Consider the following 57671-nt stretch of genomic DNA (forward strand, 5'->3'; position numbering starts at 1 on the left):
TCAGGACCAATGAATTTTGAGCCTATTAAATCTGCTATGGTTTTAAGTTTCTGTGGAGAATGGAATCTCATAACAATTGATTTTCTTATAAAACAAAATTCGGACTGCTGATGCAGACCGAATTTTATATAGATGTATTACTCTTTTACTCTTTCTAAGTAGCTGCCGTCTTCTGTGCTTACTTTAATTTTGTCACCCGGCTCAATGAATAGAGGAACCATTACTCTTGCTCCTGTTTCAACGATTGCATTTTTAAGGGCATTGGTTGCTGTATTTCCTTTTACTCCCGGATCAGCTTCTATAACATCCAGATATACGGACTGTGGAAGTTCAGCAGAAAGAGGGGTTTCATCAACTTCTTTCAAAATGATCGTTACTTCTTCTCCAGCTTTCATAAACTGAGAGTTTTCAATCATTTCTTTATTCAGGTACAACTGAGAGAAGTCATCATTATTCATGAAGTGGAATCCGTTTTCATCATCGTAAAGATACTGGAACTTTCTGGTGATTACTTTTACTTCTTCAATTTTGTGTCCTGCAGAGAAAGTATTATCAATTACTTTTCCGTTGGTTACTGATTTTAATTTGGTTCTTACAAAAGCTGGTCCTTTCCCTGGTTTTACGTGAAGAAACTCAATTACTTTATAAATATCATTGCTGTACTCAATGCAAAGCCCTTTTCTGATATCGTTACTTGTTGCCATTAATTATTATATATTATTCTTTATTTTGATTTAAAAACAGGTATCTGTACCTGCATACTGCCGGGGCCCTGCTGCCCTATCGGATTTACGACTTTGCCGGCTGGTGAAATATACGAACCATTAGTTGTATTGTTAAACATTGAATTATTTCGGTTCAACTGATTCATATTATTCTGAACATTTGAATTGTTCTCATATTTTTTAAAGAATGATTCATTGTTCATACTGTTCTTCAAAGCATTATTCACATTGCTTTTTGCAATACTGTCATTTTGCAATGTACGGCTTTTCTCTATAGTCTCCTGCCTGGAAGTTGCATCTTCTTTTTTAGCATTTGACGGTTTAGTTTGCTGCCCCGCTACAATGGCTGAGAACAAAAAGGATAATGTTAAAAATAAATTTTTCATAAGTGTGTAGGTGTTTGATTATTTTAGCTGCTTTCTTTACCTGTTCCGTAGCCTTTTACAATACCTCTCGGAGAGTTTTGGATAAACTGAAGTATTTCATCTCTTTCAGCGGTAGGAAGCATTTCTTTTTCAATATGGGAAATAGCCTGGGAAACATTCATCTTCATCTGAAAAATAGCTCTGTAGATCTTTTGGATTTCAAAAATCTTCTCATTGGTGAAACCTCTTCTTCTTAATCCTACTGAATTAATACCAGCATAAGACATAGGTTCTCTTGCTACTTTAACGTAGGGTGGAATATCTTTTCTTACCAGAGTACCTCCTGAAATCATAACATGTTTACCGATTTTACCAAATTGGTGTACAGCCGATAAACCTCCCATTACAGTATAATCACCAATTTCAACGTGCCCGGCAATACCACAGCCATTAACAATGATCACATGGTCTCCGATAACACAGTCATGGGCAATGTGCGAGGTTGCCATAATAAGGCAGTTGGCTCCTATTTTAGTATATCCTAAAGCCTTTGTTCCTCTGTTTACGGTAACACATTCCCTGATTGTTGTATCATCGCCAATAATTACCTGAGTATCTTCCCCATCAAACTTTAAATCCTGAGGGATCGCGGAGATTACCGTTCCGGGAAAAATTCTGCAGTTTTTTCCTATTCTGGCACCATCCATGATGGTTACATTAGGACCAATCCAGGTTCCTTCTCCAATTTCCACGTCCCCTGCAATTGTAGTAAAAGGTTCTACAATAACATTTTTGCTGATTTTTGCACGTTTATCTACGGCTGCTAATTGATGGATCATTTAATCAACTTTATTTTTTGCAACTTGAGCCATTAGCTCTGCTTCTACTGCCACTGTATCTCCTACATATCCGTATCCCTGCATATGAACGATACCTCTTCTGATAGGTTCTATCAATTCAATTTTGAAAATAATAGTATCCCCGGGAACTACTTTTCTCTTGAATTTCACTTTATCAATTTTAATAAAATAAGTAGAATAGTTTTCAGGATCCGGAACGCTTGCCAATACAAGGATACCTCCTGTCTGAGCAAGGGCTTCCACCTGAAGTACTCCCGGCATTACAGGTTCTTTAGGGAAATGCCCTACGAAGAACGGTTCGTTCATCGTTACGTTCTTTAACCCTACTACATGAGAATCTGAAAGCTCAAGAATCTTATCGATCAATAAGAACGGAGGTCTGTGCGGCATAAGCTTCATGATCCCGTTGATATCGAAAACCGGTTCTTTAGTCAGGTCAAAATCAGGAACATTTTTCTTTTTCTGAAGTTTCCACTGACGGTTCAGTTTTTTAGCAAACTGAGTGTTTACATAATGGCCGGGTTTGTTGGCAATTACTTTTCCTTTTATTTTCACTCCTGCTAAAGCAAGGTCTCCTACCACATCCAGTAATTTGTGTCTTGCAGCTTCGTTAGGGTAGTTTAAAGTTAAATTATCAAGAATTCCGTTCGGTCTGATAGAGACATTGTCTTTTCCAAAGGCTTTCTTCAGCTTTTCCGTAGTTTCAGGAGTCAGGTCCTTGTCTACGTATACAATGGCATTGGAAATATCTCCGCCTCTGATTAAACCGTGATCCAGAAGCATTTCTAATTCATGCAGGAAGCTGAATGTTCTTGCGGAAGAAATTTCGTCTTTGAATTCTGAAATATTTTTAAGGGTAGCATTCTGGGTGCCCAATACTTTGGTTCCAAAATCCACCATGGTTGTCACTTCGTATGTATCTGAAGGAATAATGGTAATTTCTGATCCGGATGCAGGATCTGAATAGCTCAGCACTTCTTTGATTACCAGGTATTCTCTGGCTACATTCTGTTCTGCTATTCCTACGCTTTCAATAGCTTCCACAAAGAATTTTGAAGACCCGTCCAGAATAGGAGGCTCGGAAGCATCCATTTCCATAATGGCGTTGTCTATATCACATCCTACTAAAGCAGCTAACAAGTGTTCGCAGGTTGTAATCTTTACACCTAGTTTTTCTAATGTTGTTCCTCTTTCTGTTGCTACAACATAATTAACATCAGCTTCAACCTGAGGATGTCCCTCCAGGTCTGTTCTTACGAAAACAAAACCTGTATTTTCTTTTGCAGGTTTAATGGTTAGTTTTACTTCTTTACCTGTATGAAGGCCAATTCCAGAAAGTGTAACTTCTTTCTGGAGCGTTTTTTGCATATCACTCATTAGTATTATCTTTTGAGGTATTCTCAAGATTATTTATTCTCTTTACAATTTCAGTGAAATTTCTGAAATGAACATAGTTTCTAAGATAGTCATTATAACTGATCGCAGGAGATCCGTATAATGTTTCTTTATCATTAACGCTTGAATTCACACCACTCTGGGCCTGAATTTTAACCTGATTTCCTATTTTGATATGACCTACAACGCCAACCTGACCGCCAATCTGGTTCCAGTCTCCAATAGTGGTTGATCCTGCAATACCAGCCTGAGCTGCGATTACGTTGTTCTGTCCTATTTTCACATTATGGGCAATCTGGATAAGGTTGTCAATCTTTGTTCCTTTTCCGATAATAGTAGAACCGATAGTAGCTCTGTCTATACTACAGTTGGAACCGATTTCCACATCGTCTTCAATAATTACATTTCCCAATTGAGGAATTTTTTTGAATCCCTCCGGTGTCGGCTGGAAACCAAACCCATCACCTCCGATCACTGTATTGGAATGGATCACACAGTTATCCCCAATGATACAGTAGTCATAAATTCTGGCACCACTGTCTATTTTACAGTTTTTACCAATCTTTACGCCTTTACCGATATATACATGCGGATAGATCTGAGAACCTTCACCGATTTTTGCTTTTTCAGAAACGTAGGTAAATGCTCCTATATAGGCTTTATCACCAATCACTGCAGTATCATGGATGGAGGAGCCATTTTCAATTCCTTCTTTTCTTCCCTGCATTTCCTGATACAGGTTCATTAAGATCTGAAAAGAGAGATAAGCATCCTTTACCACAATCAGGGTAGGATTATAAGTATTATTAGCCAGAAGCTTTTCCGAAACAATAATAACGGAGCATTTTGAGGTATCTAAAAAATGAGTAAACCGATCTTGTGCTATAAAAGAAAGATGCCCTGACTCCCCATTTTCAATTGGTGAAACCCCTGTAATAACCGCGCTTTCGTCGCCTATTATTTTTCCGTCGATAAAACTTGCAATTTGCGAAGCTGTGAATTCCATATTCTGCAAAGATAAGAAATTCTGTAATTCGCAAACATTTTTTGGTTTTCGGAAAGTAAATTTTAATAATATTTATGAAATTATACGGGACAGATCTCTTGGAAAGGTTAGAATATAGCGTGTAGTCTTATGTACCATCAACCCTGATAAAAGCTGGTCCTGGGATTCTTCCAGACGTATTTTTTTACCGTCTTTCTGCAGCAGATAAATGGGCTGTTTTTCAGTATCATAAGGTAATAACTTCCGTTTAATTTCATGTACAAGTTCGCTTCCATTATCAATTTCAAAAAATTCATTGGTATTTTTTATCTTTTCTTCAATAAATCCTGCTTCAAATGCATGAGATGAAATAACGGTTTTCGGAAGATTTCTCTGGGTTACACATTTACACCAGTAGGAAAGGATAAAATCGTCGGCATCCTGCCATAGTTTCATAGCCTGAATCACATCGTTATCATCAAGCTGGGTAAACCTGTAAATATCTTCATCGGTGGCTGCGCTTTTCCCGCGGTATAGGAAATATTTCAGATTTTCGCCCGCCGGAAGCTCAGTCCCCTGTGAAACAAGATATTTTGCCCGCTCCAGAATCTTTACTAAAAGAAATTCAGCCAAGGCCGATGTCTTATGATAGTACACCTGCCAGTACATAAACATTCTTGCGGTAAGAAAATTTTCAATGGAATAAACACCTTTTGCATCAATTACCAGCTCGCCTTCCTTACAGACATTCATCATGGAGATAATTCTCTGGGTATTAATATTCCCTTCGGAAACTCCTGTAAAAAAGCTGTCTCTTTTCAGATAATCCAGCCTGTCTACATCCAGCTGGGATGAGATCAGCTGATTGAAAAACTTTCTGTGATATTTCCCCTGAAACATTTCAATCGCTACCGATAATTGCCCGTTAAATTCATCATTGAGCTTATTCATCAGCAGCAGTGAGAGTTTTTCATGATGCCAGTCATCCATCAGCATACTTTCCAAAGCATGGGAAAACGGACCGTGCCCGATATCGTGCATCAGAATAGCCAGCATTGCACCTTTTTCTTCTTCATCTGAGATCTCCACTCCTTTCTGCTTCAGTGTTTCCAGGGCTGTAAACATCAGGTGCATGGCTCCCAGGGCATGATGAAACCGTGTATGGGTAGCGCCCGGAAAAATCAGGTTCAATAATCCTGTCTGGCCAATTCTTCTGAGTCTCTGAAAATAGGGATGTTCAATAACGTCAAATAAAATTTCGTAAGGGATTTTGATAAAACCGTGAACCGGATCGTTGATGATTTTAAGCTTGTTCTGCATTGGAAACGTCGATATTAGTAAACAAAGTTAGGGATTTTAATTTTTAAATCTCATTAATTTATATTAACCGCGGATCACGTTTCTATTTTTGAAGATCATCTGAGCAGGTGGAACAGAAGCTATCAATTGTCACGAATTTCACAGATGATTGCAGATTTTGTCTGAGATGATCAACAATTTTTGAAGAATATGAAAGATGTTTTTGTGTTGTGTTTGGGTAACATCTATCTTTATGGTTTAAATAACCTATAGCTTTTAATGAGAAAACGTTTGCTTTTCGCCCTGATTTTCACTGTACATTTTTGTTCTGCCCAGGTGTTATCTGAAACCCAAAAGCTGGAATCCCTCTGCCGGGTCTGGGGATTTTTAAAATACTACCACCCCCATGTTGCGAAAGGTAAACTTGATTGGGATCAACAGCTGCTCAAAAAAATAGATGAACTGGAAAATATCCGGGATAAAACCCAGCTGGATAGCCTGTATTCTCACTGGATTAGCAGCCTTGGAAAAACTGAAGAATGTAAAATGTGCTTAAAAGCAGATAAAAGCAAGACTTATTTCCTCAAAAATTTTGATCTAAGCTGGATGCAGAATCCGGTTGTTTTCAGTGAACAGGTCCGCCAACAGCTTCTTTATATTGAAGCCAACCGAAATACGGGCAGCAACTATTACACCGGGAGATCCGGCAGGAAAGGATTTTTCAGAAATGAAACTTCTTACGGGTCAAAATATACCTCAAAACAAATCAGTCTCCTGGAACTTTTCAGATACTGGAATTTTGTGGAATACTTCTTTCCTTATAAATATGAAACGGATCAGAACTGGAATGATGTTTTAACGGAAATGATTCCCAGGTTTACCCGCATAAATAATGACGAGGACTATCACCTGGCATTAGCCGAACTGGTTACAAAAATAGATGACTCCCATGCTTTTTTATTTTCGCCACTGATTACTAAAAATCTTTACGGAAGGAAAAAGGTTCCTGTGGAATACCAATACGCGGAAGGAAAACTGGTAATTACAAAAATCAATAAAAATTCTTTGAACGAAAGCAGCCCCTTGCAAACCGGAGATGCTATTTATAGTATTAATGGACTGACTATTCCGCAAATGGTTAATAAATTCGGAAAATACATTCCCGCTTCCAATTCCTGGGGCAAGGTTATGAAAATGAAAAGTTATTTTCTTTTAACCAACGAGGATTCTCTTACGATTAATATTGAAAGAAACGGACAAAATATAGCTTTAAGGGTAAAAACATATCTTCTTAGTATGATCGCGGGGGAGAAACCTGCTGTTCAGAAAAAATGGACATTTTTAGATTCAGATAAAAAGACCGGATATGTACATATGGGGATCATTGAAAAAAATGAACTTGACGACATGTACAAAGAACTGCAGACTGCCTCTTCTATTATTTTTGATCTCAGAAATTACCCAAAACAAACCATCATCCCTCTCAGCCGGATGATTCTCCCGAAAAGAACCCCCTATTACCGCTTCAGTTTCCCGGAAAAAGATTATCCGGGAAAATTTTATACGGCCGTCAACAGCATCGGTAAAAAAAATTCTGATTATTATAAAGGAAATGTTGTAGTTTTAGTAGATGAAAATACCCAGAGCCAGGCAGAGACTACCGCAATGATGTTTAAGCAGCATCCGAAAGCTAAAATTATCGGCAGCAACACTTCTGGAGCAAACGGAGACATCACCATGTTTAAAATTGCCGGGCTGGACACCTGTTTTTCAGGGCTGGGTGCTTATTATCCTGACGGAAGAGAAACACAGAGAATAGGTATTGTTCCCGAAATCATTGTAAAGCCTACGGTAAAAGGTATTCGGGAAGCAAGAGATGAAGTTCTGGAAAGAGCTTTGGAATATATAAAGACCGGATATTAGTAAGTGGAGGGAGTTCATGGCCGCCTGTATTTTCATTTAACTAATATTTAACTTTTAATCTTTTGATTTTGGGAGATTTTAAAAGGAATTGGTCAACATTTTGATAGAATAATCACGTAAAAAATAAATTATGTCGGAAAAGATATTATGGATAGATGATGAAATAGATTTACTAAAGCCCCATATCGTATTTTTAGAAAAAAAAGGTTATCAGGTAACACCTGTTAATAATGTCAATGAGGCTCTGGAGCTTATGGATTCAGAAAAATTTGCATTAACATTAATTGATGAAAATATGCCCGGAATTTCCGGACTTGAAGCTATTCCCATGATCAAAGAGAAAGATAATGCTCTGAAGATCGTTATGGTAACCAAAAGTGAAGAGGAACATATCATGGAAGAGGCTATCGGGTCTCAGATTGCAGATTATATTCTAAAGCCTGTTAATCCGAACCAGATTCTGTTATCATTAAAAAAGAATCTCCAGCAGGAAAATCTGGTGGAGCAAAAAACAATTCTACAGTACCAGCAGGAATTCAGAAACCTGTCTATGGAACTGTCTTATCTGAGAACGTATCAGGACTGGGCAGAATATTATAAAAAGATTCTGAGCTGGGAAATTAAGTTTGATAAGGTAACAGACAATGAGTTTGCCGATCTTTTACAGTCTCAGAAGGAAGAGGCTAACATTCAGTTTGCGAAATTCATCGAGAACAATTACACAGACTGGCTTACAGATTCAGACAAGCCGATTATGAGCCACACGCTTTTTAAAGAAAAAGTAAAACCTGAAGTAGAAAAAGAAAAAGTTCTTTTATTAATGGTCGATAATCTCCGCTATGATCAGTGGAAAGTTATTGAACCTCTGTTTACAAAATATTACAATAAGGTATCGGAAGATTATTATTACAGCATCCTCCCTACAGCAACACAATATGCAAGAAATTCATTCTTTGCCGGGCTGATGCCGTCTGAGATTGAAAAACGTTTCCCGGAAAAATGGTTTAATGATAATGAGGAAGGGAATAAAAATGAATTTGAGCGTGATTTCTTGGAAGATCAGATGAAACGGATCGGGCTGAACTCTAAGTCTATGAAGTATCTTAAAGTTCTGAATGCTGATTTTGAAAGAAAGATTTATGATGATTTTAACCAGCACAAGAATAACGACCTTCTGGTTATTGTTTACAATTTCATTGATATCCTTTCTCATGCCAAAACAGATAATCATATTGTAGACCAGCTGATCCGTGATGATAAAACCTTCAGATCTCTTACCTATAACTGGTTTGAAAACTCTTCTCTACTGAAAATCATTAAATTGGCAGCAGAGAATGGCTATAAACTGGTAATCACCACCGATCACGGAACGGTTTATGTTAAAAAGCCAAGCAAAGTTGTAGGCGATCGTGAAACCTCTACCAACATCCGCTATAAAACGGGGAAAAGCTTAACCTATGATGACAGCGATGTTTGGGCTATTACCAATCCGGAAAAACTGTTTCTTCCCAAAGGAAATTTAAGCTCAAAATATATTTTTGCCAAAAACAATATTTTCCTGGCTTATCCTAAGAATTATAATCACTTTGTGAATTATTATAAAGAGACTTACCAACATGGCGGAATATCACTGGAAGAGTGTATTATCCCGATCAGTATTTTAGAACCCAAATAGTTTTTTTCATAGTTTATTTAATTTTGGGTCTGAGGGCGGAAAAAAATCGAATGATTTTTTTCCGCTTCTTTTTTCCCATTACTTTTAATAGTCTGGCAGAGTTCCTATCTTAGCGAAAAAACAATGTTTATCATTTCGCTTACTTATAAAGTTCCTCTTGATCAGATAGAGCCCCTTATTCCTGAACACAATGATTTTCCGGAAAAGTACTATCATTCCGGATATTTCATCACTTCCGGAAGAAAAGAGCCAAGAACAGGCGGTATTATCCTCTGTAATGCCTCTTCTGAGAAAGAAATAGAAAAGATTATTCAGGAGGATCCTTTTTACACTCATCAGACAACAGATTATGATATTATGGAATTTATTCCTTCAAAATATAATGAACACTTTAAATTTTTCATACAAAACGCATGAAGTTAATTACCTATAATGTCAACGGAATCAGAGCAGCATTTACCAAAGATTTTCTGGGCTGGCTGAAAACCGCTGATCCGGACATCATCTGCATTCAGGAAAGTAAGGCAGGAAACGACCAGATTGATATTGAAAGTCTTGAAAAGCTGGGCTATCACAGTTACTGGCATTCAGCAGTGAGAAAGGGCTATAGCGGCGTAGGAATTGCGTCAAAGATTAAACCTTCCCATGTTGAATACGGATGCGGGATAGAAAGCTATGATAATGAAGGCAGAATTATCCGCGCAGATTTTGACGGTTATTCTGTTATTTCTGTGTATGTACCTTCTGCCAGCAATATTGAAAGACTGGATTTCAAAATGCAGTTCTGCCATGATTTTCTGGCTTATATCAGAGAATTAAGAAAAACCATTCCGAACCTTATTATTTCGGGAGATTTTAATATCTGTCATCAGGCAATTGATATCCATGATCCGGTCCGTTTAAAGAATGTTTCGGGCTTTCTTCCCATGGAAAGGGAATGGATGACCAATTTTATAGAGGAATGTGAACTGATCGACAGTTTCAGGTTTTTCAATAATGAACCGGACCATTATACCTGGTGGAGCTACAGGCAAAATGCAAGAGCTAATAATAAAGGCTGGAGGCTTGATTATAATTTTGCCACTTATCCGTTAAAAGACAAGCTTTCGCGTGCTGTCATTTTAAAGGAAGCTGTACATTCAGACCACTGCCCGGCCCTTTTGGAGCTTGATGTATAAAAACAGGAACAGGATCTATACAAAAAGCCAGCTGAATCAGCTGGCTTTCTTAATTTAAATCATAAGTTTAGTCGACAATTTCATATTCAACCGGAATCGTACCGTGATCGATATCTCCGATTTCATCGAACGCAGCTTTAGAGATATCTAAAGCTCTTGATGCATGGAAAGGCCCTCTATCATTAATTTTCACTATTACCTGTTTTCCATTGTTCAAATTGGTAACTCTAATGTTAGTTCCAAAAGGAAGCGTTCTGTTTGCTGCGGTAAACTTTGAATTATCAAAGATCTCTCCGCTGGCTGTTTTTCTACCATTAAACTTATCGTGGTAGTACGATGCATAACTTGTTTTTTTCGCATCTGAGGTATTATTCGTAAATGAATAAATTCCTAAGGTTGAAATCATCATTATGATTACGAGAATGAATCTTTTCATCATTTTGAATTTTATTGGTTTTGACGGAGCAAAAGTATCAGGAATCTTTTAAAGTCCATAAGCCATTTGTTAAAAATTGTTAACTAAAACCAAAAAATATGTTAACAATCTCTGTAACTTCCTATGATCAGGTATTTTAAACAACACTGTTAAAAAACGTTAAAAAAAACAACAAAAAGTTAATTTAATTAACTAATTTATGCATAATTTATAAAATTGAAAATCATAACAATCTGTAAATTAACATTTTAAATAATAGACAAAAAAGCTAAAATAAAAATTCATCAAAGGCTATGGTCCCGATTATGTTAAATTTTTGAAGGATTCATCCATCTTTCAAAATCCATGCGAAACAGCGATAACACAAGGAATCAGGGCAGGATCTCCTTACAATATCATGCTATTTACGGCAGATTTATGTATAAATTTAACAGGTGAAAGCCTCCCAATTTTATATATTTATTTCTTTTTCAGGAATATATTCAAATTATTTCCTTTGAAATAATCATTTATCATGATCAACTTATTCAGCTGTTTACAGATCTTAAGCCTGCCCAAAGATAATACATCAGATCAGAACTTCCATCTTAGGGTTATATCTTTTAATTGACTTCGTGAAACTCACTCAATGAATCAGTACTTATATCAGAAATGAAATGACAACGAAATGCTTTTAAGACAGACAAACGGCCGCATTGCTTGTCTTTGAAATGGAGGGCTTTATAGTGTTTATTAAGTTTACGTACATATTTGTATACAGCATCAATGTTCCTCATTTATTTTTATATGAAATATAATTTTCAATCTAATTATCTTTTCCTGTAGCAATCAGTTGATTTCCATTCTTTATATTTTAGCTTTTCTTATTCATTATAACCAACCTTTTACATAGCTCCAAGATTATACCGTCTATCAAAATCTATGATTGTTTTTGGGCTTATGTTGAACTTTTATGCTTAAATGTTTATTACCTTTTAAAGTATCCAAAACAAAAAAACCAATGAGCTTTCTCATTGGTTTTTTTGTTTGTATTATTAATTGATTATTTAGTATACTCTACAATATAATCATAATTTCCTGAAGGATACACTACAGACATGCTAGGAGCCCCTGTAATGAAGTTTCCTGTTGTTTTGTCATAAGAATATACGCTATTTGCATAAACATTGTTTGTTCCTGCCTGGAAAATAGTGATTCTGTATAAGCTTCCGGTAGATGGAATTACAATACCCCCTGAAGGGAAGGTTGGTGATGTTGATGTTCCATTAGCAGTAAATGTACCTTTTCTTGCGTAAACCTGCGCACTGTTGATTAAGGTATTAGTTGTTGTTTCCGAAGTTAGAATATTTACTTTAGGATCTACTGGTGTTCCTCCCAACGGAAGCCATCTTCCATTTGAAGTTGAAGTTGTTGTACCGGGATTTGAGAAATAATAAAATCCAGGAACAACAGCCTGATTCCCTATTCCGGATCCTGTTGCCGGGGTATTACCGGTACCTGTATTATAGACAATCATCCCATCAAATCTATTTGGGTTATTTCCTGCATTGTATAAAGTACCCTGATTGGCTAGTACCAATACACTCAGATCAGCTCTGGGATATATCATCCCTTTACCATAATTAGGATCATTAACTGCAGTTGTGGTTGAAGCATCTAAAAATGCTGAAGAAGCAGCAATTGATGATCCAACATAGCCCTGATTTCCTTTAATTTGCCCATAAGCCATATTACCTAAAGATGACAGGACAAATACAGCTACTATATATTGTAGTTTTTTCATTTGTAGTTAATTTAATAAATTTTCTAAATAATTTGTGTTATTGTCCTCCAACAGCATACCAGTTAGAACCGTCGGTAATCAACTCTGTTCCATATGACTGAATACTGGAAAGTGTTCTTGTCAGGTAGTTTGCGTTAAGATCGGTAAGCCCCTGAATACCATTACCCGTTGAAAGTATCGTTAATTTCTTCCCAATCATGCTGTTGTCAGGAACCGGCAATTGAATATTACCATTTACACTTCCTGTAATAACTACTACATTTCCAACATCACTTGCATTAATAGTAGTGGTAGCAGCACCAGCTACTGTTCTGAATGTAGGAAGTACAGGTGCAACTGCGCCACCTCCCACAGGCTTCCATTCAGGAACTGCAATATCAAAATAATAGAAACCAGAACCTGTAATTTTAGCTCTTCTTGAACCTGATCCTGTTCCTGAAGTGATGTAAACAATTGCTCCGTTCTGAGCAGTCCCATAGGTACCCGACGTGTCATCTTTAGCAGCAAGTTCTGCAGCAGTCATACGAGGAACTAGTAATGCATCGGGTCTGGCATTATCTGAAGTATTGGCCACTACATCCAATGTTGCTGAAGGCGTGGTAGTATTAATACCCACGCGTCCTTGCTGTGCTTGGGAAAACGCCGAAAGGCAAACGAGCATTGTCGCTGTTAATAAAAATTTTTTCATAAGTTTTTAAAGATTTTAATTACATTATTTTCCATCAATATTCCAAATGGAAGATGCATCCCAACTTGTGCCCACCTTCTAGCCTGTTTAACAATCATTTTAACTAACTGTAACTCAGCCTATATTTGAGTTGCCGTATGAAAGCATTTGATTTTAAAATATTGCTTTATTGCGCAAATTTAAGACATAATTTTCTAATTTGCACATTTTATATAAAAAAATAAACAATATATATCTTAAATAAAGATAATTTACTACAAAACAGCAATTTATAAGAATTAAGTGTAAATTTAAGTATGTTAAATTTTATTAATTATGTAAGTAATTGAACCATTTATTATTTTTACTGAATTATTATAGCTCAGTAATTAAACAAGCTCTCCGTAAAGATCAAACTCTTCTGCAGAAGTTATTTTTACCATTGCAAATTCTCCTATAGAAATATAGGTTTCTTCTGCAGAAACCAGAACTGTATTATCTACATCCGGAGAATCATATTCTGTTCTTCCAATGAAATAATTCCCTTCTTTCCTGTCAAAAATACATTTAAAGGTTTTGCCTATTTTCTCCTGATTCTTCTCCCAGGAAATCTGTGACTGCACTTCCATAATTTCTTCTACCCTGGCTTCTTTTACTTCCTGCGGAATATCATCTTCCAGTACATAAGCTCCTGTATTTTCTTCATGGGAATAGGTAAAGCATCCCAGCCTGTCGAATTTTTGTTCTTTAACCCAATCTTTCAGTTCCTGGAATCTTTCTTCTGTTTCTCCAGGGTATCCTACGATCAGTGTTGTTCTGATCGCCATATCCGGAACTTTTTCTCTGAACTTGGCTAATAGAGCATTTGTTTTTTCATGGGTGGTTCCTCTTTTCATAGACTTCAGTAAGTCAGAATTGATGTGCTGAAGCGGGATATCGATATAATTGCAGACTTTAGGTTCTTCCCGGATAATATCCAGGACGTCTTCAGGGAATCCGCTAGGGAATGCATAATGCAGACGAATCCACTCGATGCCTTCTACTTTCACTAATTCTTTCAAAAGATCTCCAAGTGCACGTTTTTTGTAAATATCCAATCCGTAGTAGGTAAGATCCTGAGCGATAAGAATCAGTTCTTTTGTTCCTTTTTTTGCCAGCTTCTGGGCTTCGGTTACCAGTTTTTCAATTGGTGTTGAAACGTGACCGCCTCTCATTAGAGGAATAGCGCAAAATGAACAAGGCCTGTCACAGCCTTCTGAAATTTTAAGATAAGCGTAATGTTTCGGAGTAGTGGTAAGCCTCTCCCCTACGAGCTCGTGTTTATAATCTGCACCAAGATGCTTAAGCAGTACAGGAAGGTCTCTTGTTCCGAAATACTGGTCTACATCAGGAATTTCCCGTACCAGATCAGGCTTATATCTTTCGGAAAGACATCCGGTTACAAAAACCTTTTCTACTTCACCTCTGTTTTTGGCTTCTACATAATCAAGAATGGTATTAATAGATTCTTCTTTTGCATTATCGATGAATCCGCATGTATTGATTACCACGATATCTCCGCGGTCTTCGTGCACCACTTCTTTACCATTGGCTTTCAGCTGGCTCATTAAAACTTCAGAATCATATACATTCTTGGAACATCCAAGTGTAACCACATTGATTTTCTTCTTCCCTACAGATTTTGTGCGCATCTTTTTGATTTTGAGTGTGCAAAGATACGAAATATTAAAGGAGTATTGATTAAAAAATAAAAACCACCTCAGAGAGATGGTTTTCAATACGATATCTAGAAGTTTCCTTCCGCGAAAAGAGGTAAGGTTTTGTCTTTTTCTGAAAGTTGTACTACGTCTAACGGTAATTTCCAGTCGATATTCAGTTCCGGATCATTCCAGATGACGCTTCCTTCTGATTCTTTATGATAAAAATTATCACATTTGTAAGAGAAAATGGCTGTTTCGCTTAATACGGAGAATCCATGGGCAAAACCTCTGGGAACATACAGCTGAAGCTTGTTCTCAGGGGTAAGCTCTACCCCGAACCATTTCCCGAATGTAGAGGAATCTCTGCGAAGATCCACGGCTACATCAAAAACTTTTCCTTCAAGACATGATACCAGTTTAGCCTGTGCATGCTCGCCTTTCTGCAGATGTAAACCTCTTAATACTCCATAAGAAGATTTTGAGATATTGTCCTGAACAAAATGTCCGTTCATTCCGGTGAGCTCCTCAAATTTTTTTTCGTTGTATTTTTCAAAGAAATAGCCTCTTTCATCTTCAAAAATTGTAGGCTCAATGATGTAACAATCTTTTAAGGGTGTTTCTTTTATTTTCATTTTTTATTCTAAACCTTGTTTATAGGTTATACTGTTTTTTTAGACTTTGTTTTAATGCTAAATATATTCCACCTGTGGGTATAAATATAATTAAAATAACCGCCCAAACCGGAAGTTCTGAATGAATTAAAAATATATTAACAAAAAGCTGAACTACAGCATATACTGTGCTTACCACTAAATGCGAAACTTTTTTCTCGTTGGCAAATAACTGGTAAAGGTGTCTTCTGTGTGCCTCAAAAATATTTTCTTTTAAGAGAATTCTTTCAATGATTGTGAGAACAACTTCCATCCCGTAGATAGCCAGCAGCAAGATGAATTTGTATTCCCCGGTTCTCATGATCAGAAGGGCAATAAGGCCTATTACCCAAAAACCAATTCCCATACTTCCTACATCCCCGGCAAAACATTTGGCTTTTTTCCTGAAATTAAAGAAGAGGAATACCAGGCAAGCTAAAACAGGATATACAATAAAATCATTATCAGTAAACTGAATAACCTCCTGATTGATATAAGCCAGGGAAACCAGCGTAACAAGGCTGTACATACCGGTCATTCCGTTAATTCCATCCATAAAATTGTAAGCGTTCAGGGTACCAATTATGAGTATAAATAATACAGGCCATACCCAAAAAGGAATCAAAGCAAAGGCTCCTGTAAAATATAACAACAGGATTACGGAAATAAAATGAACAAACAGCCTTATTTTATTGGATAATGTTTTGATATCATCAATGAAGCTTATGGTACATATGGCAAGAAGGCCAAGACCAAATGACCAGTAATTTTCAACCGCTGAACTGAAGTTAAACAAGCAGAAAACAATGAATGCAACGGGAAAAATAATTCCCCCTCCTCTTAAGGTAATCTGGGTATGGGCACTTCTGTGATTGGGTTTGTCTATGATGTTGTATTTATCGGCTATTTTGAAATAAAAAATTTCAACAAGAAAAAGCGATAAAAAAACAATTAAGAAAATCAGTAAATTACTATCCATTAAGAGAAATATTAATCATTAGTATATTTGGTTGAAAAGAAAAGTTTATGAAACATTTCTTTAATATTATTAATCTTTTTAAGAGGAAAAATTTCTAACAGCAGAAATACTGGTTTAAGAAAATTTCTATTTACAGTTACTTTAGGTTTATCTATATTAAAAAAAGCTAATAGATCCTGCTGACTATAATCTCTTGCATCTTTTACTATTAATAAAGAACTTTCTTTTTCATGAACCAGCTCTTTTACCTTCGCAATTATCTGATCTAAATGGCACAATGAGTAAAATCTTTCCTGTTTTGTAAAAAAAGGTATTTTCAAAACAGGTAAAAAGACTCTTTTTCCTAGGTCTTTTAAATTGTTTTCAGAAAAAACCGGAGCCAATCTTAGAATATGTAAGGCTTCTGCGTTTATGTTCTGCAGAATTTCTTCACAAACTAATTTACTTTTGCCATATGGAGACACAGGAACAGGTTTGTTCTTAATTGATATATACTCTTTATTATTTTTATTTTTAAAGCTATAAACAGATACCGAACTCAGAAAAACTACTTTACTTTTACTTACATCTAAAGGGTTAAAAATATTTTTAGTCATAAGAATATTAGCCTCTTCCACACTCATATTATTGACATTATTTTTACCATGGGCAATTGCCGCGGCATGAATGATGACATCAAATTTCTGATCGCAGAAAAAAGCTTCACACATGCCGGCATCCAACAGATTTAAAGATTTAAATTCTGTGTTTCCTGATGAAGATGATATTCCGGTAATTTCAAAATCATCTTTTAATTCATCAAAAATTTTGGAGCCAATAAAGCCGCTGGCACCTGTAAGTAGAAGTTTAGGCTTCATTCTTCATAATTTGGTTAAAGGTAACAAACTCATAATTATTTTCTTTTAATAATTTAATGAGTTTATGCATTTTATTTTCTACAGTTTTTCTTCCTTTATTAAATCTTATTTTGGTTTTAAAATCCGTATTTTCCGGAACTTCTATATTATAATTTCTGGAGAATTCAAAGGGATGAATATAAAAGAAATAGTGTTTATTTGTTTTAAAATATTTTTTCAAAAGAGCTTTTGTTAACATCCAAGGAAAGATTCTTAGATAACCTCCACCAGATACAGGAAGATTCTTCCCTAAAATTTCAACTGTAGAAGCTTCAAATTCATAAAAATTCCCTTGTTTATAAATATTGGGATTAGGAGATTGAAAACCATTCAGATCTATCCTTCCGTAGAGATCATGGGCATCAAATTTAATTTTGCTTGAATCAAAAACAAAGCCTAGTTCTCTCAAAATCTCAAGCCGTTCTCTATCTAAGCTAAAACAAGGTGCTCTGTATCCTTTCACATCTATATTGGTAAATTCTTTAAAGGATTTTATGCCAGCCAGTGTATCATTCTTAAATTCCTCCAGATTGAGCTGAAGAGGACGAACATGCGCATATGAGTGTAAACATATTTCATGCCCTCTTTCTTCTATAATCTTTATACCGTCTTTTAATTTTTCAACTAATTCACCAACAATAAAAAAGGTTGTCTTGATATTGTACCGATCAAGGAGGTCTAGGTAAATATCAAGTCCATCTAAAGTAGATTGATTCTGATTACATTCATCTTTATTAAAGTAATCCAGATGATACCAATCTTCTACATCCATACTTAAAACTGCAAATTTTCTCATATTAATCTACCTCCATTTTTTGTAAAATCCTGCAACTGTTCTACTGTCGGCCATGTAAAATAGCTTCCATTTGCTGACAAATTCTCTTTAGCTTCAATATTTGAACTTTGAATATTCTGAATTGTCTCACACATAAGATTTCCTCCTATTTCTTTACTTTTAATGATTAATGAAAACATTGTCTCATCATTTGAGATTTCAACCTTTTTCTGATTAAGGATTTTTCCATTATCAATTTTAGAATCCATATAATGTACTGTAGCTCCTGTATATTTTTCCTTTTTATAAAGTGTCCAAAAACTAGGCATTACTCCTGCATAATTGGGAAGATAAGAACAGTGTAAATTTATACATCCATTTTTGGGTATTTCTAACAAAGCTTTTTTAAATACCACAGGTGCAGAATAAGAAACAATAAGATCCGGCTCTAAAGATTTAATTTTCTCTAAAAACTTAGCATCATTCGGATTTTTTATTCTTTCAAAGTCTATATTATACCTGCTTGAAACAGCTTTTAAACTTTTGGGAATGATGTTTAATTTATGAAATGTTAGTGAATCAACTAGATTAATAATTTTAGCAGACACTACCTGCATCCCCATTTTTATTGTTTGAAAAATTCCAAACCCTTTTATAAAATATGCTTTTTTATTAACTAAACTATAATCAGAATCAATATCAACTACTTTAAGTATTTCAACTCCTTTGAGACGTGTAATTTTCTCTATATTTTTAGGAACAACAAATGCGTCCTCCTGAGTTATAATAATTATTTTCATCTGATTTTGATTAGCTATTAATTAAAACACTTATATGCTTGTAATATTTTTCAGTAACCTTTTCTTTGGTATAATCTTTTTGTACCAGATCGTAACCTTTTTCTCCCATCTGTTTAAGTTTGTCCCTGTTATTTAATACTTCCTGTAAGATTATGAATAATTCCTCATTTACATTATTGGATAAGTTTTCTATTAAATAAGCCGCCTCAGTATTTTCTAATAGATCATAAAGAGGGGTATTTTTATTACTTATTACTAATAAAGGCTTTTTACAGGCCATAATTGTATAAACCTTGGAAGGTAAACCATCTTTTTCTAATTTTTTATTCATAAAGATAAAATGTAAGTCTGCATAATTAATAATATGAGGTATACTTTCTCTTTCCTGATAATCAATTAGATTAATATTATTCAATTTATAATTTTCAATTTCGCTCTTAAGCCATGATTTACATGCTCCATCACCAATTACAAAATAGCTAACAGGCATACCTTTTGTTCTCTTTGCTATTTCAATGAGTGGAATCCAATCTTGGGCAAAACCAATATTTCCAGCATACATAACTTTGAGGTTTCCATCAATTGGAAATAACTGAGTATTAACTTCTGGATAATCTATCGGGTAATAAAGCTCAGTATCTACAAAGTTAGCTATAACTTCAATTTTCTCAGGGCTTTCCATTCTAGGAATCAGTGTATTTTTAAAATTCTGATCTATAGTAACTAAAGAATCTGAATGTTTATATACAAATCTTTCAAGTTTCTTGAGCACATTCAGTACAAACTGAGATTTCATTTTTCCTTGATTTACAAAAAAATCCGGATAAATTTCCTGAATATTATAAATGAATTTCGCTTTTTTCAGTTTTGCTAATACGATTGATACTAATGCAATTGTAAGTGGTGGAGAAGGACTGATGATAACATCAACATTTTTAATTCTCATCCCAAGAAAAAAGGACAATAAATGCCAATATATCATCGTAAAACCGCGTAAAAGAACACTTTCATATTTTTTTTGTGGTACGTGATATACTTTAATTCCTTTATAATTACTTGTATAGTAAAGTCCAAGAATTTTTTTTTGGAATTTTGTTTTTCCTTTATCTACCTTATTATAATGGGGCATTGTTGAAAGAACTTCCACCTCATACCCATTATTTTTTAAATTGTATGCTATATCATTATATAGATATGCTGTAGAAACAGCATCTGGAGCAAAAACAATACTATGTATTAATACTTTTTTAGCCATTCCTCTTATTTACTCCAAACTACTCTGTTTACATAGTCTGTATAACTTAGAATAATTCTTACCATTTTTTCAGAAACATTCGGCATAGAATAGTCGGATACAACTCTGTAGTTTCTCTCTTTACCTATTTTTTGCTGTTGAAGCTGAACCATTCCTTGTAAAATTCTTTCTGGTGAAAGCCCAACCATCATAACAGATGCCTCTTCCATAGCTTCTGGTCTTTCATGTGCTTCTCTGATATTAAGTGCTCTGAAATTTAAGATGGAAGACTCTTCAGAAATAGTTCCTGAATCTGAAAGTACGGCAAAAGAACGCATTTGAAGTGCATTATAATCATGGAAACCAAGAGGTTTAAGAAATTGGATTTCCGGACGCATTTCAATCTGCATTTTATCAATCATATTTTTGGTACGCGGATGTGTTGATACAATAACAGGATATTTATACTTTTCAGCAATAGCGTTTAAAGAATTCATTAATCCTCTGAAGTTTTTTTCAGAATTGATATTTTCTTCTCTATGTGACGAGATCACGAAATATTTACCTTCTTCAAGATTTAATCTTGACAAAACATCAGAGTTTTCTATCTGGGGTAAATAATGATTCAATACTTCAAACATCGGCGAACCTGTTTTGATAATTCTATCAGCAGGAAGTCCTTCTCTTAGAAGATATTCACGAGCAATATCAGAATAAGTTAAGTTGATATCTGCTGTATGATCTACAATCTTACGGTTAGTTTCCTCTGGAACACGCTGATCAAAACATCTATTTCCCGCTTCCATATGGAAAATAGGAATCTGGCGTTTTTTTGCCGGGATAGCGCATAGACAAGAGTTTGTATCTCCTAGGACCAAAAAAGCTTCTGGTTTTAATTCTTCCAAAAGCGGATCTATTTTAATAAGGATGTTTCCTACAGTTTCTGTAGCTGTTTTCCCGGCTGCCTCAAGGAAATAATCCGGCTTACGAAGGCCTAAATCCTCGAAAAAAATCTGATTAAGTTCATAATCATAGTTCTGTCCCGTGTGAACAATAATATGTTCTACAGCCTCGGAAGCATCCAACGCTGATAATACTCTTGATAATCTTATAATCTCCGGCCTTGTTCCTACAACCGTCATTACTTTTAATTTTTTCATCTAGCTAGTCTTAATTTAAATTTATACTTCTAAAAAATAGGTATCTGCATCTTCCGGATTAAATGGTTCATCAATCCAAAAAATAGTATATAATTCTTCTTCTCCTATGTTCTTGATATTATGGGTATACCAGATCGGCATGTCTACATAAGCAGGCTGGGTTCCATCCAAATAAAAATCCATTACTTCATCAGTATCAATTTTTCTTAACTGAATTAAAGCTTTTCCTTTTATGACTGCAAATCGTTCTATTTTTCGGGTATGATAATGATTCCCTCTTGTAATTCCCGGTACTGTAGTTGAGAATGAACACTGCCCTCCTATCCCTAATCTGATTACTTCTACAAAAGCTCCTCTTGGATCTGTATGTTGAGTAAATTTAACAGGATACCGTTCTTTATGGTTGATGTAAGAACGATAAGTATTGAATAGGTTGTGCTCAAATGTATCTTTTAAAACAGGAATTTCTCCTCCATCCAGATATTTATCTTTAAAATCATTCAATAAAGACAGAACTTCTGAAACTTTTTTGATGGCAGTTTCTACTACCAATAATTCCGGCTGGCTTTTTTCTGAACGGATTTCAGTAATAATTTTCATCACAAGCTCCTGGACATAGATTAGTTTTACTTCACCATCATTATCAATTTTTGGTGTCTCACCATGGGTTAATTGATGACAAAAAGTAGCAATAAACGAGTTATAAAAAGGTTTTCCAAAAGCACCAAACACATTCGGAATAATCAATCCTGTTACTCTTCCTCCATATTCATTAGCCCAGTTTACTATCGTTTCTCTTCCTGCACGTTTTGATTTTCCATAAAGATTATCCCGTTCTTCCTGTGTAGATGATGAAATCAAAACATGGGCTTTAGATTCTGTTCTCTTTAATGAATCTACCAGCTTTTGGGCTAAAGCAACATTGGTCTGATAGATTACTTCCTGGCTTTCATGACGGTTCATTGCAGCTAAATGCACAATAACATCACATTTTGATACAAAAGCATCTAGGTCAGCATCATTTTCAAAATATTCTTTTTGAAAATCAATACGTTCAAATTCTTCAGGAAATAGACCTAAAGTATTATATAAATGACGGCCAACAAAACCATTCTGACCGGTAATTCCTATTTTTTTCATAATTTAATATTAAAATGATCCAAAGGAAAACGATATTCATCTTTGATTTCTCCTAATTCATAATCGGCAAGTACTAATAATTTGCTATTTTTTTCTACAGCTTTGATAGCGGTAATACATCCTGCTTCTATATGAAGAAAATCCAGTGTATCAGAACTAAGATCATAATATTCAGCTTTTAAATCCGATGAAGGATTATTAAAATCATCAACGTGAACTACTGCTATTCTGAAACTTCCTTTGGTACAAGCAAACCAGCGCTGCTCAATAGCATGTCCCTGCCAGCCTCTTATAAAGTCAGTATCTGAGTTCTCTATTGTATAGATCCTTTTAACAGCAGAAGCATCAAAATCATTATTGAATTTAATAATACCTCTTTCGTCTTTAAATTGATTTCCTTTAGTAAGCATATTTTCTCTTTTATCGTTTCTAACAAACAAAGAATATAATCCTAGTAAGGATATTGCATTACATCTTCTCCAAACACTTCTTTACGTATTAATGGTAAGCTTGAAACAAGTTTTTTAAGTCCTTCTACTCCCTGCTGCTCTGTATTGTGTGAATGATAATCTTCCACTTTAGAAATATCCTCTTCTCCTTCTGAGAAATATTTAGCATAGTTAAGATCACGGTTATCTGCAGGAACGCGGTAGAAATCTCCCATATCTTCAGCTTTTAGCATTTCTTCACGAGTACAAAGTGTTTCATAAAGTTTTTCACCATGACGAGTTCCAATCACTTTAATAGGAACCTCTTTACCTGTTAATTCGATCAAAGCTTTTGCCAGATCACCAATACTTCCTGCCGGAGCTTTGTTTACGAATAAATCTCCTGGGTTTCCATGCTCAAAAGCAAATAATACAAGATCTACTGCGTCTTCTAAGGACATGAAAAAACGCGACATATTAGGATCTGTAATTGTAATCGGTTCTCCTTTCTGAATCTGGTTCAAAAACAATGGAATAACCGAACCTCTGGATGCCATTACATTTCCATAACGTGTAAGACACACAACAGTATTTGTAAGATTTCTGGCTTCTGCTACAGCAACTTTTTCCATCATTGCTTTAGAAATTCCCATTGCATTAATTGGATAAGCAGCTTTATCCGTTGAAAGGCAAATTACTTTTTTCACTCCATTAGCAGCAGCAGCACGGATTACATTCTGTGTTCCTTCCACATTAGTTTTCACAGCCTGCATTGGGAAAAATTCACATGAAGGAACCTGTTTTAATGCTGCTGCATGGAAAATATAATCAACACCTCTTGTAGCAGGTTCAACACTTGTATAATCTCTTACATCTCCAATGTAATATTTTATTTTAGCATTTTTATATAGGTTTCTCATATCATCCTGTTTTTTCTCGTCACGGGAGAAAATACGGATTTCCTTAAAATGATCAGTTTCTAAAAATCGGTTAAGTACTGCAGTACCGAAAGAGCCAGTACCTCCTGTTATCAACAAGACTTTATTTTTTAATTCAGACATATGTATATTTATTTAGTTTTTATTGTGTTCCAATATTCCTGTAATACTTCAGTTTGATATTTGTTAATATCCTTTATATTTTTATATTCTTTTCTTACATTACTATTTTTACTCACCTCATAAGTATAAGATTCTGAGTTCCAAAATATTACCCCATCTACTTTTCTTTTATTATAAGTAAAATTCAATAGCTGACTTACATACCACTGAAAATCATTTGGATTTATAAGTGTATTTTCAGCCTGCGCATTATGATACCTATTCCAAACAAATGGATAAACTGCTTTATTAAATTTTTTACCAAGTTTTAAAGATAATGTAAGGTTTGAAGATACAAAAGTTTTTATTTTTTCTATATTCTCCGGTTTTTTTTCATCCTGAAGATACATACTGGGAGCCAAAAAATCCAATTCTTTAAGTAAAGGATATGTACCCACAGTAACATCATTTTCATGGCCAGGGGTTACATAAGGATAAGAAGTTAAATTATAACCATAGAATGTCCATTTTACATTAGGTCTAAGAAGCTTTGCATATCTAATCATCCCTATATGATTATTTAAAATTCTATTATACTCATTAACGCTCACTTTTTTTTCCTTTAAAAGGATTAGTACAGATTCAGCTTCTACATCTAATGCTGCATAGCCCGACATTTTAGCATTGGGAATCTGTTTATCAACTTCTGCTTTAAATTTCTTTTTATCCAGATTCAAATCTCTGTCAATAATATAATCCTGATAAAAAATATAAAAATTTTTCACTTTATTTTTCTTTACAAATTCCTGTTGTACAGGATTATGTATTTCTGAGCAGAAAAAAATTTGCTGTTTTTTCTGAGCATCTATAAACATACCCAAAAATAACAATAGAGATGTAATAAACTTTAATTTCATGATAAGGTATTAATTAGGTTTATAATTTTCAGGCTTTGAATAGTTTCATTTTTATTATTTAAAATGAAGTCTTTTGCACGTATCCCCATTTGCTCCTTTTCATCCTTGGGAATATTCAGAACATTTATTATTGTATTCTTCAATCCATCCGCTCCATCAGAATCACAAGTATAGCAATAGTCATAATATTCTTCAGGGATACCTTTAAGCTTGTATAAAATAGCAGGTGTTCCCGAGCTTAAATATTCTATTGTTTTGGAAGGAAAAGAAAATTTTGTAAAATCATCCTTGCCCTCTCTAGGGTTTATGAGTAATGTTGCTCTCCTTTGCAGATTAAGAATTTCTGATCGATCTATCTGACCTTTAAAAATAATTCGACTGTCTTTCTGAGCATATTCTTTAACCTTTTCTTCCCCATCTCCTGCACCACAGATCCATAATCTTAAATCATCATTTTCTATAGATGAGAAAGCTTTTAATAAATTTTCGATTCCGTATCTTAAAGCTAATGTTCCTGAATAAAAAAGTGTTGGTAAAGTTTCTTTAGGTCCTGTACTAGATTCCTTTCCATTACTATAAATCCCCTCAATAATATCAAATGGTTTTTTTACATCAAAGTATTCATCCATGTATTTTGACAAATATATATATGAATCTATATTTTTGATATTACGATCCACAATACTTTTGGTATAGGCATTGTAAATCTTAATATGTAATTTGGTATTATCACTTCCCATTAAATGAGGAAGATCTGGAACTATCATACATATCTTTACATGAGGTAAAACTTTTTTTATATAAGCAGTAAGTTTAAAAAAATAGGAAAACATTCCATAGATAACAATTGCATCTACAGGATTTTTCTCTTCTACGAACTGTTTTTTAACAGCTTGTTTAAGAGCTTTATATTTAGAAAATTCATTGAAAAACTTTACATTCTTAAAGCCTAGTTGATGTATTTGTATTTTATCATTTAATATTCTTTCTTCTTGGACGAACTTCAGATCATAAGATTTTGGGAAATCACCTAGAAAAGGTACTGTAATAATATTAATATTCTGATTAATATTATTTTCTAACCCTTTAATAATATTTTTCTGCATTACATCGGCAGCATATTGAAAGATTCCTTTAGAATGGGTTCTAAAGAAGTCTATATTTTTTTCTGGAAATAATCCGCCAATAAAAGTAATGTTCATATCAAATTTCATTTTCAACAATCTTACGGAAATTAGTACTTATTCTTTCTTCATCAAATTCCTTTACCCCGTATACATAAGCATTTTTAATTAATCTATTCTGTTCATTGCTATTTAGAACCTTAATCATTTTTTCTACATTAATTTCATCAGATTCTTCACTGTTAATAATCAAGGCTAAATCATTATCTTGCAATAACTTTATAGACGCAATATCTGTAGGACCATATGCTAAAATCAAATTTTGAGATAATAAATATTCAGGAATTTTTGTTGAAACAGAGAGTTTTGTTAAAGATCTATTAAAAAGGTCATCACTTTCGGTATGAAGCAAAATATCTGTATTGATAATTTCCTGATAAAGTTCTTTTCCCTGTACCTTATTTTTTATAAAAATATTATTTTCTGCGAAGCTATTTCTTAGTGAATTATCAATTTCCGAAGGAGTATAAACATTAATTTCTATTTTGTTTTGCTTTATTTTAGAAAATATTTTAGCCAAACGAATAATCATCTTATCGCGGTTAAGGTGTAGTCCTCCAAAATAAGATACAATCATTTTATCTTTAGCCTTTTTTTGATTTTTCTCTACTCCTTCATAAATCTTCGGATTTACACTATTCATAATAGGATTAAACTTTTTCTCATAATGTTCAGTGTAAACCTGGCACATCAAATGACTGATTCCAAAACATAGATCGGCCTTATTAATTGTTCTTTGATATGCTTTATAGAGTTTTTTATATTGCAGCTTTTGTAAATAATTCTTTTTTTGTGTTGAAAAAATATAATCGTCCGTAAAATAAACGGCAGACTTAAGATTATATCTTTCTGCAATTTCAACCATTATATCATGTGAAAAAACCTGATTGGCGCCTACAAAAAAAAGAAAATCAGGATTCTGCTGTTGAATCCATTGATGTAATTTTCCGTTGTTTTTTACATTTTTAAATTTCCAGAGATAGTCTCTGAAAATAGCTAAATTATGTTTATATTTCCGTAAATCTCCCCCCTTCTTTGAAGAAAGCATTATGTCTTGAACTTCAACAGAAGATATTTTTTTTTCTTTACTTTTTACAAGAAGATCTCTGTCTGTAATTTTAAAATATGCTCCAGCATAATCCTCATCTATATCTTTATCTTCTACAAAATAAATCTGGGATAATTCTTCTTTTCTAAAATTTCTAAAAATGGATTCTAAAGTCTTTCCGTTGTTAGAAATTTTCGAAAAAGGATTGTGACTAATAATTAGAACTTTCATTTTTATTTACTTTTTTAAAGAATCTAAAATTTCCAAGAATTTTTCACGCTGGTTTTTCCTATAGTGATTTTTAAAGAATATAGTTTTACCATTCTCTATATTTCTATCTAACAGCTTTTTATCCGTAAGGTTATTTTTCAACACCTCTCTCCATTCTGTTCTATTTGTATCATCACATACTATTGCAAGATCATTTTCTTTAAGATAAGCAATTGATGCAATATCTGACGGCCCTACTGCGATAATAGTTTTCCCCAATGACAAGTATTCAGGAATTTTTGTAGATATTGAAAACCGGGTATATTTCTTAATATTATCATCAAATGACTCTATAAAAATGAGAGCATCATAATCACTGAGTGTCTTTAATACTTCTGTTTGTCTGATAAATCCTTTATAAATAACGAATGGGAATTCTTTAAAATAATGTTCTACGTTTTTCCAATCGTTATGGCTCGTATATATTGCTATTTTCTTAATAGTCACATCATCATTAGCTATCTTACATAATTCTAATAAAGAAGCCCAACGATTGAGATGCAAACCTCCTGCATAACATAGTGAAAGCTTTTCTTCAGTTTTATTTTCATCTATACATGAGCCTGCATATTCCTCCACATCGTTCATTAAAGAGAAAAATTTACATTTTTTATACCTCCTTTCAAATTCATTTTTCATTGCATCTGAGATAACCAGTGATTTTTCACAGTTACTAAACAGTGTTTTCAATGTTTTCAAAGTGAGTTTTCTTTGTATAGAACTAAGAAGTGAATCTTTATAGATCGTTGAAGGCCAATCATCCATAAAATGGGGTAAGACAGGAATATTAAACTGACGCTGAATATTCAAAGCCAGATTTATAATCCGTCTTCCGTAAGGTAATAGATAAACAATATCTGGATTATGATGTTTAATAAATACCTTAAGATCATTATTTATCTGATAATTAAGCATATCTGCTGATGAGGATATACTTAACCTAAGATTCTGCTTGAGTTTTGCTAATTTACTTACACTTGTTTCAGTAACCAATACAGGAGGAGCATCTGTAATATTTACTGATTGCTTTCTTACTTTCGTTAAAATCTCTCCTAATTGTAAGTTTCGACTGTCTAGAATAAATTTATTATCATCTATAATTTCTCCTGTATGATAGGATTTTAATTGCAAAAAGGACAACTTATCGACAGGCCAGCCGCTGAATATGTTTCTAATTGTAATAGCAGTAGCATCTGTACCGTGATGAAAATCACAGTCACTTACAATCAAAACCTTGGGATATTTAATCTCAGACATATAGATTTAATAATTTATAGGAAATTAATTGTTCTTTATTGAATAATAAATTTCTTTTAGCGTTTCTCCGTTGGTATGTATACTATGTCTTTTATGCCCAGCCTCTTTCTCGTTTTTGGATAATTCTATATTGGATGTATTATGAAACACTTCGCAAACAATGCGGGCAAGCGATTCTACTTCTTCATATCGATATAAATAACCTGTTTTATCATCTTCTATCATATTTGGAACTCCTCCGCAGTATGAAGAGACAACCGGAACTCCCAGGATTTGAGCTTCACCTAAAGAATTCGGACTGTTTTCGATTGATGAAGGACATACAAAAACGTTGGATTTCAGATACATTTGTATCATTTGTTCTTCATTTAACCCTCCAAGAAATACTACTTTGGACTCAAGTCCGTATTTCTTTATCAAATTTGAAATATAGCGGGCATATGGCCCCATCGTTAATTTTTCTCTGAAAGTATTACACTGGATAATATTCTTTCCACCAATATATATTTTAGTATCTGGATAAGATCTTAGAATTAAAGGAAGAGCTTTTATTACCTGATGAATCCCCTTTAAAGGTACCATTCCCTGACTTAAAAATATAGAATGCTTTTCACATTGTTCATAATTCCATGATTGTGTATAAAAGCCTTCTCTTAGTGTTTCATTACAAAAATGATATTTAGCATTCGGATTTATTGCCCACACATGATCTTTATCCCAGTCAGTTCTTCCTATTATGTTGGTGACAGTCTTGATATATTCTATTTCTGTTTTCCCCCTTTTCTCCATTTGATACTGCTGATCATAAAGTGTATTTTTCCTTATTTTATCATACAGGGAGGTGTTATCATCAATTTCGGATTTTGATAAGCTACCTAAAAAATATCTTGTATAAACGCTTGTAAGTCCTTGTATTGAAACAACACATTGATGAGCTCCGCTAGCTTTTATATAGGATAGCCCATAAGGAAATTCTGTTCCATGTATATGAACAATGTCCGGATTAAAAGAATTATTAATGGTTTTCCATACTTCTCCAGCCACTTGATTCATTTCAGAAATATCTTTTTCAGGTACCAAAAAATAAGTTATATTGTTAACAACAATTTCCTGAAGCTCTGTTCCTGCATACACTGAAGCTACAGCTAAAGAAACATCTGCCTGAGATGAAAGGTATTTTGAAAGGGCAAACATCCAACCTCCTACAAAGGGTTTGGGTAAGTTTATTTTCTCACAGATATCCGGTAACAGAATATTTGTTATCCACAAAACATTAATTTTTTTATTCATCTATATCAAGTGTTTTTCTATTTCTTGATCTGTAGCACTGATTACTTTTTTGTTCCAGCACATAGCAATACAATACCATACCAAAAAGAATCGTATGTTAAACATTAATACCCCAGCTGGTATAGCCTCAATAACATACAGAATCAAGAAGCCACTGCAGACTTTCAAATAGTAATTTTTAGATTTAAAAATCCCATTTATTAAAGCAATCAAAATAATGAGAGCAAAAGGGATTATATATATTAATCCTCCTTTAAGAATTAAATTGAGATATCCAGCTTCAATAATATTCCTGTCATCAGCCATTTCGTCATCTAATCCAAAAACATAATCTGTCTCGTATAAATTATATTCGCCGCTAATTCCTCTTCCTGCGATCCAGCTCATGTTATCCATATCTCTATTAAAATCCCGTAAAACAGCTCCTCTAGTATCAACATCAAGTTTTTCTGCAAATTCACCAAATAATGCTTCAAAAAAGAGATTATACGCAATAATAGCGCCAAACCCGATTACCAAGGTCGCTATAATAAGCATAAGCTTCTTCAGCTTACTTGCATTCTTATTAAGATAGTTTATAAAGATAAAAAGCATAAAGGTCCAGCTAAATATCCATACTAAACTTCTTCTTGCTGCCATCAATGCAATTAAGAAACCTACAATAAAAACAATAACCGAAATTATTTTCTGTTTTTTTGTTAATTTGGAAAAACTTAAAAACAAAAAAAAGTTTGGAAAGCAGAGGTATTTTATACTGTCTTCAATATACGCTGTCAGAGTTAACTTCTGACTATCCACAATGAGCGTTAATATTATCGTTGCCAGAAAAAATATATTAACAATATGAATACTCTTCAGTATATCTTTAAAATCTTCAATCCGGAAAAAACGAGTAAAAAACATTAAAAAATAAGGGAGTAGAACATAAGGGGATAAAGTAATACTCCTTATATAATCATAACTCAGCTCAAATCCTTTTAAGCTTATATATAAGGTCCAGACTCCTAAAAAAATATATAATATATTTTTTCTAAGCGCTAGATTATTCTTTCTATATCGAAACATTTCAAAAGCGCTCACTGCTACTAACAGTATTGAGGCTAATAATGATCCATAGTAAAGCATAACTTTAATATCATCATACAAAAGAGCTAAAACATTAAGTATAGACAATAATGTTAAGAAAAAGAACTGTAATTTTATTAGCGGAACTTTCTTTATAACTATCATCTGTTTCAGCTTTTGTTTTTAAAAATTTTCAGATATTGTATTGGAGCTAAAATAATTGCATTAAAATTAGAAATTGTAGCTGCAATAATAACCGATTCCACTCCCCAATTAAATACTTTGATAAATAGCATTGTAAGCCCAATAAATAAAAAGGGAGAAACTAAAGACGCTTTGAATTGAACATCCAATGCACTTATTCCGTTAAGTATTATACAATAAACACTACCAAAAAAAGACAATGCTGTAAATAAAAACATACATAATGATATTGAAAAAGGGATTGTTATATGTGCTTTCCCCAACCATAAATCATATACAATGTTTGATGCCATTAGCATTACAAATCCTATTAATGTTAGACCTATTGCTATTTTACGATATTTATTTTCTGCACTTTTTATCCACTGATAATCTTTTTTAGCATACGCATCTGTTACAGCAGACCAAAGAGGTGTCATAAAAATAGCCATCAGCATAGTTAAAATACTAAAATATTTAAATACAATATTATATACTGTAACATCATCTGCCCCATAATTTCTGATAATAATAAAATTGGCAGTCTGATATTGGATAATACCTGCTATCTGAATAATAAAAAACTTAAATCCAACCCCCATTAAATCTTTAGTTAAAGAAAAATTCACTGAAGATAAAGATGGCTTTATTTCTTTAAGTTTTGTATAAAAACTTGATAAATTGAAAAAAATTAAAATTATTACAGGTGCAATGCAGAGCCCATATGCAAGATTAGTGAGAGAACCTGTTGTATATTTGGTTAACAAGAATATGACAATTAAAGAAACGGCTTGTTCTGCCAATGTTTGTAAAGAAGCTTTTGCCGGAGATTGATATGCTAGTAAAATAATATGAATTGTAGAAAGTACAAATCTCGCACAGAAATAACCTACTGATATTATAGCCACTTTGCTCAATTCAGAAGACAATCCTGTAGAAACTTTCAATAAATCAGACCAATTGATAAAAAGGTTTGCAAAAAAAAACACGGCAAATATTCCAACAGAAATCAATGTCAAAATTGCATAAGTGGTACTTACATATTGCCTTGCACGTGATATATCTCCAATGGCTAAACTTTCTGTTAATTTATTTCTAAGACCATTGTTCAGACCTATATCAAAAAAACTCATCCAACCTACAATGGAACTTAGAGTTAACCATACTCCATATGATTCAGCATCAACATATTTAATAGTAAGAGGCAGAATCAAAAAAGAAATAGGGAGAGATAATAATCGCGTTATAAAAAGAAAAAATATATTCTTCTTTGCTTTTATGGATCTGTTATCCCCATTTTTAAAAAAAGAGCTTAAATAGCCTAGGGTTGTATTTTTTAATTGCGTAAACATTCGAGTAAATAAAGATTAAATTCATTAAATTAATAATGAATTTATAGCCTTGCATCAACCAATTTTCTATCCAGACACGCCTTAGTATCAAATATTATAGCATTATCTTTTTTTAATTTATCTAAATCCATTGTAAGGAATTCACTATGAGAAACTGCAATAATAAGAGAATCATACTTAATATCTTCATAAAGAGTATCTAGCAGATCAATACCATATTCATGCTTAACTTCCTGTTTACTAGCCCATGGATCATATATATCCACATTAATTCCATAGTCTTCAAGTTCTCTATATATATCCACCACTTTTGTATTTCTTACATCCGGACAATTTTCCTTGAATGTAATCCCAAGTATAAGAGCTTGCGAACCTTTAATAATCCCTCCTTTGGATATTAGTAATTTGACAACTTTAGAAGCAATAAATTTAGCAATAGAATCATTTACACGTCTTCCTGATAAAATTACATCTGGATGATATCCTAGCTGCTCGGCTTTATGGGCTAAATAATAAGGATCAACAGAAATACAGTGCCCCCCTACCAATCCTGGTTTATATTTCAAAAAATTATACTTAGTCCCCGCTGCTTCTAGAACATCATTAGTATCGATACCTATCCTATCAAAAATTAAAGCTAATTCATTTACGAAAGAAATATTTACATCTCTTTGTGCATTTTCAATAGCTTTTGAAGCTTCAGCAACTTTAATACTGGAAGCTTTATGAGTGCCTGCAGTAATAATTTTTTTATACAGATTATCCACTTCCGTAGCAATATCTTCTGTGGATCCTGATGTAACCTTCATTACATTGGTAAGAGTATTTACCTTATCTCCGGGATTAATTCTTTCTGGAGAATATCCTACATAAAAATCCTTATTATATACCAGTCCAGAAAATTTTTCTAGTACAGGAACACATTCTTCTTCTGTACATCCGGGAAAGACAGTAGACTCATATATTATTATATCTCCTTGTTTTATTATCTCTCCAAGCATTTTGGAAGCAGAAATTAAGGGATTTAAATCAGGAGCATTAAATTTATCTATAGGCGTAGGAACTGTAACTATATATATATTAGCATTCGCAATATCAGATAACTCACTTGTTCCTTTGTATCCAATCTCACCTTTTGAACTCTTGTATCTTTCTAAACCTTCAGTAAGTTTTTCAACTTCGGCTTCAAGTGTTACATCTTCCCCATTATTAAGCTGGTATATTCTCTGTTCATTTATGTCAAATCCAAGTACACTATAATATTTTGAAAATTCTAAAGCCAGTGGTAACCCTACGTAGCCTTGGCCTATAACAGCAATTTTATAAGTATTCATCGTTTGAATGTTTTTGTAATCTTACTAAACCAATTGGTATGTTCTACATTATTATATCCGTAACCGTATTTATTGTTATACCCTAAGCTTTCTTTATTTACATCATTCAAAACAAAACCAACATTCTTAATTTTGCCAAGATCAATATTATTATTAGCAAATTCAGTCAATGCTTTTTCTGTATATCTTGATCTGGAAACATAAATGGTTACATCTGCTAATTCAGCAATTAAGAAAGTATCTGTTACCAAAAGTAATGGGGCGGTATCTAAGATAATATAATCATATTTAGCCTTTAGTTCTTCTAATAATTTTTCATATCTACCGTTTGATAACAACTCTGTAGGATTAGGTGGAATCATACCCGAATAAATAACATCCAAATCTGGATTAAAAGATGAAATATGTATAATATCTTCCAACTTGGTTTGATCTGAATATAAATACTCAGTAAGTCCTGCTAATCCTTTTCTAGCAGGATTATATCTTTGCAGCTGAGGGTTTCTGATATCTGAACCTATAATAATTGCCTTTTTCTTAGGGTTTGCTAATGTTAAAGCCAAATTAACAGAAGTAAATGTTTTTCCTTCTCCTTTTACAGTTGAAGTTACAAATACAACTTTACCTTTCTTTTCTTTAGGAAGCATAAAATTCATATTTGTAATAAGAATTCTGAATGCCTCTGCCATAGGGGTTATATCATTTACCCGTACGATATCTGAATCTCCTTTTTCAAGACTAGGTAATTCTGCAATTACCGGAGCATGTACAAGTTTATCTAGGTCATGTTTAGTTATAATCTTATTATTAAACATTTCAATCAGATAGATCAATAAGAATGGTATTAATAATCCAATAAATAATCCGCCTGCGTAGATAACTATTTTTTTAGGAGATACAGGAGCACTTGATGCATAGGCTAGATCTATTACTCTTGCTTTAGGAGCAGTAATAGATTGTGCTATAGCTGTCTCTTCTCTTTTTTTTAGTAATAATAAGTATAAATTCTCTTTTATCTGTTGTTGTCTTTCAATACTTCTAAATATCTTTTCAATAGAAGGTAATTTAGATATTTTACCTGAAACTTTATTCTGTTCTCCAAGATATTCATTTCTAGCCAATTCCAATCCATCTCTATTTTTTTGTAAACTTTGTATAATAGAGGTACGCATTGAATTTATTTGTTTCGTAACATCTATTACCGCAGGGTTTTCTGGCGTAGCAGACTCTAACAATCTGGTTCTCTGTAATATTAATTGATTATAAAGTGAAATTCCGGAAGTTGCTTCAGGATTGCTCAAGCCTACATTAGATGGCAGGACCTGATAAAGTCCTTGTTTATTGACAAATCCAATCAAAGTATTAGTTAATTCCAGCTGAGCATCAAGATCAAGTTGTTTAGCTCTGGCCGCAGCTGAACTTTCCAAGCCTATTCTAGCTTCAGTTTCTAGGTCCGTAAGGTTATTTTTAGTTTTAAAATTTTCTTTCTGATCTTCTACTTGTCCTAACTCAACCGAAAGTTTTTTAATTCGATCTTCTATAAAATCTAGCGTTTTTTTAGACTCTAGATTTTTATCTGTTATAGCATCATTATTATATGCAATAACAAGTGAGTTTATTATATCTTTGGCTTTTTCTACCTGAGGATATACTAACCCTAATCCAACCACTGTAGATTTCTTGCTATTTACTCCTATACTTGAAATACTTTGAAGACTAGTTACTTTAGACTCAAGAGATGAAATAGTTAAATTGAGCTCATTAACATTTAGTCCTTTAACTGTTAATGGATTAAAAATAGAATTTTTAACAATAATAATATTAGCATATGGCAGACTTATTGTCTGGCCAAAGCCGGAAACAATCTTTTTATTAAGTTCATCCGAAGTTAATGTCAAACTATTCCCATTAATACTAAGATGTAATGGTTTACTTGGGAAAACGCTCAAAGGCTTTTCGTTGATGACCTTTACTAATATGGGTGAAGATTCTTTATAAAGTTCTAACCCTTTAAATTTATTTTCCGCATAAACACTTGCTTGTAAATCTAATGATGTAACTACATCACGCATTAATTTTTTAGACTTTAGAATCTCTATTTCATTATCAATGCTATTAGTTTTCATCCCACCAAAACCGGATAAGTCTTCAAGCACTCCAAATTCACCGTTAGAGGCTGTATTTTTAGAATCTTTAATCAGGATACTACTCTTAATTTCATAAACCGGAGTTATAAGTTTCATTAAAAAGTAGCTTAGAAATAAAAATAAAAGAGCTGAAATAATGAACCAAGGCCACTTTCTTACATATGGTTTTACAATTTCATTAATATCAATATTATTCGGACTGTTTTCCACTTCAGAAAAGTGTAAGGATTGCTGATTACTCATTAATTTTTTATTTCTTAAATAAACCTACAACAACTGCAATTGCTGTAACGGCAATAGAAGCGGCTGATAAATAAAGTGCTGTATTTGGATTTTGTCTGGCTGTTAATTCTTTTGTGCCATTAGAGGCAACTATTATCGCATCTCCTTGTTTTAAATTATAAAAAGGAGAATTCATTAGATTAGCATCATGAAGATTTACTTTCCCATGAATAACTTTCCCATCTTCATGTCGGATTACTAATACATTATCTCTTTTTCCATACATTGTAAGATCCCCAGCTAAACCTAGCGCATTCCAAATAGTACCTTGTCCATTGGCAATAGTATAATCCCCTTGTCTATTCACTTCACCTAGTACCGTAACTTTAAAATTGGCTAGCCTTACATTCACTGTTGGGTTAATAACGTATTTTGTCATTCTATCTCGTAAGTCGTTTTTGAAATCAGCGAGTGACTTTCCTGAGGTCGTAAGCTTTCCAAGAATTGGGAAATCTATATTTCCATCTGCATCTACCTGATAGGTAGGTCCAGAAATAGTCATTCCTCCTTGATTAGGTGTATTTCCCCCTGCAAAACTATTGGTCTGAATAAGTTCAGATGATGAATAGTTTTGATTAAACGGCTTAACAACATCCATATCTTTTGCTGTGATCACAATAACCAGCTGATCACCAGGCTGAATTGTAGAACTAGAGTTTTTTGCAGAGGCTTCGATAGCAACATTTTCTATATTCTGCATATAATTCAATTCATTATTGGCTTTATCTTTAACCTTACAGGAAACTAATATAAACACTGATAATATGGTCAATATTTTACCTTTCATCTTATTTTAAAATTGTACAAATATAACACTTATATTTTTCTATTTATCTAAAGCCTCATATATAGAATTATTACTTCTAAATTCAGGCACGATGTTTTTCAAAATCTTTACAACTTCCACCTTATCTTTTAATACAGAAGCATCTGTTACTAAATTAATAAGTTTCTCAATTTCTACAAACTCCATTGTTGGGTCTTTGGAAACCATAATTTTTTCATTGTGTGTAGATAACGTTTTTGCATTATCACTCAGCAGTTCTTCGTAGAGTTTTTCACCTGGTCTTAATCCTGTATAAATAATCTTAATATCAATATTAGGCTCAAATCCCGACAGCTTAATCATTCTTCTTGCCAGATCAAGAATTTTCACAGGTTCACCCATATCAAAAACAAAGATCTCCGCGCCCTTTCCCATTGTTCCGGCCTGCAGTACAAGTTCACATGCTTCAGGAATTGTCATGAAGTATCTGACAATATCCGGATGGGTAATGGTAACCGGACCGCCAGCTTCAATCTGCCTTTTAAAATGCGGAATAACGGATCCGTTCGATCCTAAAACATTACCAAATCTGGTTGTAATAAACTTGGTTGTATTACCATCAACATGCTGTAGAGACTGGACAAACAATTCAGCAGCTCTCTTAGAAGCTCCCATTACATTAGTAGGATTCACCGCTTTATCTGTAGAAATCATTACAAATCGGTTGACCTTATAACGGCTGGAAAGTACTGCAATATTTTTTGATCCTAAAACATTAACACGAATTGCCTCATTAGGATTTTCTTCAACCAAAGGAACATGCTTATAGGCTGCAGCATGATATACCATTGAAAAATTATAGGTCTGAAATAACGGTTCAATCCTGTGAATATTAGAAACATCAGCCAAAACAAATTTGAATCTGATATGAGGAAATTTCTCCTTCATCTCCAGCTCAATGTCATACAAAGGTGTTTCTGCCTGATCCAGAACGACAATTAAAGCCGGGCTAAATTGAGCAACCTGTCTTAGAATTTCACTTCCGATAGATCCTGCTCCTCCGGTTACCAGCACATTCTTATTAAAATGCCTGCTTTTTACCTCTTCATTTTCTATTTTGATAGGTTTTCTGTTCAGAAGATCTTCAATCTGAAGATTCCGGATAGATCCACCCAAATCACTGTCTCTTAATTTCTGTACGGAAGGAGCTTTGAATATATTCAGATCTTTTTCTAAAAACAAATTAACCCAGGCGTTCATTTCGTCTTTAGACATCATTTCCTTAACGATAATAACCCCGTCTATAATGAGTTCTTCTTTTGTAGCTTCTTCTATTTTTCTTTTTTCATAGATAGGTTTCCCTAATAAGGACGCTCTTTTTGAGTCTGTTCTTTGAGTTAAAAATCCCACCACCTGATAAGGCAGGCTGGGGTTATCCAGAATAGCACGGGCAATAGCAATAGACTGCTCATCAATTCCAAGAACCAAAATTCTTTTTTTCAGAGTACTTCTTCTGTATTCTCTTACAATATGAAAAAATTCTTTCACATAAAGTCTGAAGAGAAAAAGCCCCATAAAGGAGATGATAAAATACAGGACCAGGAAAGGCGTTAAAATAAATTTCCCTCCTGTCACCCAGAAGTAGATGAGATTTACAACACCTATAACCGCCATTGTACAGAAACAGGAAATCAGCAGTTTGAAAAGATCAATAAAAGTGGAGTGTCTTATAATTCCTGCATAGGTCTTGAAAAAATACATAAACATGGTATTCACCACAATAATAAAGGTAAAAACAATACTTTTATCTTCGTGATAAATAAATTCCTTCTGAGTAATTTTTTCTATAGTATAAGTAGAAAGAAATAAAGATATAACCAAAATGATAATATCTATTACAAGTATTATCCATCTGGGAAGATATCTTACATCCGAGAGATTGACAACATTGTCTCCTCCAAATATTTTTTTCCTAAAAGAGCTGTACATTGTCTGTATTTGTGTTCATATTTAAAACGGCTAAAACCAATTTTTAATTAATATTAATTTCAAAGCATTGATACAAAATTAAAATAAAATCCCATCTTTATTTGATTTTCATGAATAAATTTAGGGAATTTCACATCTTAAGGATTTCAGCAATTCTTTCCCTGCAATCGTCTGTTAAATTAGTCCCCGATGGCAGGCACAATCCACGGTCAAAAAGTGTACCAGAAAGATTATTTCCGAAAAACTTATATGTTTTATACAATGGCTGAAGATGCATGGGCTTCCATAGATATCTGGTTTCTATATTATTCTGAGAAAACTGTTCTCGAAGTTTTTCTTTTGGAAAATTATTTTTCAAAAGAATTGTATTAAGCCAGTAGTTGGAAAAGAAATCACTATTCGGAGCCGAAAAAAGGTCTATATTTTCGTGGTCTTTAAGGCAGATCTGATAAAAATCATGGTTTTTTCTCCTTCCTGTGATTTTCTCTTCAAGAGTTTCCAGCTGGCCGCGGCCTATTCCTGCCGTAATATTATCCATCCGATAATTATATCCAATCTCTGAGTGGCAGTAATAATCTTTATTATCTTTAGCCTGTGTTGCCAGAAAAAGGGCTTTCTTTTTATCAGCTTCATTTCTTGAAATCAGAATTCCCCCGCCCGCCGTGGTAATAATTTTATTTCCGTTAAAACTGATCACTGAAAGGTCTCCGAAAGTTCCGCACAACTGCCCTTTATATCTGCTACCAAGAGCTTCGGCACTATCTTCAACCAATGGAATTTCATATTTACGAGAAATGCTGAGTATTTCGTCTACCCTGAAAGGCATTCCGTATAGAGAAACAACAATAATTGCTTTGGGCTTTTTCCCTTTCTGAATACAGAATTTAACTGCTTCTTCCAGTGCATCGGGACACATATTCCAGGTCTGTTCTTCACTGTCTACAAATACCGGAACAGCTTTCAAATAAAGCACAGGATTGGCAGAAGCTACAAAAGTGAATGACTGGCAGATTACGAAATCTCCTTCTTCTACATTCAGTAATCTCAGAGCAAGGTGAATAGCTGCCGTTCCGGATGACAGAGCTGTAACATGGGAACTTCTTCCTAAATAATGCTCAAGACCGTTTTCAAATTCATCTATATTCGAGCCGTATTGGGAGATCCAGTTGGTATCAAATGCGTTTTGTATATATTGAAGCTCATTCCCTCCCATATGCGGTGGTGAGAGCCAAATTTTCTGTTTTTCCAATATCTATTTATGTTTCTCCAAAAGTATCATTTATTTTTTCATATTCAAAGCCTCTGCTCATCAAATATTTTATAGTTTTTACTTTTTTTTGATATTCCTTCAATCCTTTTTGCCTGGAAGCATAATTCTCGTAAATTTTTCGGATCATTTTTTCATAATCTTCTTCATCAATCTCATCAAAACAGGTGTCTATAAGTCTTTCGGAAATCTGTTTTTGTTTCAGATTCATCCTAATCTTATTTCTGCCCCAATGTTTGATATAGAATTTACCTCTGATATAGCTCCGTGTAAAGCGCTCTTCGTTCAGAAAATTCTCCTTCAGAAGATAGAGCATAATCTCTTCCTTTGCTTCATCAATCAGTAAAAACTCTTTCATTTTCTGTTCCACTTCAGCATGGCAGCGGTCCTGGTAAACACAATAGTTCACCACTTTCTGCCTGATTTCCTCAAATGTGAAAGATTTCTTCTCCATAATCAATGAAAAAAGAATGGACAGATGCCCATTCTTTATATTGTATTTCCGTTAACAATTAATAGTTGAACAGTGCTTTTCCTTCCATCAGTTCATTTACTTTCTTTCTAACAGAAGCAAGAACTTCTTCATTTTTGATATTGTCTACGACTTCGGAAATCAGTCCTGCAATAGTATCCATATCATTTTCTTTAAGACCTCTTGTAGTGATAGCAGCCGTTCCCAATCTGATTCCAGAGGTGGTGAATGGTGACTTATCATCAAAAGGAACCATATTTTTATTACATGTAATATCGGCAAGAACTAAAGCTTTTTCAGTTTCTTTACCGTTTACGCCTTTATTTCTAAGGTCTACAAGCATTAAATGGTTATCTGTTCCTCCGCTTACGATATCAAACCCTCTGCTGATCATTGCTTTTGAAAGAGCCTGGGCATTTGCTTTAACCTGTTTAGCATAAGTTTCAAATTTACCGTCTAAAGCTTCACCGAAAGCTACGGCTTTACCAGCGATAACATGCTCCAGCGGGCCTCCCTGAATCCCTGGGAAAACAGCTCCGTCCAATACCTGGCTCATCATTTTGATCTCTCCTTTCGGTGTTTTGTGACCGTAGGTATTTTCGAAATCTTTCCCCATCATGATCATTCCTCCTCTAGGACCTCTTAACGTTTTGTGAGTTGTTGTTGTTACCACGTGGCAGTGCTCAAACGGAGAGTTCAGCAGTCCTTTGGCTACCAAACCTGCAGGATGGGCAATATCAGCCCAGAGTGTTGCCCCTATTTCGTCTGCAATTTCTCTGAATTTAGCATAGTCCAGATCTCTTGAATATGCTGAGAAACCGGCAATAAGCATTTTTGGTCTTTCTCTGAGAGCAACTTCTCTCATCTGGTTATAATCAATAAGGCCGGATTCTCTTTCTACTCCGTAAGAAACTACCTGATACTGGATTCCGGAAAAGTTAACTCCCGAGCCGTGAGTAAGGTGTCCTCCCATAGAAAGGTCCATTCCCATGATTTTGTCACCCGGTTTCAAAACAGCAAGATAAATGGCAGCATTAGCCTGAGATCCGGAATGCGGCTGAACATTTACATAGTCCACACCGAAAAGCTCCTTTGCTCTATTGATTGCTAATGTTTCAACCTCATCTACAACTTCGCAGCCCCCGTAATATCTTTTACCCGGGTACCCTTCAGCATATTTGTTTGTCAGTACGCTTCCCATTGCTTTCATCACGTTTTCTGAAACAAAGTTTTCTGACGCAATAAGTTCTAATCCATGGGATTGTCTTTGTCTTTCCTTTTCAATCAGGTCGAAAATAATATCCATTATACTTTTAGTTTTTGAAATTTTTCACCCCAAATGTACGGAATTTCCGTTGAGATTTCAACAGTGGGAAAAATGATTTTTGAAAGTCCAGCAGTCAAAAGCGATAGCATAATTTACCGGTAAAAGTCTTTCAGAAACCTTTCATTTTAAAATTCTTCTTCCGAAAGTTCTTTATTCACCACTGCTCCGGTAAAATTACCCTGCGCAATGGCATTGGCCACAGATCTCATCATGGTAACATTATCTCCGCAGGCAAAAAGTCCGGGAACATTAGTCTTCTGCATAAAATCTACTTTAATGAAGCCCTGCTCAGTCAGCTCACAGCCTAGCTCTGAAAGATCAATGTTCTGCTCAAAAGGTATTTTGGCATATAGTGCCTTTAGGAAAATTTCTTTCCCTGTTTTAAAGTTAATCTTCCGGATATGTCCGTTTTCATGTTCAATGCTTTCAACCTGATCTTCAATTAAAGAAATATTGTTCTTCTCCAACTTTTTCTTTTGTTCTTCCGAAAGAACCGACTGCCCATTGGATAATAAGGAAAGCTCCTTAGTAAGATTATAAACCAGCTTTGAAAAATCATATGCTATATCACCATCTGAAAGAATTGCGGTAACTTCATTTTTTACTTCATACCCGTGGCAGTATGGACAGTGCAGAACTGAAATTCCCCAGCATTCCCTAAACCCGGGAATATCCGGCATCATATCTTTTACTCCAGACGCAAGAATCAGTTTCTTAGCCTGAAAGCTTTTGCCATTCTGTATTTCAACAGTAAAGCCGTCATTTTGGCTTATTTCTGTTACGGTTCCTTCATGAAATTTCACTGTTTCATATTTTTCAACCTGCTCTTTAGCTAATTCTGCTATTTCTTTTGGGGCTTTACCATCGTGGGTAATCAAATTATGCGAATACGGCGTCTGTCTGTTACAGGGTTTACCATTATCTATTATTAATACTTTCCTGAGTGATCTCCCTAAAGCCATTCCGGCTGATAACCCGGAATAGCTTCCACCGATAATAATAACATCAAAGCTTTTATTCTCCATTATAATTGAGTTTTAATGATTTAACCACCTGTTTGTTTATGCAAAGGTAAATCAAAATTTCACTAATGCAACTAAGTTGCAATAATATTTTATATCTTTGCACAATGAATAAGCGGAATACCAAAACAAAACAGCTGATCCTGGATTCATTAAAAGGGTCAAAATCAGCGGTAAGTCATGATATTTTACAAAAAAAACTGGGCAATGAGATAGACCGGGCTACGATTTACAGAATCCTTAACAGCTTTTGTGATGACGGGATTGTACATAAAGTAGTAAGTGATGACGGGAAGTCTTATTTTGCTCCTTGCCGCAGGTGTTCCGGAAAGCACCATAAGCACAGCCACTTTCATTTCAGATGCCTTCTGTGCGGAACGATAGAGTGTATGCCGGAAGAGGTTGATATTACGATGCCGGAAGGATATCAGCCTGTCAATTTCAATGGAATTATTTCAGGTTACTGCCCGGAATGCTCTTTATCAAAATAATCCGTGTACCTAATTTATTTTTTAAAACCATAAGAGATTAGCTAAGGAAAAAAGCTTTATGCTTTATAAAGAAAAGCAGAAGACAGATTTAAACTTTAATAATAAAGAAAAAGAGAACAAGGTAATTTTTCTTCATGAACGTTTCTTTCAAAATATTTCAAATCTCTGAAGGTTCATTTCTGCCTTTACCTCAGAGATCTTTTTACTCCAATACTTAACCGCGTCCAATTTATCAGGACATTCTTCAATCGTTTTGTCCTGACATGTGATCATCTGTTGTTGGTATTCACTCAGGATATTCTTTAAATATTGTTCGTAATCTTTCGGATTCTTTGGAATATAACCAATTCCGTAACAGCCGCAAGTATAAAATATTTTTCCTGTCCTGAAAAGGCCTTCTATAATTTCCCATTCTTTAACCGCCGTTTTTTTAGGAGCTTTAAACTCTCTCCCAAGATCCGTCATGATGTTACCACATTCCGGGCATTTTACAGATCTTGATTCTATTTCCTTTATCAGTAAATCCAGCTCTTCTTTATTAGCTTTCATAAAAAGATGTCCGATTTTTCTCACACTGCCGTCAGGAGCATGATATACGTTTTCTTTTTTTATTCTTAAAAAAATGTCATAAGAATCCTGCTGTTTAAATGATTTTCTGCATTTAAAGCAAGCATAGTGAATTTTATAACCCTTTCCTGCGTATCTGCACATGGTTTTAATTTGAACTCAAATATATTAATTAGTTTTCAGAAAAACAGCAGTTTAATAGCGGCTGCAAAGTTCTTTTCAATAAAAAAATCCTGAGAAAACTCCCAGGATTTTACGATAAAAATATATAGCTGTCGCTTACTATTTTTTCTTCTCTTTAAGCTCTTCCTTATCTTTGTCAGAAGGATTCCATACTTTCACTTCGGCATTTTTATCAATTCCGGAAAGGATCTGTACATTGATTCCGTCACTGGCGCCCAATTTTACATAGACCTTTTTAAACTTACCGTCTTTCTGCTTCACTTCTACAAAAGGAGAGTCTTTTCCTTTGATTTTCTCATACTGAATAAGGGATTCATCCAGTAAAAGGGCATTTTTCTCAGATTTCAGCACAATTTCTCCGTTGGCAGAGAATCCCGCTCTGATGTATTCGTTATTTGGATTTTTAACATCCCCTTCTACCGGGAATTTGATGGTTCCACTGTTATCTTTTCCTTTTGGAGCGATCATGGTCAGTTTCCCCGGAAACGTTTTATTCTGTAATGCACCGATCACGATTTTCATATCCATTCCCTGTTTTAGCTTTCCTGCCTGTGCTTCATCTATATCTCCCTGGAAGATGAGTGAATTCAGGTCTGCAATGGAACAGATGGTAGTACCTGCGTTGAAGGAGTTCGCCTCAATTACCTGACTTCCCACTTTTACAGGAACTTCAAGCACGGTTCCGGAAGCTTTGGACCGGATCTGCGTTGTTGCCAGCCCCTGAAGTTCAGGCGTAGCCCCTGTTTTTACTATCTGTAATCTTTTTTGAGCCGTTACAAGCTGCTGTTGAGCATTTTTAAGGGTCTGTTGCTGGGAATAAAGCTGTTGCTGGGAATTAAGGTATTCCTGCTTTGAAGCAACCCCCTGTTTATATAGCTTTTCCTGCATAGCAAACTGCTTCTGCATATTGTCAACATTCAATCTGGCATTGTTGATCTGAAGCTGAGAGTTAACCACTTCCTGCTGTGCATTGTTGACATCTGCAATATTGGGAATAATTCTTACCGTAGCGATCAACTGTCCCGCCACTACTTTATCTCCTTCATCCACCAGAATTTTATCGATAATCCCTGCGATGTTGGGCTTGATCTCAATTTCTTCTTTCGGAACAATTTTACCGGTTGCCATTACCTTATCTTCCATATCCTGGATAACAGGCTTCCTGGTGAGGAAGGCTTCAGCCTGCTTGGAATTGGATTTTACAAGATACCCGATTCCCGAGAACAATGCCACTGCAAATAAAAGCCCCAATACAATATAAATGGCTTTTTTCAAAGTGAATTTCTTTTTCATATACCTAGTTTATTTTTTACTATTTAATGGTTTAAAGATTGAAAATTAAGAGGGGTGACCAATATGTTCAAATTTTCATTTTTTTTATTTTCACATGATTACTATTCCGTCCTCAATGCTTCGATCGGCCTGATCTTTACCGCCCTTTGTGCCGGAATCATCCCGATAATCAGTCCCAGAATTACCATCACGGCCATGGCACTGAATACGTTTCCATAATTAACCGTCGGGTTATAAAACGGGAAGGTATCCTGATTCTGGGTCGCTATATTAAGAATAATCAGAACAAAAATTCCGAACATGAATCCCAACAGTCCTGATGACAGCGTAATAACCACACTTTCTAAGAGGATCTGGTTTCTTACTTCAGCAGGTTTTGCACCTAAAGCTCTTCGTATTCCGATTTCTTTTGTTCTTTCTTTTACCGTGATCAGAAGGATGTTGGAGATTGCAATCACCCCCGCCAGAATAGTAAGGGTTCCTACGATAATGGTGAGAAGCTGCATTCCGGTAAGGAAACCTGTCAGCTTTTTAAATTCCTTCCCGATATTGAAGCTCATAAAGGCATTGGTATCTTCCGGAGATACTTTATTTTTATCTTTCAATACCTGCTTCACCTCCTCCTCTACAACTCCTAAATCTGCCGTTGGCTTGCCTACAATAGCAAAGAGGTCAATCTGCTCTCCGGCATTATACATTTTGGTATAGGTAGAAAGCGGAATATAGGCACTCTGGTCACTTTCAAACCCTCCTCCTTTTTTCACACGGAACACTCCAATCACGTTAAAGAACATTCCTTTTATATTCACTGATTTCCCGATAGGGCTCTCATTTTTCTTGGCATCAAATAAATTTTTATAGATTTCTTCCCCAATCACTACTACATTCTTATTCCCCATCACATCGGCATCGTTAATGTAGCGTCCGAAAATAAGTTTCTTTTCTGAAATTTTATTTCCTACCGGATAATCTCCTGTAAGACCGTAAGTTCCTTTTTTACCGTTTCTCGACATCAGCTCTCCGGCAGTTCCGGTAAAACTTCCCCTGGAATTCTGCGGCGAAATATAATCTATTGCAGGAACTTTCTGTTTAAGCATATCCATATCAGACAGCTTCAGATGAAGCTGACGTCCTTTCGGAAACCCATCATAGGGAATGGAAGTATTTCCTGCAAACAAGAAGATGGAATTGGTAGCAAATCCTGAGAATAATTTATCAAAACCGTTTTCCATTCCTTTGGCAGCCCCAAGAAGGCTTACATATAAAAACATTCCCCAACCCACACCAATCATGGTAAGGAACGTACGAAGCTTATTATTCCTCAATGAATAATAAATTTCCTGCCAGGTATCTTTTTTAAATAAAATATTCACTTCTCTGAGCTGTATTTTTATATTTTTTACTCTATCAAATTCACCTTTACTCGGTTCTCAATGCTTCAATCGGCTTGATCTTTGAAGCCCTGTATGCCGGAACAAACCCAGCAATAAGTCCGGAAAAAACCAGTGCTATAAAAGCCATAATAATTTCTCCCCATCCCACATTCGGGTTAATAATGAAGAATTCTTCAAGGCTGTCTCCCAACAGACTGAGTGTTAATACACCCACACCCACTCCTATAATCCCTGAAACCACTGTAATTACAACACTTTCCTGTACAATCAGTCCTACAATACTTCCCGGTTTGGCACCTATTGCTTTACGTACTCCGATCTCTTTGGTTCTTTCTTTTACGATATATACCATGATGTTGCTGATGCCGATGATTCCGGCAAGCAGCGTTCCCATTCCAATAAATCCTACAATAACCGTAAGGACGAACATGAACTGGAAAGTTCCTTCCATATTTTTGGCATTATTCCATACTCCCACTCCGTTTTCATCATCAGGAGAGACATTTTTTCTTGATTTTAATTTGTCCTTCAGTTCATCCCCGTATTTAATAGCTTCCTGAGGGGTAAGCTTTTCATTATAGGCAATATATACTGTATTTACGGTATCGGAACCTTTCTTCATCTGCTGAAGAGTGGTAATAGGCACTGTAATATGTCTTTCATCGCGGTCTCCGCCATCATCAGAAAATACCCCCACTACTTTAAACATGGTTCCGTTGATGTCAAGATCTTTTCCTACCGGGCTTCCGTTTTTGATAAGATCTCTCTGCACCATTCTCCCGATTACTGCAATATTCTGTTTTCTGTTCAGATCCATAGGAGTCAGATAACGTCCTTCTATAACTTTCCTGTTTTCGATGATCTGTTCTCCGGGTTCCGCCCCGTTTATCTGATACATTCCGCTTTCCTTTCCGTATTTCACCATCATGTTTGCAGTATATCTCGGGCTGGCATCTCCTACTTTTGTTTTATCGGTATTGATCAGAAAATCGTAGTCATCATTATCCATCGTTACATTTCTGTCTGACTGGAGGCCTCTGTAAGCCACCGTTGTTTTTCCGGTATAAATAGTGATCAGATTCTGTGCATCTCTTGCAAACCCCTGGGTAAAGGCGTTCTGCAATCCTTTACCAATTCCGAACAGAACAATAAAAATAAACAGTCCCAGGGCTACCGTAAATCCCGAAAGCACCGTCCGGAGTACATTACTTCGGATAGAACTGAATATTTCCTGCCAACGATCTAGGTCAAACATATTTTTTATTTTTTACAATGTAAAAAGTCAATTAACAAAGTGGTCAGTTTTACCGCATCCAAAAATTCATTACTGACTATCCACACTTACTTTTGTCTTTATTTCAACACTTTTCTGAAAAAATCAAATTCACTGTGAAGCAAAACTGACCATTCACCATTCATTTACAAGACGACCTGCTTTATAAACTCATCACTTTCTATAATCCCGTCTTTCAGTACAACATTTCTTTTGGTTTGTGCAGCTACGTCAGGTTCGTGGGTTACCACAATGATGGTCTTTCCTTCATTATTGATGTCCTGAAGAAGCTTCATGATATCGTGGGTCGTTTTGGAATCCAGGGCTCCGGTAGGCTCATCTGCCAGAACAACTTTAGGATCTGTAATCAAAGCCCTCGCAATAGCAACTCTCTGCTTCTGACCTCCGGAAAGTTCATTCGGAAGGTGGTTTGCCCATTGCGCAAGCCCTACTTTTTCCAGATATTCCAGTGCTTTCTGATTACGTTCTTTCCTTGGAACATTCTGATAATACAGAGGAAGGGCTACATTTTCCAAAGCAGTTTTATAACCGATCAGATTGAAGGACTGAAAAATAAATCCTAAGAATTTACTTCTGTATTCCGCGGCTTTTACTTCGGATAAATGTTCAATAGGAACTCCATCCAGCTCATAGGTTCCTGAATCTTTTTCATCCAGAATTCCAATAATATTAAGAAGAGTAGATTTCCCGGAACCGGAGCTTCCCATAATTGAAACAAATTCACCTTCGGAAATATTGAGATTAATTCCCTTGAGAACGTGCAGCTTACTTTTTCCGGTATCGTATGATTTATGTAAATCCTGAATTACTAACATTGAGTGATCTATGATTTTATACCCAATAAGTAGATGATATTTTCAATTTGTTACAAGAACCTGAATTTAATCAAATATTTTATTGTTTAACAAATTACACCTTTATTTATAGCATATTATAAAATACTGTTTAACTGTAACTACGGATTTTCATATATTTTTTGTCAATAATCCTGTCTAAGCCATTATTTGCGCTACTTTCATGTAAATGTGGAAAACTTTTAGAGTTAAAAGTCAGCCAATTAGTATTTAGGGCTTTCAAAATCATTTCTTTTTTTCGAACTTTGTACTTAGTTCTTTACAAGAAACCGCCGCTTATCAAAGTGAATAACTTTTAAACATAAGCACCAAATACACAGAAAGTTAACTGATGTATCAACGTTATCCACAGTGATGTAAATTATTTAATTTTAAAGATATTTTAATATGGGAATTTTTGATAAAAGAGTAAGCTACAAGCCATTTGAATACCCTGAGGTTCTTCAATTTGTAGAAGCGATCAACAAATCGTTCTGGGTGCATTCGGAAGTAGATTTTACTGCAGATGTTCAGGATTTTCATTCGCAACTTGAACCACACGAAAAAAATGCTGTGAAAAATGCTCTTTTAGCTATTGCACAGATCGAGGTGTCTGTAAAGACATTCTGGGGAAACCTGTATAATCACCTTCCAAAACCTGAATTCAACGGACTTGGAGCTACTTTTGCTGAATGTGAGTTCCGCCATTCCGAAGCATACTCCCGTTTATTGGAAGTATTGGGGTATAATGAAGAATTCCTTAACGTTATTGAGATCCCGGCTGTAAAAAAGAGAATAGACTTCCTGTCGAATGTTCTAAAACACGCCAACTCTACAACCCCGAAAGAATACGTATCCTCTCTTTTATTATTCAGTATCCTGATTGAAAACGTATCGCTTTTCTCACAGTTTGCCATCATCCTTTCTTTCACAAGATTCAAAGGATACATGAAAAATGTTTCCAACATCATTGCATGGACCTCTGTAGATGAGCAAATCCACGCCAATGCAGGAATCTACCTGATCAACAAAATCCGTGAAGAACAACCAGACCTTCTTACCGATTCAGATATTGAAGACATCTATACTCTGGTAGACCAGTCTATCGAGCTGGAAGGCGAAATCCTGGACTGGATCTTTGAGCTAGGAGAATTAAGCGTTTTTTCAAAAGAAGATCTTCTGAACTTTATGAAATACCGTGTAGATGACAGTCTGAAAAAAATCAATATGGAAACCCGTTACAACATTTCTCCTGAACAGTACCGCCCGATGAAATGGTTTGAAGAAGAGGTTTTCGCCAATTCTATGGATGATTTCTTTGCCAAAAGACCGGTTGATTACACAAAACACGATAAGAGTATTACAGCCAACGATCTGTTTTAAAGAATGAGGCGCGAGCGAAGCGAGCGTCGAAACAGATAGTATTAGCGATATCATTATGAGAATCCTTTTCTCAAAATCAATATACAATACCAAAATGCAAAGCAAATGATTAATGTAATGGTAACCTACACCGTAAAACCTGAATTTGTTTCAGAAAATAAAGCCAATATCCAAAAATTCCTGGATGATTTTCAGAATCTGGATCAGGAAACATTTGAATATAAGGTGTATGTAAAAGAGGACGGTGTTACGTTTCTGCATTACTCCAGTTACATCAATGAAGAGGTTCAGCATGAGGTTTTAAATGTCCCGTCTTTTAAAAACTTTCAGAGATTAAGAGACGAAAGCGGATTGAACGGATCCCACAAAGTAGAAATTTTACAATCAATATAACAACAAAATTCCGGAGTATATAACCCTACTCCGGAATTCGAAAATATAACATCTATGGAAGAGCAAAATTCAAATATCTGGTGGCTCAATGAAGAGTCTGAGCAAATGCTGAACAGAGGATACCTGCTGAAGGGAGAAACAGTAGAAGGTGCCATTGACAGAATTACCACCGCCGCTGCTAAAAAACTATACAAGCCGGAATTACAGCCTGCTTTCAAAGAAATGATTACCAAAGGTTGGATCAGTTTCTCTTCTCCTGTGTGGGCCAATATGGGAACACAGAGAGGTCTTCCAATTTCATGTTTCAATGTTCATATTCCGGATAGCATTGAAGGTATTACCCACAAAATGGGAGAGGTAATTATGCAGACTAAGATCGGGGGCGGAACTTCAGGATATTTCGGAGAGCTTCGTAACAGAGGTACTGCAGTAACCGATAATGGTAAATCTTCAGGAGCTGTTTCTTTCATGAAATTATTTGATACCGCCATGGATGTCGTTTCCCAGGGAGGTGTAAGAAGAGGAGCTTTTGCTGCCTATCTTGATATTGATCACGGGGATATTGAAGAATTTTTATCCATTAAAGATATCGGAAGCCCCATCCAGAACCTATTCACAGGAATCTGTGTTCCGGATTACTGGATGCAGGATATGATTGACGGAGACATGGATAAGCGTAAGATCTGGGCAAGAGTTCTGGAAAGCCGTCAGCAGAAAGGTCTTCCTTATATCTTCTTTACAGATAACGTGAACAGAAATAAGCCTCAGGTTTATAAAGATCTGGGAATGCCTGTAAATGCAAGTAACCTTTGTTCTGAAATCATGCTTCCTTCTACCAGAGAAGAATCTTTCATATGCTGTCTGTCTTCTATGAACTTAGAACTCTATGACGAATGGAAAGATACGGATGCTGTAAAGCTTGCTGTTTACTTCCTGGATGCTGTTTTAACTGAATTTATCGAAAAAACGGAAGGAAACTATTACCTGCAGGGAGCAAGAAACTTTGCAATGCGTCACAGAGCGCTTGGACTGGGAGTTTTAGGATACCACTCGTATTTACAGAAAAATATGATTCCGTTTGAAAGTTTTGAAGCTACTCAGTTCAATGCAAGAGCTTTCAGACATATCAAAGAACAGGCAGAGCTGGCTTCAAGAGAGCTGGCCAACATTTATGGTGAACCGGAGCTGCTGAAAGGATACGGCTTGAGAAACACCACAACAATGGCCATAGCTCCTACCACTTCAAGTTCTGCAATCTTAGGGCAGACTTCTCCGGGAATCGAGCCTTTTGCCTCTAACTATTATAAAGCCGGCCTTGCGAAAGGAAACTTCATGCGTAAGAATAAATACCTGGCAAAATTACTGGAAGAGAAAGGGCTAGACAATGAGGAAACATGGAGAACCATTATGCTGAACCACGGTTCCGTACAACATTTAGCAGAACTTACTGACGAAGAAAAAGCAGTATTCAAAACATTCAAGGAAATTTCTCCGATGGAGATTATTTCTCAGGCTGCACAAAGACAGCAGTATATTGACCAGGCACAGTCTCTGAACCTTCAGATTCCATCTACAATGCCGGTAAAAGATGTTAACTATCTTTATATTGAAGCATGGAAGAAAGGAGTAAAAACTCTTTACTATCAGAGAAGCTCATCTGTATCTAAAGAAATGATGGTCAACTTTGTATCCTGTTCTTCCTGCGAAGCATAATTCACCAATAATAAACTTTTTATATACACAAAAGCACGCTGTTTAGCGTGCTTTTTTCATGATAAACAAAAATTTAACAAACTTTAACATATTTAATATTTTTATTAAATGTATGTCTAATCATTTATCAATACTGAAAATAATCAGCCTCCATTCTCTGACAGGTGAATCAAATCCCCGTATCACCAGGATCAGGCTATTGTCATATCATAATTTTATCTACATTTGTTCAATATTACACTATAATTACTAAATTATCAAGAAAATTATTAACAAAAACACTTAATTTAAAGCAATATTTAACATAATTAATATTCAATTTTGAATAATTATAAAAATAAAAAACACTGAATAAAAATTAATTATAACCTATACTACATTTACCCAGAAAAAAAACACATTACTTCCCCTTAAGCAATTAACTTCTTATTGACCCATCACAGATTTGTCAATAAGATCAAAAACACACAAAAAAAATTATTTCGACATGTACAAAATTATTACCTTAGTTTTGGTAATGGCTTTTTGTTCCATTACTGCACAGGTGGGCATCAATACTGCAACACCTGACCAAAGCGCTGCATTAGATGTTAACAGCACTTCAAAAGGAGTTCTTCTTCCTAGAATTACCACGCTCAGTTCCATTACCAATCCTGCCACAGGACTTGTAATTTTTGACAGCAGCAAAAAATGCATCAGCCAGAATGTGGGAACCCCCGCAGCTCCCGACTGGGTATGTCTCTCTCCTTATGCCGCCAGATTCTTCTATATGCCAAGCGTAGTTTTTGATACGACAACCACTGCTACCGGGCAGACAAAAGATTTGTATACCTTATACAAAAATCAGTTTTCCAACGTCTCGGCTAATGCAAGGAGCACTTCAGCCCCGGCTTCAATTCCATTCTTTCCGAACGCAACAGATTTGTACTATTATGTAACAGGTTATGATCCGGCTGTATTTAAAATCAACAGTATAAGCAGTACTGGAGTTTTGAATTATGACATTCTTTCCAATGCAACTTCAGCATCTTTCATCAATATTGTTTTTGTTGTAAAATAAACAGTCATGGAAACGAATTTTAAAAGACCATCATGGATGTGCCTGTTATTCACCCTGCTTATTCATTTCACCTACGCACAGACAGACAGTACAGAAGTTGCCAGTATTTATGGATTTTATTCGTACTCAAACTCTCTGATGAATGCTTCTTCAGCATCTGAACTGAGCATTCAGGGAAATGCAGCGCATACTTCAACAGGAGTACAGCTTACTCCAGCCAGCTCAGGACAGTTCGGAGGATTATTTATCAATGGAAGAACATTCACTTCAGTTAATGGACTGCATGTTGAATTTGAGTACGACATGAAAAACGGTACACCATTAAATGGAGTTTATGGAGACGGGCTTTCATTTTTTCTGTATGACGGTTCTGTGAGTAATCCCGTTATCGGATCACCGGGTGCGGGGCTCGGATATGCTTATAACAGAGCAAAAGACACGTATGCTTCTCAACGTAAGGCCGGACTTACAGGAGCCTATTTAGGTATTGCCCTGGATGAATTCGGGAACTTTAAATCCAAAAGATTCCAGGGAGAATCAAGGGTAAACGGTATTGCAGGAGTTACATGGAGTCAGGGTTCAAGTCATGTAACGTTAAGAGGTGCAAAGGGTGCAGCCATTAACACCACCGGTTTAGGAGACGGATATACAGGGTATCCGGTTCTGACCACCCGCACCACCTTAAGTAATTCCGGAACTGTAGGCAGAATACTGCAGACTAACAGAAGTTATGCAGCTACTACCAATACGCTTTCCTCTTTATTTGACCTCAGAAATAACAACGGAGAGTTCAGGAAAGTATACCTGGACCTGATCCCCCATTTCACCAGCCCAACGACAACAGACGGGTTTGATATCAAGGTGGATATTCAGACGGCACAAAACGGAACACCTGTTAATGTAATCAACTATTATCATTATCCAGCCTCAGTTCCTTACACTGAAAATGCCAATCCGCAGACGAGTGATTTCAACAGCTCAGATACAGAGGGAGCTGCAACTAATCAGACCCTTAATGCAACTGTTCCTTCTTTCCTAAAGTTAGGCTTTGCGGCCTCTACAGGAGCAGCTTATCAGCAACACATTATCCGGAATGTAAAACTTACCCTTCCCTATTCTGCAGTGGCTAATGATGATGTTGCTTCAACCTGTAAATTTCAGCCGGTTTCTATTCCGGTTTTCAATAATGATATAGCATACAAAGGCCCTATCAGCATTGTCAATCCGCCTGTGGGCAGTAAAAATCATATTGATTATTCAACCTTCAGCTTTACTAAAAGCAGTGATACTGATCTGACCCTTTACCGAAAAAAAGTAACGGCACAGGGAACATGGAGCTACAATAAGTCTACGGGCATAGTCACGTTCAGCCCCTCCAGCGGGTTTACCGGAACAGCTACAATGACTTACTCCATCAAAGGGAAAACTCTAAAAGACAGCAACGGAAAGATCGTTGAACCTTATGGAGATACCGCATACAGGTCCGTTCCTGCAACCATTACAGTTAATTTGAAAACCACAGGATGTATCTATGCTGTTGTTTCCAACAAAATGGTAACGCAGGGCATCAGGTAAAAAAACAATTCATCTAAAAGCTGCAAAAACTGGCAGCTTTTATTCTGGTCCTATTCCTAATGTTTTCGGAACTTAATAACCTGGTGCGCTGCTGTGATGATTTTGTTTGCTTGAGGACCTCAATCAGCAAAAAATTGTCTAATTTTAAACAATAAAATAAATTACTATGAAATTCGGACAAGTAGAAGATCCTTCAAAAATAGATTTTACCCTCCCAAAAGACCATCCCCGGACAAAAGACATTTTAAGCCGTAATAAAAAAGGGCTGGATACTATTTCCATTGGATGTGCCAAATGGAATAAAACCGATCTGAAAGGATTTTATCCCAAAGGAACTAAGGACGAGCTGACTTATTATGCCACACAGTTTAATTCTATTGAGCTGAATGCAACATTCTACGGAATGCCTACCCCTGAACAGGTAATGACATGGAAAGAAAAAACGCCTGAAAATTTTAAATTTTTCCCCAAAATAACCAATACAGTATCCCATTTCAGAAGACTGATTGATGTCACCGAGCCAGTAACTCACTTTGCTCAGGCGATTATGAATTTTGACGAGAAACTGGGAATGGCTTTCCTTCAGCTTCATGATAATTTCAAGCCAAAAGACTATGACAGACTGGAAAAGTTTGTAAAAGACTGGCCTAAAGAAGTTCCCCTGGCCATTGAGCTCCGAAATACGGAATGGTTTACCAATGAAGAGATTTTAAATACAACCTGTGAACTTTTCGAGGACCATAATATCACCAATATTATTGTAGATACTGCTGGAAGAAGAGATATGCTTCACATGCGCCTGACTACACCAAACGCATTCATCCGTTATGTGGGCGCCAACGCCGAAAGTGATTATAACCGCCTGGATGACTGGATGGAACATTTAACACGATGGAAAAAAGAAGGACTTCAGAATCTATACTTCTTTGTACATCAGAATGTAGAGAAAGCATCTCCCCTGCTTTCGGCTTACTTCATCAAGAGAATGAATGAAGCATGGAAAACTGATCTTCATGTTCCTCATATGGCTGTTGAAAGTACAGGTACTCTTTTTTAATCAGGACAAAAATTATTTCAGTGTAAAACAGACCGTTGAAAATAAAATCTTCCAAAATACTGGTTTATATTGAAAAAATTAGTATTTTAGAGTATACCGATGTTCCCCTGGAACGCGGTATATTAAAATACGAAATGTCATGGAAAAAAAAATTTGTACAATCAGCATTGTCAGCGACTGGCTGGGCGATGAATATACTTTTTATGAAGATCATAAAATAAAAAGGGATTACGACAATCATAGTTTAAATTCACACCAGACGGAATGGCTGGAACCTCAGCAAATCAGCAAGCAAAATAAAGATAAACTGATCCGAAGCTGTCCTGAAGAACACAAAGAGCAGGTAATGCTTATTCTGGACTATCCTTGATTTTATATATAAGTACCGGTAATGAGCAATAAGTAATATATCTGAAAATGTATTACTTATTGTTTATTTTTCCTCAGCAGAAGCACCAGATTCAGAAACAGAAGAAGAAAATCCAGGGTAACCCAGATTCCCAGTTTTGCATTTTCATAATTGTAGGCATCTACCTGTTTTTTTGCTATATCAGAAAGCTTTACACTTTGGTTGATGTAATTCTGCACTTCCACAATCTGGTCTATATTTTTATTAGGCACAGAATGCTGGGAGAAATAGACCATATTCTTTTTGCCCAGGTATCCTATGATCCAGTATTCATCAGATTTACTCATCTGTAGATATTCAATTCTGTAATATTCAGGACGTATTTTCCCGATATGCCTGGGAAGTAATTCCCCGTTAACATCATGGTCAACATTAATCAGGTAAAAATCCAGTGTCTGGGGAAGTTTATTGATGACCTGCAGCCCGACTGAATTGTCAACAAATCCTACTGCACTTTTTTTAATAAACCAATACGTAAAAATAGAAATAGAAGACACTACTGTAAGGATACGGAAGAGCTTTGCCCATTTTGCCACCTTTCCCGATTTTATTTTAAACAAAACCAGAGAAAGCACACAAGCCCAAAAGATAACAAAAATGATAAATTCCATACGGCAAAGATACTGATTTCACCTGAGTTTGGTAAAAGCAGAAGATAAAGGCCGGATAAAAGGAAGCTTTATGAAGCCTGAAAACCAATGAAAATTCATTATCAGGTTTATACCATTAGGAAATTATAGTACGACGGATAATAATAATGG

At 35.1% G+C, this 57671-nt stretch carries 54 protein-coding genes (1 of these 54 only partly in view); 12 read left to right on the forward strand and 42 right to left on the reverse strand.

Features of this window, described 5'->3' with window-relative positions:
• The 7 genes from AOB46_RS17795 to AOB46_RS17825 all read right to left on the reverse strand — a co-directional run.
• Nucleotides 1-71 carry the 5' portion of an LpxD N-terminal domain-containing protein gene (locus AOB46_RS17795; RefSeq protein ID WP_062701866.1) on the reverse strand. The gene continues 832 nt to the left of window position 1, outside the view, so only the first 71 of its 903 coding nucleotides appear in the window; its start codon is at nt 69-71; its stop codon lies beyond the left edge, outside the window.
• Between the two features lie 66 nt (nt 72-137).
• On the reverse strand, nt 138-704 hold the full coding sequence (efp, locus tag AOB46_RS17800) for an elongation factor P (RefSeq protein WP_062701868.1): 567 nt from the start codon (nt 702-704) through the stop codon (nt 138-140).
• Between the two features lie 20 nt (nt 705-724).
• Nucleotides 725-1111: a hypothetical protein gene (locus AOB46_RS17805; RefSeq protein WP_131724414.1), complete on the reverse strand. Its 387-nt coding sequence runs from the start codon at nt 1109-1111 to the stop codon at nt 725-727.
• A gap of 23 nt (nt 1112-1134) precedes the next feature.
• Complete coding sequence (gene lpxA, locus AOB46_RS17810) at nt 1135-1929, reverse strand: acyl-ACP--UDP-N-acetylglucosamine O-acyltransferase (protein WP_062701872.1); 795 nt, start codon at nt 1927-1929, stop codon at nt 1135-1137.
• Nucleotides 1930-3327 carry a bifunctional UDP-3-O-[3-hydroxymyristoyl] N-acetylglucosamine deacetylase/3-hydroxyacyl-ACP dehydratase gene (locus AOB46_RS17815; protein ID WP_062701874.1) on the reverse strand — a complete coding sequence of 466 codons (1398 nt, stop codon included), beginning with the start codon at nt 3325-3327 and terminating at the stop codon, nt 1930-1932.
• Nucleotides 3320-4351: a UDP-3-O-(3-hydroxymyristoyl)glucosamine N-acyltransferase gene (lpxD, locus tag AOB46_RS17820; RefSeq protein WP_062701876.1), complete on the reverse strand. Its 1032-nt coding sequence runs from the start codon at nt 4349-4351 to the stop codon at nt 3320-3322. The genes AOB46_RS17815 and lpxD overlap by 8 nt, the downstream gene beginning before the upstream one ends.
• Before the next feature lie 72 nt (nt 4352-4423).
• Nucleotides 4424-5650, reverse strand: a complete 1227-nt coding sequence (locus tag AOB46_RS17825; RefSeq protein ID WP_062701878.1) for an HD domain-containing protein — start codon at nt 5648-5650, stop codon at nt 4424-4426.
• A 258-nt stretch (nt 5651-5908) separates the two neighbouring features.
• Here AOB46_RS17825 and AOB46_RS17830 point away from each other — a divergent pair, with 258 nt between their 5' ends.
• From AOB46_RS17830 to AOB46_RS17845, 4 genes are all read left to right on the forward strand, one after another.
• Nucleotides 5909-7552, forward strand: a complete 1644-nt coding sequence (locus tag AOB46_RS17830) for a S41 family peptidase (protein WP_062701881.1) — start codon at nt 5909-5911, stop codon at nt 7550-7552.
• A gap of 130 nt (nt 7553-7682) precedes the next feature.
• Nucleotides 7683-9227 carry a PglZ domain-containing protein gene (locus AOB46_RS17835; protein WP_062701883.1) on the forward strand — a complete coding sequence of 515 codons (1545 nt, stop codon included), beginning with the start codon at nt 7683-7685 and terminating at the stop codon, nt 9225-9227.
• Nucleotides 9228-9350: 123 nt separating this feature from the next.
• Entirely contained in the window at nt 9351-9644 is a 294-nt protein-coding gene (locus AOB46_RS17840) for a YciI family protein (protein ID WP_062701885.1), read from the forward strand.
• Nucleotides 9641-10405: an exodeoxyribonuclease III gene (locus AOB46_RS17845; RefSeq protein WP_062701887.1), complete on the forward strand. Its 765-nt coding sequence runs from the start codon at nt 9641-9643 to the stop codon at nt 10403-10405. Before AOB46_RS17840 ends, AOB46_RS17845 begins: the two co-directional genes overlap by 4 nt.
• Before the next feature lie 67 nt (nt 10406-10472).
• On the opposite strand, the gene AOB46_RS17850 is transcribed toward AOB46_RS17845, so the two are convergent.
• From AOB46_RS17850 to AOB46_RS17990, 29 genes are all read right to left on the reverse strand, one after another.
• The gene (locus tag AOB46_RS17850; RefSeq protein ID WP_062701889.1) at nt 10473-10844 is read right to left on the reverse strand and encodes a septal ring lytic transglycosylase RlpA family protein; all 372 of its coding nucleotides are present in this window, start codon (nt 10842-10844) and stop codon (nt 10473-10475) included.
• Nucleotides 10845-11883: 1039 nt separating this feature from the next.
• Nucleotides 11884-12624 carry a hypothetical protein gene (locus AOB46_RS17855; protein ID WP_082377227.1) on the reverse strand — a complete coding sequence of 247 codons (741 nt, stop codon included), beginning with the start codon at nt 12622-12624 and terminating at the stop codon, nt 11884-11886.
• A gap of 37 nt (nt 12625-12661) precedes the next feature.
• Complete coding sequence (locus tag AOB46_RS17860) at nt 12662-13312, reverse strand: hypothetical protein (protein ID WP_131724415.1); 651 nt, start codon at nt 13310-13312, stop codon at nt 12662-12664.
• Nucleotides 13313-13680: 368 nt separating this feature from the next.
• Nucleotides 13681-14982, reverse strand: a complete 1302-nt coding sequence (rimO, locus tag AOB46_RS17865) for a 30S ribosomal protein S12 methylthiotransferase RimO (RefSeq protein ID WP_062701895.1) — start codon at nt 14980-14982, stop codon at nt 13681-13683.
• 95 nt (nt 14983-15077) lie between these two features.
• Entirely contained in the window at nt 15078-15623 is a 546-nt protein-coding gene (gene rfbC / locus AOB46_RS17870) for a dTDP-4-dehydrorhamnose 3,5-epimerase (RefSeq protein WP_062701898.1), read from the reverse strand.
• A 19-nt stretch (nt 15624-15642) separates the two neighbouring features.
• Nucleotides 15643-16620 carry an MraY family glycosyltransferase gene (locus AOB46_RS17875; RefSeq protein ID WP_062701900.1) on the reverse strand — a complete coding sequence of 326 codons (978 nt, stop codon included), beginning with the start codon at nt 16618-16620 and terminating at the stop codon, nt 15643-15645.
• Between the two features lie 11 nt (nt 16621-16631).
• Nucleotides 16632-17477: an NAD-dependent epimerase/dehydratase family protein gene (locus AOB46_RS17880; RefSeq protein ID WP_062701902.1), complete on the reverse strand. Its 846-nt coding sequence runs from the start codon at nt 17475-17477 to the stop codon at nt 16632-16634.
• Nucleotides 17467-18312 (reverse strand): polysaccharide deacetylase family protein, encoded by an 846-nt coding sequence (locus tag AOB46_RS17885; RefSeq protein WP_062701904.1) that lies wholly within the window; start codon nt 18310-18312, stop codon nt 17467-17469. Before AOB46_RS17885 ends, AOB46_RS17880 begins: the two co-directional genes overlap by 11 nt.
• Nucleotides 18309-19091, reverse strand: coding sequence for a methionyl-tRNA formyltransferase (locus AOB46_RS17890; protein WP_062701906.1), 783 nt, complete (start codon nt 19089-19091; stop codon nt 18309-18311). Before AOB46_RS17890 ends, AOB46_RS17885 begins: the two co-directional genes overlap by 4 nt.
• Before the next feature lie 10 nt (nt 19092-19101).
• Complete coding sequence (locus tag AOB46_RS17895) at nt 19102-20346, reverse strand: glycosyltransferase family 4 protein (RefSeq protein ID WP_062701908.1); 1245 nt, start codon at nt 20344-20346, stop codon at nt 19102-19104.
• 5 nt (nt 20347-20351) lie between these two features.
• A complete protein-coding gene (gene wecB, locus AOB46_RS17900) occupies nt 20352-21485 on the reverse strand; it encodes a non-hydrolyzing UDP-N-acetylglucosamine 2-epimerase (RefSeq protein WP_062701911.1) in 1134 nt (377 codons plus the stop codon).
• Between the two features lie 21 nt (nt 21486-21506).
• A complete protein-coding gene (locus tag AOB46_RS17905) occupies nt 21507-22625 on the reverse strand; it encodes an NAD-dependent epimerase/dehydratase family protein (protein ID WP_062701913.1) in 1119 nt (372 codons plus the stop codon).
• Nucleotides 22622-23035 (reverse strand): WxcM-like domain-containing protein, encoded by a 414-nt coding sequence (locus AOB46_RS17910; protein ID WP_062701916.1) that lies wholly within the window; start codon nt 23033-23035, stop codon nt 22622-22624. Before AOB46_RS17910 ends, AOB46_RS17905 begins: the two co-directional genes overlap by 4 nt.
• Before the next feature lie 41 nt (nt 23036-23076).
• Nucleotides 23077-24114, reverse strand: coding sequence for a polysaccharide biosynthesis protein (locus AOB46_RS17915; protein WP_062701917.1), 1038 nt, complete (start codon nt 24112-24114; stop codon nt 23077-23079).
• A gap of 8 nt (nt 24115-24122) precedes the next feature.
• A complete protein-coding gene (locus AOB46_RS17920) occupies nt 24123-25010 on the reverse strand; it encodes a hypothetical protein (RefSeq protein ID WP_117590588.1) in 888 nt (295 codons plus the stop codon).
• Nucleotides 25007-26224 (reverse strand): glycosyltransferase, encoded by a 1218-nt coding sequence (locus tag AOB46_RS17925; RefSeq protein WP_062701921.1) that lies wholly within the window; start codon nt 26222-26224, stop codon nt 25007-25009. Before AOB46_RS17925 ends, AOB46_RS17920 begins: the two co-directional genes overlap by 4 nt.
• A complete protein-coding gene (locus AOB46_RS17930) occupies nt 26214-27473 on the reverse strand; it encodes a glycosyltransferase family 1 protein (RefSeq protein WP_062701923.1) in 1260 nt (419 codons plus the stop codon). Before AOB46_RS17930 ends, AOB46_RS17925 begins: the two co-directional genes overlap by 11 nt.
• 6 nt (nt 27474-27479) lie before the next feature.
• On the reverse strand, nt 27480-28769 hold the full coding sequence (locus tag AOB46_RS17935) for a hypothetical protein (protein ID WP_062701925.1): 1290 nt from the start codon (nt 28767-28769) through the stop codon (nt 27480-27482).
• A 24-nt stretch (nt 28770-28793) separates the two neighbouring features.
• On the reverse strand, nt 28794-30059 hold the full coding sequence (locus AOB46_RS17940; protein WP_062701927.1) for a glycosyltransferase family 4 protein: 1266 nt from the start codon (nt 30057-30059) through the stop codon (nt 28794-28796).
• Entirely contained in the window at nt 30060-31289 is a 1230-nt protein-coding gene (locus AOB46_RS17945) for a hypothetical protein (RefSeq protein ID WP_062701929.1), read from the reverse strand.
• A gap of 5 nt (nt 31290-31294) precedes the next feature.
• A complete protein-coding gene (locus AOB46_RS17950) occupies nt 31295-32659 on the reverse strand; it encodes an oligosaccharide flippase family protein (protein ID WP_062701931.1) in 1365 nt (454 codons plus the stop codon).
• 41 nt (nt 32660-32700) lie between these two features.
• Entirely contained in the window at nt 32701-33993 is a 1293-nt protein-coding gene (locus AOB46_RS17955) for a nucleotide sugar dehydrogenase (protein ID WP_062701933.1), read from the reverse strand.
• The gene (locus AOB46_RS17960; protein WP_062701935.1) at nt 33990-36383 is read right to left on the reverse strand and encodes a GumC family protein; all 2394 of its coding nucleotides are present in this window, start codon (nt 36381-36383) and stop codon (nt 33990-33992) included. The genes AOB46_RS17955 and AOB46_RS17960 overlap by 4 nt, the downstream gene beginning before the upstream one ends.
• Nucleotides 36384-36390: 7 nt before the next feature.
• The gene (locus AOB46_RS17965; RefSeq protein WP_062701936.1) at nt 36391-37209 is read right to left on the reverse strand and encodes a polysaccharide biosynthesis/export family protein; all 819 of its coding nucleotides are present in this window, start codon (nt 37207-37209) and stop codon (nt 36391-36393) included.
• 39 nt (nt 37210-37248) lie between these two features.
• On the reverse strand, nt 37249-39177 hold the full coding sequence (locus AOB46_RS17970; protein WP_062701938.1) for a polysaccharide biosynthesis protein: 1929 nt from the start codon (nt 39175-39177) through the stop codon (nt 37249-37251).
• Nucleotides 39178-39307: 130 nt separating this feature from the next.
• The gene (locus AOB46_RS17975) at nt 39308-40390 is read right to left on the reverse strand and encodes an aminotransferase class I/II-fold pyridoxal phosphate-dependent enzyme (RefSeq protein ID WP_062701940.1); all 1083 of its coding nucleotides are present in this window, start codon (nt 40388-40390) and stop codon (nt 39308-39310) included.
• Between the two features lie 43 nt (nt 40391-40433).
• Complete coding sequence (locus tag AOB46_RS17980) at nt 40434-40898, reverse strand: regulatory protein RecX (protein ID WP_185113886.1); 465 nt, start codon at nt 40896-40898, stop codon at nt 40434-40436.
• Nucleotides 40899-40956: 58 nt separating this feature from the next.
• Entirely contained in the window at nt 40957-42225 is a 1269-nt protein-coding gene (gene glyA / locus AOB46_RS17985) for a serine hydroxymethyltransferase (RefSeq protein WP_316934406.1), read from the reverse strand.
• A 143-nt stretch (nt 42226-42368) separates the two neighbouring features.
• Nucleotides 42369-43268 carry an NAD(P)/FAD-dependent oxidoreductase gene (locus tag AOB46_RS17990; RefSeq protein WP_062701945.1) on the reverse strand — a complete coding sequence of 300 codons (900 nt, stop codon included), beginning with the start codon at nt 43266-43268 and terminating at the stop codon, nt 42369-42371.
• 104 nt (nt 43269-43372) lie between these two features.
• Between AOB46_RS17990 and AOB46_RS17995 the strand changes: the two genes are divergently transcribed.
• A complete protein-coding gene (locus tag AOB46_RS17995) occupies nt 43373-43756 on the forward strand; it encodes a Fur family transcriptional regulator (protein WP_062701947.1) in 384 nt (127 codons plus the stop codon).
• 147 nt (nt 43757-43903) lie between these two features.
• On the opposite strand, the gene AOB46_RS18000 is transcribed toward AOB46_RS17995, so the two are convergent.
• The 5 genes from AOB46_RS18000 to AOB46_RS18020 all read right to left on the reverse strand — a co-directional run bounded on the left by AOB46_RS18000 (nt 43904) and on the right by AOB46_RS18020 (nt 49302).
• A complete protein-coding gene (locus AOB46_RS18000; protein ID WP_131724416.1) occupies nt 43904-44305 on the reverse strand; it encodes a hypothetical protein in 402 nt (133 codons plus the stop codon).
• 300 nt (nt 44306-44605) lie between these two features.
• Nucleotides 44606-45799: an efflux RND transporter periplasmic adaptor subunit gene (locus AOB46_RS18005; RefSeq protein WP_062701951.1), complete on the reverse strand. Its 1194-nt coding sequence runs from the start codon at nt 45797-45799 to the stop codon at nt 44606-44608.
• A gap of 101 nt (nt 45800-45900) precedes the next feature.
• The gene (locus AOB46_RS18010) at nt 45901-47172 is read right to left on the reverse strand and encodes an ABC transporter permease (protein ID WP_062701953.1); all 1272 of its coding nucleotides are present in this window, start codon (nt 47170-47172) and stop codon (nt 45901-45903) included.
• Between the two features lie 46 nt (nt 47173-47218).
• Nucleotides 47219-48448 (reverse strand): ABC transporter permease, encoded by a 1230-nt coding sequence (locus AOB46_RS18015; protein ID WP_062701955.1) that lies wholly within the window; start codon nt 48446-48448, stop codon nt 47219-47221.
• 164 nt (nt 48449-48612) lie between these two features.
• Nucleotides 48613-49302, reverse strand: coding sequence for an ABC transporter ATP-binding protein (locus AOB46_RS18020; RefSeq protein WP_062701956.1), 690 nt, complete (start codon nt 49300-49302; stop codon nt 48613-48615).
• A 426-nt stretch (nt 49303-49728) separates the two neighbouring features.
• Between AOB46_RS18020 and AOB46_RS18025 the strand changes: the two genes are divergently transcribed.
• The 7 genes from AOB46_RS18025 to AOB46_RS18055 all read left to right on the forward strand — a co-directional run bounded on the left by AOB46_RS18025 (nt 49729) and on the right by AOB46_RS18055 (nt 56871).
• Entirely contained in the window at nt 49729-50703 is a 975-nt protein-coding gene (locus AOB46_RS18025) for a ribonucleotide-diphosphate reductase subunit beta (protein WP_062701958.1), read from the forward strand.
• 105 nt (nt 50704-50808) lie between these two features.
• Complete coding sequence (locus AOB46_RS18030; protein WP_062701960.1) at nt 50809-51096, forward strand: hypothetical protein; 288 nt, start codon at nt 50809-50811, stop codon at nt 51094-51096.
• Nucleotides 51097-51141: 45 nt separating this feature from the next.
• The gene (locus tag AOB46_RS18035; protein WP_262486723.1) at nt 51142-52809 is read left to right on the forward strand and encodes a ribonucleoside-diphosphate reductase subunit alpha; all 1668 of its coding nucleotides are present in this window, start codon (nt 51142-51144) and stop codon (nt 52807-52809) included.
• Between the two features lie 487 nt (nt 52810-53296).
• A complete protein-coding gene (locus AOB46_RS18040) occupies nt 53297-53869 on the forward strand; it encodes a hypothetical protein (RefSeq protein WP_062701964.1) in 573 nt (190 codons plus the stop codon).
• A gap of 6 nt (nt 53870-53875) precedes the next feature.
• Nucleotides 53876-55444, forward strand: a complete 1569-nt coding sequence (locus AOB46_RS18045; RefSeq protein ID WP_062701966.1) for a hypothetical protein — start codon at nt 53876-53878, stop codon at nt 55442-55444.
• Nucleotides 55445-55610: 166 nt separating this feature from the next.
• Nucleotides 55611-56501 (forward strand): DUF72 domain-containing protein, encoded by an 891-nt coding sequence (locus tag AOB46_RS18050; protein WP_062701968.1) that lies wholly within the window; start codon nt 55611-55613, stop codon nt 56499-56501.
• Between the two features lie 139 nt (nt 56502-56640).
• A complete protein-coding gene (locus tag AOB46_RS18055) occupies nt 56641-56871 on the forward strand; it encodes a hypothetical protein (protein ID WP_062701970.1) in 231 nt (76 codons plus the stop codon).
• A gap of 56 nt (nt 56872-56927) precedes the next feature.
• Here the strand turns inward: AOB46_RS18055 and AOB46_RS18060 are convergent, their stop codons facing one another.
• Nucleotides 56928-57446 carry a hypothetical protein gene (locus AOB46_RS18060; RefSeq protein WP_062702007.1) on the reverse strand — a complete coding sequence of 173 codons (519 nt, stop codon included), beginning with the start codon at nt 57444-57446 and terminating at the stop codon, nt 56928-56930.
• Nucleotides 57447-57671 lie beyond the last annotated feature (225 nt).

The sequence above is a fragment of the Chryseobacterium indologenes genome, from assembly GCF_001295265.1.
Classification (GTDB): Bacteria; Bacteroidota; Bacteroidia; order Flavobacteriales; family Weeksellaceae; genus Chryseobacterium; species Chryseobacterium indologenes_A.

Excerpts from the sequence above, each read along its gene's own strand:
- efp (WP_062701868.1), bottom strand. The coding sequence starts at position 704 with ATGGCAACAAGTAACGATATCAGAAAAGGGCTTTGCATTGAGTACAGC.
- AOB46_RS17805 (WP_131724414.1), bottom strand. The coding sequence starts at position 1,111 with ATGAAAAATTTATTTTTAACATTATCCTTTTTGTTCTCAGCCATTGTA.
- lpxA (WP_062701872.1), bottom strand. The coding sequence starts at position 1,929 with ATGATCCATCAATTAGCAGCCGTAGATAAACGTGCAAAAATCAGCAAA.
- AOB46_RS17815 (WP_062701874.1), bottom strand. The coding sequence starts at position 3,327 with ATGAGTGATATGCAAAAAACGCTCCAGAAAGAAGTTACACTTTCTGGA.
- lpxD (WP_062701876.1), bottom strand. The coding sequence starts at position 4,351 with ATGGAATTCACAGCTTCGCAAATTGCAAGTTTTATCGACGGAAAAATA.
- AOB46_RS17825 (WP_062701878.1), bottom strand. The coding sequence starts at position 5,650 with ATGCAGAACAAGCTTAAAATCATCAACGATCCGGTTCACGGTTTTATC.
- AOB46_RS17830 (WP_062701881.1), top strand. The coding sequence starts at position 5,909 with ATGAGAAAACGTTTGCTTTTCGCCCTGATTTTCACTGTACATTTTTGT.
- AOB46_RS17835 (WP_062701883.1), top strand. The coding sequence starts at position 7,683 with ATGTCGGAAAAGATATTATGGATAGATGATGAAATAGATTTACTAAAG.
- AOB46_RS17840 (WP_062701885.1), top strand. The coding sequence starts at position 9,351 with ATGTTTATCATTTCGCTTACTTATAAAGTTCCTCTTGATCAGATAGAG.
- AOB46_RS17845 (WP_062701887.1), top strand. The coding sequence starts at position 9,641 with ATGAAGTTAATTACCTATAATGTCAACGGAATCAGAGCAGCATTTACC.
- AOB46_RS17850 (WP_062701889.1), bottom strand. The coding sequence starts at position 10,844 with ATGATGAAAAGATTCATTCTCGTAATCATAATGATGATTTCAACCTTA.
- AOB46_RS17855 (WP_082377227.1), bottom strand. The coding sequence starts at position 12,624 with ATGAAAAAACTACAATATATAGTAGCTGTATTTGTCCTGTCATCTTTA.
- AOB46_RS17860 (WP_131724415.1), bottom strand. The coding sequence starts at position 13,312 with ATGAAAAAATTTTTATTAACAGCGACAATGCTCGTTTGCCTTTCGGCG.
- rimO (WP_062701895.1), bottom strand. The coding sequence starts at position 14,982 with ATGCGCACAAAATCTGTAGGGAAGAAGAAAATCAATGTGGTTACACTT.
- rfbC (WP_062701898.1), bottom strand. The coding sequence starts at position 15,623 with ATGAAAATAAAAGAAACACCCTTAAAAGATTGTTACATCATTGAGCCT.
- AOB46_RS17875 (WP_062701900.1), bottom strand. The coding sequence starts at position 16,620 with ATGGATAGTAATTTACTGATTTTCTTAATTGTTTTTTTATCGCTTTTT.
- AOB46_RS17880 (WP_062701902.1), bottom strand. The coding sequence starts at position 17,477 with ATGAAGCCTAAACTTCTACTTACAGGTGCCAGCGGCTTTATTGGCTCC.
- AOB46_RS17885 (WP_062701904.1), bottom strand. The coding sequence starts at position 18,312 with ATGAGAAAATTTGCAGTTTTAAGTATGGATGTAGAAGATTGGTATCAT.
- AOB46_RS17890 (WP_062701906.1), bottom strand. The coding sequence starts at position 19,091 with ATGAAAATAATTATTATAACTCAGGAGGACGCATTTGTTGTTCCTAAA.
- AOB46_RS17895 (WP_062701908.1), bottom strand. The coding sequence starts at position 20,346 with ATGGCTAAAAAAGTATTAATACATAGTATTGTTTTTGCTCCAGATGCT.
- wecB (WP_062701911.1), bottom strand. The coding sequence starts at position 21,485 with ATGAAAAAATTAAAAGTAATGACGGTTGTAGGAACAAGGCCGGAGATT.
- AOB46_RS17905 (WP_062701913.1), bottom strand. The coding sequence starts at position 22,625 with ATGAAAAAAATAGGAATTACCGGTCAGAATGGTTTTGTTGGCCGTCAT.
- AOB46_RS17910 (WP_062701916.1), bottom strand. The coding sequence starts at position 23,035 with ATGCTTACTAAAGGAAATCAATTTAAAGACGAAAGAGGTATTATTAAA.
- AOB46_RS17915 (WP_062701917.1), bottom strand. The coding sequence starts at position 24,114 with ATGTCTGAATTAAAAAATAAAGTCTTGTTGATAACAGGAGGTACTGGC.
- AOB46_RS17920 (WP_117590588.1), bottom strand. The coding sequence starts at position 25,010 with ATGAAATTAAAGTTTATTACATCTCTATTGTTATTTTTGGGTATGTTT.
- AOB46_RS17925 (WP_062701921.1), bottom strand. The coding sequence starts at position 26,224 with ATGAAATTTGATATGAACATTACTTTTATTGGCGGATTATTTCCAGAA.
- AOB46_RS17930 (WP_062701923.1), bottom strand. The coding sequence starts at position 27,473 with ATGAAAGTTCTAATTATTAGTCACAATCCTTTTTCGAAAATTTCTAAC.
- AOB46_RS17935 (WP_062701925.1), bottom strand. The coding sequence starts at position 28,769 with ATGTCTGAGATTAAATATCCCAAGGTTTTGATTGTAAGTGACTGTGAT.
- AOB46_RS17940 (WP_062701927.1), bottom strand. The coding sequence starts at position 30,059 with ATGAATAAAAAAATTAATGTTTTGTGGATAACAAATATTCTGTTACCG.
- AOB46_RS17945 (WP_062701929.1), bottom strand. The coding sequence starts at position 31,289 with ATGATAGTTATAAAGAAAGTTCCGCTAATAAAATTACAGTTCTTTTTC.
- AOB46_RS17950 (WP_062701931.1), bottom strand. The coding sequence starts at position 32,659 with ATGTTTACGCAATTAAAAAATACAACCCTAGGCTATTTAAGCTCTTTT.
- AOB46_RS17955 (WP_062701933.1), bottom strand. The coding sequence starts at position 33,993 with ATGAATACTTATAAAATTGCTGTTATAGGCCAAGGCTACGTAGGGTTA.
- AOB46_RS17960 (WP_062701935.1), bottom strand. The coding sequence starts at position 36,383 with ATGAGTAATCAGCAATCCTTACACTTTTCTGAAGTGGAAAACAGTCCG.
- AOB46_RS17965 (WP_062701936.1), bottom strand. The coding sequence starts at position 37,209 with ATGAAAGGTAAAATATTGACCATATTATCAGTGTTTATATTAGTTTCC.
- AOB46_RS17970 (WP_062701938.1), bottom strand. The coding sequence starts at position 39,177 with ATGTACAGCTCTTTTAGGAAAAAAATATTTGGAGGAGACAATGTTGTC.
- AOB46_RS17975 (WP_062701940.1), bottom strand. The coding sequence starts at position 40,390 with ATGGGAGGGAATGAGCTTCAATATATACAAAACGCATTTGATACCAAC.
- AOB46_RS17980 (WP_185113886.1), bottom strand. The coding sequence starts at position 40,898 with ATGGAGAAGAAATCTTTCACATTTGAGGAAATCAGGCAGAAAGTGGTG.
- AOB46_RS17990 (WP_062701945.1), bottom strand. The coding sequence starts at position 43,268 with ATGGAGAATAAAAGCTTTGATGTTATTATTATCGGTGGAAGCTATTCC.
- AOB46_RS17995 (WP_062701947.1), top strand. The coding sequence starts at position 43,373 with ATGAATAAGCGGAATACCAAAACAAAACAGCTGATCCTGGATTCATTA.
- AOB46_RS18000 (WP_131724416.1), bottom strand. The coding sequence starts at position 44,305 with ATGAAAGCTAATAAAGAAGAGCTGGATTTACTGATAAAGGAAATAGAA.
- AOB46_RS18005 (WP_062701951.1), bottom strand. The coding sequence starts at position 45,799 with ATGAAAAAGAAATTCACTTTGAAAAAAGCCATTTATATTGTATTGGGG.
- AOB46_RS18015 (WP_062701955.1), bottom strand. The coding sequence starts at position 48,448 with ATGTTTGACCTAGATCGTTGGCAGGAAATATTCAGTTCTATCCGAAGT.
- AOB46_RS18020 (WP_062701956.1), bottom strand. The coding sequence starts at position 49,302 with ATGTTAGTAATTCAGGATTTACATAAATCATACGATACCGGAAAAAGT.
- AOB46_RS18025 (WP_062701958.1), top strand. The coding sequence starts at position 49,729 with ATGGGAATTTTTGATAAAAGAGTAAGCTACAAGCCATTTGAATACCCT.
- AOB46_RS18030 (WP_062701960.1), top strand. The coding sequence starts at position 50,809 with ATGATTAATGTAATGGTAACCTACACCGTAAAACCTGAATTTGTTTCA.
- AOB46_RS18040 (WP_062701964.1), top strand. The coding sequence starts at position 53,297 with ATGTACAAAATTATTACCTTAGTTTTGGTAATGGCTTTTTGTTCCATT.
- AOB46_RS18045 (WP_062701966.1), top strand. The coding sequence starts at position 53,876 with ATGGAAACGAATTTTAAAAGACCATCATGGATGTGCCTGTTATTCACC.
- AOB46_RS18050 (WP_062701968.1), top strand. The coding sequence starts at position 55,611 with ATGAAATTCGGACAAGTAGAAGATCCTTCAAAAATAGATTTTACCCTC.
- AOB46_RS18055 (WP_062701970.1), top strand. The coding sequence starts at position 56,641 with ATGGAAAAAAAAATTTGTACAATCAGCATTGTCAGCGACTGGCTGGGC.